Annotated in this window: 56 protein-coding genes (1 of these 56 running past the window's edge); 46 read left to right on the forward strand and 10 right to left on the reverse strand. The window is 41.5% G+C overall.

Annotated features, from left to right (window positions below; translation table 11 throughout):
• A partial coding sequence (locus FQV28_RS19365) for a hypothetical protein (protein WP_222433217.1) occupies positions 1-204 on the forward strand: 204 nt, incomplete at its 5' end.
• Between the two features lie 21 nt (positions 205-225).
• Here FQV28_RS19365 and FQV28_RS01355 read toward each other — a convergent pair.
• Genes FQV28_RS01355 through FQV28_RS01365 form a run of 3 tightly spaced genes read right to left on the reverse strand, consistent with a single transcriptional unit; the run spans position 226 to position 2,719 of the window.
• Positions 226-678 carry a hypothetical protein gene (locus tag FQV28_RS01355; protein WP_146493811.1) on the reverse strand — a complete coding sequence of 151 codons (453 nt, stop codon included), beginning with the start codon at positions 676-678 and terminating at the stop codon, positions 226-228.
• Positions 662-1,480, reverse strand: coding sequence for a DUF3100 domain-containing protein (locus tag FQV28_RS01360; protein ID WP_146493812.1), 819 nt, complete (start codon positions 1,478-1,480; stop codon positions 662-664). Before FQV28_RS01360 ends, FQV28_RS01355 begins: the two co-directional genes overlap by 17 nt.
• Before the next feature lie 36 nt (positions 1,481-1,516).
• Positions 1,517-2,719 carry a M20 family metallopeptidase gene (locus FQV28_RS01365; protein WP_146493813.1) on the reverse strand — a complete coding sequence of 401 codons (1,203 nt, stop codon included), beginning with the start codon at positions 2,717-2,719 and terminating at the stop codon, positions 1,517-1,519.
• A 358-nt stretch (positions 2,720-3,077) separates the two neighbouring features.
• Between FQV28_RS01365 and FQV28_RS01370 the strand changes: the two genes are divergently transcribed.
• From FQV28_RS01370 to FQV28_RS01390, 5 genes are all read left to right on the forward strand, one after another.
• Positions 3,078-3,947: an efflux RND transporter periplasmic adaptor subunit gene (locus tag FQV28_RS01370; protein WP_146493814.1), complete on the forward strand. Its 870-nt coding sequence runs from the start codon at positions 3,078-3,080 to the stop codon at positions 3,945-3,947.
• A gap of 17 nt (positions 3,948-3,964) precedes the next feature.
• Positions 3,965-4,642 carry an ABC transporter ATP-binding protein gene (locus FQV28_RS01375; RefSeq protein WP_222433220.1) on the forward strand — a complete coding sequence of 226 codons (678 nt, stop codon included), beginning with the start codon at positions 3,965-3,967 and terminating at the stop codon, positions 4,640-4,642.
• Entirely contained in the window at positions 4,636-5,808 is a 1,173-nt protein-coding gene (locus FQV28_RS01380; RefSeq protein ID WP_146493815.1) for an ABC transporter permease, read from the forward strand. The genes FQV28_RS01375 and FQV28_RS01380 overlap by 7 nt, the downstream gene beginning before the upstream one ends.
• 324 nt (positions 5,809-6,132) lie before the next feature.
• The gene (locus FQV28_RS01385) at positions 6,133-6,813 is read left to right on the forward strand and encodes a response regulator transcription factor (protein ID WP_146493816.1); all 681 of its coding nucleotides are present in this window, start codon (positions 6,133-6,135) and stop codon (positions 6,811-6,813) included.
• Between the two features lie 43 nt (positions 6,814-6,856).
• Positions 6,857-8,155, forward strand: a complete 1,299-nt coding sequence (locus FQV28_RS01390; protein ID WP_146493817.1) for a sensor histidine kinase — start codon at positions 6,857-6,859, stop codon at positions 8,153-8,155.
• Positions 8,156-8,319: 164 nt separating this feature from the next.
• Here FQV28_RS01390 and FQV28_RS19405 read toward each other — a convergent pair whose 3' ends face one another.
• Entirely contained in the window at positions 8,320-8,442 is a 123-nt protein-coding gene (locus FQV28_RS19405; protein ID WP_255472755.1) for a hypothetical protein, read from the reverse strand.
• A gap of 316 nt (positions 8,443-8,758) precedes the next feature.
• Between FQV28_RS19405 and FQV28_RS01395 the strand changes: the two genes are divergently transcribed.
• The 20 genes from FQV28_RS01395 (at position 8,759) to FQV28_RS01490 (ending at position 30,010) form a co-directional block, all read left to right on the forward strand.
• On the forward strand, positions 8,759-8,998 hold the full coding sequence (locus FQV28_RS01395) for a hypothetical protein (RefSeq protein ID WP_146493818.1): 240 nt from the start codon (positions 8,759-8,761) through the stop codon (positions 8,996-8,998).
• A 139-nt stretch (positions 8,999-9,137) separates the two neighbouring features.
• Positions 9,138-10,010, forward strand: a complete 873-nt coding sequence (locus tag FQV28_RS01400; protein WP_146493819.1) for an efflux RND transporter periplasmic adaptor subunit — start codon at positions 9,138-9,140, stop codon at positions 10,008-10,010.
• Positions 10,010-10,693: an ABC transporter ATP-binding protein gene (locus tag FQV28_RS01405; protein WP_146493820.1), complete on the forward strand. Its 684-nt coding sequence runs from the start codon at positions 10,010-10,012 to the stop codon at positions 10,691-10,693. Before FQV28_RS01400 ends, FQV28_RS01405 begins: the two co-directional genes overlap by 1 nt.
• Entirely contained in the window at positions 10,693-11,865 is a 1,173-nt protein-coding gene (locus FQV28_RS01410; protein WP_146493821.1) for an ABC transporter permease, read from the forward strand. The genes FQV28_RS01405 and FQV28_RS01410 overlap by 1 nt, the downstream gene beginning before the upstream one ends.
• A gap of 42 nt (positions 11,866-11,907) precedes the next feature.
• A complete protein-coding gene (locus FQV28_RS01415; protein ID WP_146493822.1) occupies positions 11,908-12,423 on the forward strand; it encodes a hypothetical protein in 516 nt (171 codons plus the stop codon).
• Positions 12,424-12,546: 123 nt separating this feature from the next.
• Entirely contained in the window at positions 12,547-14,307 is a 1,761-nt protein-coding gene (locus tag FQV28_RS01420; RefSeq protein WP_146493823.1) for an ABC transporter ATP-binding protein, read from the forward strand.
• A gap of 174 nt (positions 14,308-14,481) precedes the next feature.
• Positions 14,482-15,351: an HD domain-containing protein gene (locus FQV28_RS01425; RefSeq protein WP_146493824.1), complete on the forward strand. Its 870-nt coding sequence runs from the start codon at positions 14,482-14,484 to the stop codon at positions 15,349-15,351.
• 33 nt (positions 15,352-15,384) lie between these two features.
• Positions 15,385-16,377, forward strand: a complete 993-nt coding sequence (locus tag FQV28_RS01430) for a macro domain-containing protein (protein WP_146493825.1) — start codon at positions 15,385-15,387, stop codon at positions 16,375-16,377.
• Between the two features lie 81 nt (positions 16,378-16,458).
• On the forward strand, positions 16,459-17,103 hold the full coding sequence (locus FQV28_RS01435; RefSeq protein WP_146493826.1) for a vWA domain-containing protein: 645 nt from the start codon (positions 16,459-16,461) through the stop codon (positions 17,101-17,103).
• Positions 17,104-18,001: 898 nt separating this feature from the next.
• Complete coding sequence (locus FQV28_RS01445) at positions 18,002-18,274, forward strand: ArsR/SmtB family transcription factor (protein WP_146493827.1); 273 nt, start codon at positions 18,002-18,004, stop codon at positions 18,272-18,274.
• A 551-nt stretch (positions 18,275-18,825) separates the two neighbouring features.
• Positions 18,826-20,256 carry an MDR family MFS transporter gene (locus FQV28_RS01450; RefSeq protein ID WP_146493828.1) on the forward strand — a complete coding sequence of 477 codons (1,431 nt, stop codon included), beginning with the start codon at positions 18,826-18,828 and terminating at the stop codon, positions 20,254-20,256.
• Positions 20,257-20,371: 115 nt separating this feature from the next.
• The gene (locus tag FQV28_RS01455) at positions 20,372-21,808 is read left to right on the forward strand and encodes an MDR family MFS transporter (protein WP_146493829.1); all 1,437 of its coding nucleotides are present in this window, start codon (positions 20,372-20,374) and stop codon (positions 21,806-21,808) included.
• A gap of 156 nt (positions 21,809-21,964) precedes the next feature.
• Positions 21,965-22,924: an NAD(P)H-dependent flavin oxidoreductase gene (locus FQV28_RS01460; protein WP_146493894.1), complete on the forward strand. Its 960-nt coding sequence runs from the start codon at positions 21,965-21,967 to the stop codon at positions 22,922-22,924.
• 295 nt (positions 22,925-23,219) lie between these two features.
• Positions 23,220-24,347, forward strand: coding sequence for an NtaA/DmoA family FMN-dependent monooxygenase (locus FQV28_RS01465; RefSeq protein WP_146493830.1), 1,128 nt, complete (start codon positions 23,220-23,222; stop codon positions 24,345-24,347).
• Positions 24,348-24,363: 16 nt separating this feature from the next.
• Positions 24,364-24,513 (forward strand): hypothetical protein, encoded by a 150-nt coding sequence (locus tag FQV28_RS19090; protein WP_186763754.1) that lies wholly within the window; start codon positions 24,364-24,366, stop codon positions 24,511-24,513.
• 38 nt (positions 24,514-24,551) lie between these two features.
• Positions 24,552-25,100, forward strand: coding sequence for an NADPH-dependent FMN reductase (locus FQV28_RS01470; protein ID WP_146493831.1), 549 nt, complete (start codon positions 24,552-24,554; stop codon positions 25,098-25,100).
• A 228-nt stretch (positions 25,101-25,328) separates the two neighbouring features.
• Positions 25,329-26,333: an MsnO8 family LLM class oxidoreductase gene (locus FQV28_RS01475; RefSeq protein WP_146493832.1), complete on the forward strand. Its 1,005-nt coding sequence runs from the start codon at positions 25,329-25,331 to the stop codon at positions 26,331-26,333.
• Between the two features lie 357 nt (positions 26,334-26,690).
• Positions 26,691-27,869 carry an MFS transporter gene (locus FQV28_RS01480; protein ID WP_146493833.1) on the forward strand — a complete coding sequence of 393 codons (1,179 nt, stop codon included), beginning with the start codon at positions 26,691-26,693 and terminating at the stop codon, positions 27,867-27,869.
• 431 nt (positions 27,870-28,300) lie between these two features.
• Positions 28,301-28,555, forward strand: coding sequence for a hypothetical protein (locus FQV28_RS01485; RefSeq protein ID WP_146493834.1), 255 nt, complete (start codon positions 28,301-28,303; stop codon positions 28,553-28,555).
• Positions 28,556-28,678: 123 nt separating this feature from the next.
• Positions 28,679-30,010 carry an NtaA/DmoA family FMN-dependent monooxygenase gene (locus FQV28_RS01490; protein ID WP_146493835.1) on the forward strand — a complete coding sequence of 444 codons (1,332 nt, stop codon included), beginning with the start codon at positions 28,679-28,681 and terminating at the stop codon, positions 30,008-30,010.
• A gap of 464 nt (positions 30,011-30,474) precedes the next feature.
• On the opposite strand, the gene FQV28_RS01495 is transcribed toward FQV28_RS01490, so the two are convergent.
• The 3 genes from FQV28_RS01495 to FQV28_RS01505 all read right to left on the reverse strand — a co-directional run bounded on the left by FQV28_RS01495 (position 30,475) and on the right by FQV28_RS01505 (position 33,040).
• Positions 30,475-31,296 carry an alpha/beta fold hydrolase gene (locus FQV28_RS01495; protein WP_146493836.1) on the reverse strand — a complete coding sequence of 274 codons (822 nt, stop codon included), beginning with the start codon at positions 31,294-31,296 and terminating at the stop codon, positions 30,475-30,477.
• 525 nt (positions 31,297-31,821) lie between these two features.
• Positions 31,822-32,406, reverse strand: coding sequence for a YkuS family protein (locus tag FQV28_RS01500; RefSeq protein ID WP_146493837.1), 585 nt, complete (start codon positions 32,404-32,406; stop codon positions 31,822-31,824).
• A gap of 172 nt (positions 32,407-32,578) precedes the next feature.
• Positions 32,579-33,040 carry a YndM family protein gene (locus FQV28_RS01505; protein ID WP_146493838.1) on the reverse strand — a complete coding sequence of 154 codons (462 nt, stop codon included), beginning with the start codon at positions 33,038-33,040 and terminating at the stop codon, positions 32,579-32,581.
• Positions 33,041-33,230: 190 nt separating this feature from the next.
• On the opposite strand from FQV28_RS01505, the gene FQV28_RS01510 reads away from it, so the two are divergent.
• The 6 genes from FQV28_RS01510 (at position 33,231) to FQV28_RS01535 (ending at position 37,121) form a co-directional block, all read left to right on the forward strand.
• A complete protein-coding gene (locus FQV28_RS01510) occupies positions 33,231-33,518 on the forward strand; it encodes a hypothetical protein (protein WP_146493839.1) in 288 nt (95 codons plus the stop codon).
• A gap of 514 nt (positions 33,519-34,032) precedes the next feature.
• The gene (locus FQV28_RS01515; RefSeq protein WP_146493840.1) at positions 34,033-34,731 is read left to right on the forward strand and encodes a Na-translocating system protein MpsC family protein; all 699 of its coding nucleotides are present in this window, start codon (positions 34,033-34,035) and stop codon (positions 34,729-34,731) included.
• A gap of 73 nt (positions 34,732-34,804) precedes the next feature.
• Positions 34,805-35,497 carry a Na-translocating system protein MpsC family protein gene (locus FQV28_RS01520; RefSeq protein WP_146493841.1) on the forward strand — a complete coding sequence of 231 codons (693 nt, stop codon included), beginning with the start codon at positions 34,805-34,807 and terminating at the stop codon, positions 35,495-35,497.
• Between the two features lie 240 nt (positions 35,498-35,737).
• The gene (locus FQV28_RS01525) at positions 35,738-36,307 is read left to right on the forward strand and encodes a helix-turn-helix domain-containing protein (protein ID WP_146493842.1); all 570 of its coding nucleotides are present in this window, start codon (positions 35,738-35,740) and stop codon (positions 36,305-36,307) included.
• Entirely contained in the window at positions 36,259-37,008 is a 750-nt protein-coding gene (locus tag FQV28_RS01530; RefSeq protein WP_146493843.1) for an IS3 family transposase, read from the forward strand. The genes FQV28_RS01525 and FQV28_RS01530 overlap by 49 nt, the downstream gene beginning before the upstream one ends.
• Positions 36,969-37,121 (forward strand): IS3 family transposase, encoded by a 153-nt coding sequence (locus FQV28_RS01535; protein ID WP_146493844.1) that lies wholly within the window; start codon positions 36,969-36,971, stop codon positions 37,119-37,121. Before FQV28_RS01530 ends, FQV28_RS01535 begins: the two co-directional genes overlap by 40 nt.
• A 118-nt stretch (positions 37,122-37,239) precedes the next feature.
• On the opposite strand, the gene FQV28_RS19370 is transcribed toward FQV28_RS01535, so the two are convergent.
• Entirely contained in the window at positions 37,240-37,614 is a 375-nt protein-coding gene (locus FQV28_RS19370) for a hypothetical protein (protein ID WP_146493845.1), read from the reverse strand.
• Positions 37,615-37,733: 119 nt separating this feature from the next.
• Between FQV28_RS19370 and FQV28_RS01545 the strand changes: the two genes are divergently transcribed.
• Positions 37,734-39,071, forward strand: coding sequence for a PQQ-dependent sugar dehydrogenase (locus FQV28_RS01545; protein ID WP_146493846.1), 1,338 nt, complete (start codon positions 37,734-37,736; stop codon positions 39,069-39,071).
• 380 nt (positions 39,072-39,451) lie between these two features.
• On the forward strand, positions 39,452-39,976 hold the full coding sequence (locus tag FQV28_RS01550) for a hypothetical protein (protein WP_146493847.1): 525 nt from the start codon (positions 39,452-39,454) through the stop codon (positions 39,974-39,976).
• Positions 39,977-41,087: 1,111 nt separating this feature from the next.
• Here the strand turns inward: FQV28_RS01550 and FQV28_RS01555 are convergent.
• Positions 41,088-41,687: a HutD family protein gene (locus FQV28_RS01555; RefSeq protein WP_146493848.1), complete on the reverse strand. Its 600-nt coding sequence runs from the start codon at positions 41,685-41,687 to the stop codon at positions 41,088-41,090.
• Between the two features lie 152 nt (positions 41,688-41,839).
• On the opposite strand from FQV28_RS01555, the gene FQV28_RS01560 reads away from it, so the two are divergent.
• The 8 genes from FQV28_RS01560 (at position 41,840) to FQV28_RS01595 (ending at position 50,712) form a co-directional block, all read left to right on the forward strand.
• Complete coding sequence (locus FQV28_RS01560) at positions 41,840-42,721, forward strand: MurR/RpiR family transcriptional regulator (protein WP_146493849.1); 882 nt, start codon at positions 41,840-41,842, stop codon at positions 42,719-42,721.
• 11 nt (positions 42,722-42,732) lie between these two features.
• Positions 42,733-43,998 (forward strand): Zn-dependent hydrolase, encoded by a 1,266-nt coding sequence (locus tag FQV28_RS01565; RefSeq protein WP_146493850.1) that lies wholly within the window; start codon positions 42,733-42,735, stop codon positions 43,996-43,998.
• Positions 43,999-44,011: 13 nt separating this feature from the next.
• Positions 44,012-45,187: an N-methyl-L-tryptophan oxidase gene (gene solA / locus FQV28_RS01570; RefSeq protein ID WP_146493851.1), complete on the forward strand. Its 1,176-nt coding sequence runs from the start codon at positions 44,012-44,014 to the stop codon at positions 45,185-45,187.
• 279 nt (positions 45,188-45,466) lie between these two features.
• The gene (locus tag FQV28_RS01575) at positions 45,467-46,267 is read left to right on the forward strand and encodes an SDR family NAD(P)-dependent oxidoreductase (protein ID WP_146493852.1); all 801 of its coding nucleotides are present in this window, start codon (positions 45,467-45,469) and stop codon (positions 46,265-46,267) included.
• A gap of 144 nt (positions 46,268-46,411) precedes the next feature.
• Positions 46,412-47,548 (forward strand): N-methyl-L-tryptophan oxidase, encoded by a 1,137-nt coding sequence (gene solA, locus FQV28_RS01580; protein WP_146493853.1) that lies wholly within the window; start codon positions 46,412-46,414, stop codon positions 47,546-47,548.
• A 14-nt stretch (positions 47,549-47,562) separates the two neighbouring features.
• Positions 47,563-48,930 (forward strand): sodium/glutamate symporter, encoded by a 1,368-nt coding sequence (locus FQV28_RS01585; protein ID WP_146493854.1) that lies wholly within the window; start codon positions 47,563-47,565, stop codon positions 48,928-48,930.
• A 990-nt stretch (positions 48,931-49,920) separates the two neighbouring features.
• The gene (locus FQV28_RS01590; protein WP_146493855.1) at positions 49,921-50,160 is read left to right on the forward strand and encodes a hypothetical protein; all 240 of its coding nucleotides are present in this window, start codon (positions 49,921-49,923) and stop codon (positions 50,158-50,160) included.
• A 123-nt stretch (positions 50,161-50,283) separates the two neighbouring features.
• Complete coding sequence (locus tag FQV28_RS01595) at positions 50,284-50,712, forward strand: DUF4304 domain-containing protein (protein WP_146493856.1); 429 nt, start codon at positions 50,284-50,286, stop codon at positions 50,710-50,712.
• 814 nt (positions 50,713-51,526) lie between these two features.
• Here the strand turns inward: FQV28_RS01595 and FQV28_RS01600 are convergent.
• Complete coding sequence (locus FQV28_RS01600; protein ID WP_146493857.1) at positions 51,527-53,005, reverse strand: UDP-N-acetylmuramoyl-L-alanyl-D-glutamate--2,6-diaminopimelate ligase; 1,479 nt, start codon at positions 53,003-53,005, stop codon at positions 51,527-51,529.
• A gap of 1,126 nt (positions 53,006-54,131) precedes the next feature.
• On the opposite strand from FQV28_RS01600, the gene FQV28_RS01605 reads away from it, so the two are divergent.
• The 4 genes from FQV28_RS01605 to FQV28_RS01620 all read left to right on the forward strand — a co-directional run.
• The gene (locus FQV28_RS01605; protein ID WP_146493858.1) at positions 54,132-54,365 is read left to right on the forward strand and encodes an SMI1/KNR4 family protein; all 234 of its coding nucleotides are present in this window, start codon (positions 54,132-54,134) and stop codon (positions 54,363-54,365) included.
• A gap of 12 nt (positions 54,366-54,377) precedes the next feature.
• Positions 54,378-54,665, forward strand: coding sequence for a hypothetical protein (locus FQV28_RS01610; RefSeq protein ID WP_146493859.1), 288 nt, complete (start codon positions 54,378-54,380; stop codon positions 54,663-54,665).
• Positions 54,666-54,994: 329 nt separating this feature from the next.
• Positions 54,995-56,509, forward strand: coding sequence for an FAD-dependent monooxygenase (locus FQV28_RS01615; RefSeq protein WP_146493860.1), 1,515 nt, complete (start codon positions 54,995-54,997; stop codon positions 56,507-56,509).
• 644 nt (positions 56,510-57,153) lie between these two features.
• Positions 57,154-57,671 carry the 5' portion of an aldo/keto reductase gene (locus tag FQV28_RS01620; protein WP_146493861.1) on the forward strand. The gene runs 469 nt beyond the window's last position, so 518 of the gene's 987 nt are visible here — the first part of the coding sequence; it begins with the start codon at positions 57,154-57,156; its stop codon lies beyond the right edge, outside the window.

Here is a 57,671-nt window from a genome sequence, read left to right on the forward strand (position 1 = left end):
GAGCCGGTTTCCTGGTTCGGATTCGACGATCCACGCGTCCGCACGACTTCCCTTCACTTCTACAAAAAAAGAGTAGCACAAACCATGGCCATGGTTTGTGCTACTCATGTTAGTATGTTTCCGCGGGCACGGCTTCAGCCGCTCCATTTGCGACTTTTGCAGGTTCTTATAGGCTTGTGCCGCCGGACCATTTTCATGGTTTAGATTATGGAGCATTGATTTAGATCAAATGATGCCTTGCATGCGAAGTACCACTTCAGCAACCACTGCAGAGCCGAGGAAAGTACCAAGCAAAACGAACATGCCGACCACAATCGTTTTCCACCCGAGCTGCACAAAATCAAACCAAGAACGGCCGATCGATATGCCGGCATAAGCTAAAATCGGAGTGGCGATTGCCAAAAGATTGACTTGTGCAGTCCAAGCGACAATTTGTTCTGAACCCGGTACGCCGGGAAGCGTCAAAATCAGCCCAAGAATACCGATATAGGCAATGCTCGGAATTTGAAAAGGCAAAAGCTTGTGGATAACCAAACCTGCCAAACTTATCCCAATGAGAACGGCCAACCCGGGGAGGGCATCGAGCGGCAAGACATCATAACCAACCCAATTCCCGACGAGCATGATCATACCGATAAGGATAAAAACAAGTATCCATTCTTTAAGACTTTTTAACATAACCGACGCTCCCTTTGGCTGCTTTTCTATTGGACATAATTTCATAAAGTTTGACGGTCAACGGCAAACCGACAAAAATGCTCATGTATAATCCGGTGACAGATGAAATGAGGTTGCTGACGCCGGAAAAAGCGGTGAGCTGTTCACTCATGTCAGGAAAGGCGGCAACGAGTGGGCCGAGCGCCGCCGCTGCCATACTGCCGCTGCCGACGCCTGTTGCCATGGCAAATGAAATCGGATGAAGCGGAGTGACAGTCGCAAGGAAACCGGAAATCAGCCCAATGAAAATTGAACCAAAAACTGTGCCGAAAATATACATCGCCATGACGCCGCGGCCTTCTGGCGAAGATAAACCGTATTTGTCGGTGATTAACGCTAGATTTGCTTCCCGTCCGATAGAGTGCGTCATGCCGATGCTTTCGCGTTTAATGCCCAATAAGACGGCGATTGGCAAGGCCAAAAAAATCGTCCCTAAATTGCCGAGTTCTTGAAGCAAGAGAGCGGGGCCAGCCTCAATAATTTGTGAAATTGCCGGACCTGCCTGTACGCCGAATTTGGCAATCAACACAGACACCGACAAAAAGACAAGTGGCTCTGCGTTGATGGACTGCTTTTCTTTGATGAACGGCGTGAAAAAAAGAGCGAGCCCGATAATAACAGCGTAGAGCATAGGCAATAATAGAATAACACCTGGCCCTAAAGGAATTGAATGCACCCCGATGGATTCTGTTAAAACAACAATAGCCAGTACTGCCAAATGAAGGCGCCAGTCTTTCCATAATTTTTGAGTTTGTTCAGCCACTATTCATCTACCCCCTTATACTTGGATTTCCGTCTATTACAATGTGGCATTCTCTGGTGTTTTTTCTGCCGTTTTCATATAGCTTAAAGCTGCAGAACCAAGCACTTTCGCAGCGATTAAAAGAGCGCGTTCGTCGATATCGAATTTCGGGTGATGGTGTGGAAAAGCCTCTTCCGCTTCTGGATTTTTTGCGCCAGTGAAGAAAAACGTTCCTTTTACATTTTGCAGGTAATAGGAGAAATCTTCTCCGCCCATGATCGGCTCGGTTTCTTTGACCGCTTCAACGCCTGGCACGGCCTTGGCAAGAGCTGCCACAAATTCCGTCTCTTCTTTATGGTTCACCGTTGTCGGATAACCGCGCATATACGTGTATTCATAGCTTGCGCCTGAAGCGTAGCACGTTCCTTCAACGATGCGCTCAATCTCTTTCTCGATAAACGATCGGACTTCCTCTTTGAAGGTCCGGACTGTTCCAGTCATTTGAGCAGTATCCGCGATGACGTTATATGGGTTTTTCGCTTCAAAATTACAGATCGACACAACGGCCGATTCAAGCGGGTCGACCCGGCGGCTGACGATTTGCTGAAGATTGCCGATCAGCTGTCCGCCTATGACGATGCTGTCTTTTGTCTCATGGGGACTGGCGCCGTGACCGCCTTTCCCTAAGATTTTGATGTCAAATCGGTCGGGAGCTGCTTGCAGCGGTCCAGAACGGTAACCGATTTCCCCGAGCGGCATCTGCGCCTGCAAATGCGTCCCGAAAATCACATCGACGCCATCCAGACAGCCATCCTCAATCATCGAAATTGCACCGCCCGGCGGCAATTCTTCCGCGTGCTGATGGAGAAATAAAACCGTTCCTTCAATGTCGGATTTCATGCCATTCAAAACTTTTGCAAGCCCAAGCAAAGTAGCCGTGTGGCCGTCGTGGCCGCATGCATGCATCACGCCATCATTTTGCGATTTAAACGGAACATCAGTCTGCTCCTGAATTGGCAGCGCGTCAAAATCGGCTCGGAGCGCTACAGTTGGCCCTGGCTTATCGCCTCTTAAATAGGCAAGAACACCTTGGCCGCCAACATTGGTCCGTACTTCATGCCCCAGTTTCCTATGGAAATCAGCAATATATTTTGCAGTATGTACTTCTTGAAAAGATAATTCTGGATGTTGATGGAGATAGCGCCGAATTTCAACAATTTCCTTGTACAGATTGTCCAGTTCGTTAAATAATTGATTCATTGTTTTCCACTCCTTTAGCTTTTCGAAGTAATTTTATTTTTCACGTTAGCATTAATATTTTGAAATGTACATGGTTTATTAACAATTAGGAATATCGATTTATTTGTGGAAAGAAAAAAGAGTCGAAAAAGCTAAGTTATTAGTTGAAGCTTCTTGTTTATAGAATCCTTAACGACATGAAATTCTTAAATAGTAGCTAGAGAAGATGAAGAGAAGAAAAACCGAAGATAAGTTTAAAGAAAATTCAGAAAAAGGGTAGATAATAATCTCAATCATGATACTATAAAAAATATTAATTATTTAACAAATGGGACGTAAAAGTGATAAATATACATGTTGCCCAGAAAGGAGGCAATAAATGATTGCCCGGTCAAACAAGAAGAAGAAAAAAAAGAAGTGGTTGTTTTGGGGCATAATCGGAATTTTCATTAGCGCTGTTGCCACAGCTGCATTTTTTATGCCAAGAGGAACTGGAGCTTATCAAGAAGAAGTCGCTGAAACAAAGGACATTATAACGTATTATAATTTTTCTGGAACAATTGACAGTAAAAACAGGCGTTCTATTATGAGTGAAAAACCGCTGCAGATTTGTGAGATCAAGGTGGAACAAGGAGACCAGATCAACAGTGGTGACGTGGTAATAATAACGGAGACGGGTGAGGAAATAAAGGCGCCGGTGAACGGCGAAGTGTCGCAAATTTTAATTAAGGAAAATAGTCAAGTGATGGCGGGCGCTGAACTGGTGAAACTGGTAGACTACGCAAACTTAACAACGAAAGTAAAAGTGGATGAATTCAGCCTGAAATTTTTAAAAATTGACCAAGAAGTGGGTGTTGGCATCAATGCACTCGGCAAAGAACTGACAGGAACCATTTCTGATATTTCCAGGGAAGCAATAAATGAAAACGGTGTTTCTTATTTTATCGCCACCATCGACCTTGAAAAAGATGGAAACTTGCGGATAGGGATGACCACCGAAGCTAATATTGTCAAAGAAAAAGCGATAGCAGCGACCACTCTGCCGATGGAAGTGATTCTTTTTGACGATGAGAAACAACCGTATGTGTTGCTGCCATCAAAGGAAGGAGAGCCTATAAAACAACCCATTACGACCGGCATCAATGACGGCATGGTTGTAGAAGTGAAAACAGGCCTTTCAGCCGGTGAGAACGTCATGCATGCAACTGAAGAGGAAGGACTGTTGGAGCAGCTTTTGTGGAGGAGATGAGGATCTTGGCTGAGCAAATTTTAAAAATGACCGGCATCAGCAAATCTTATTTCTTGGGTGAAGATGAGCAAGTGGTTCTTAATCATATCAACCTAACCATAAACAAAGGAGATTTTGCAGCAATTCTTGGCCCATCGGGTTCTGGAAAATCAACGTTGATGAATATGATTGGCTGTCTTGATACACCAACGCACGGCGAATACAAATTATCACAGCAGAAAGTGCAAGAATTGGATGAAAAACAATTGGCCGATATCCGCAACAGGGAAATCGGTTTTGTTTTTCAGCAATTTCATTTGCTCCCCCGATTAAGTGCAAGGCATAATGTAGAACTTCCGCTCATCTATGCGGGCATCCGCGAAAAAGAACGAAAACAGCGGGCAATGGAAATGTTGGTTAGAGTCGGACTTGATGAAAAGATGGAGCATCGGCCCAACCAGCTGTCGGGCGGCCAGCAGCAGCGTGTGGCTATTGCAAGAGCGTTGGTGACCGAACCTACGATTTTGCTTGCCGACGAGCCGACGGGCGCACTTGATCAAAAGACAGGACAGCAAATCATGGAGCTCTTCCATCAATTAAATCAGGAGGGGAAATCGATTATCATGATTACGCACGATCCCGAAATTGCAAAAAATGCGGGACGGGTTTTTCACATTTTGGATGGCCAGCTTCAAGAGGAGGAAGCCGGATGCTGAAAGAAGATTTGAAAATGAGCTGGATGAATGTCATTCACAACAAGATGCGTTCGACTTTAACGATTCTCGGCATTATCATCGGAGTCGGCTCAATCATAGCGCTGATTACCATTGTCAAAGGAGTTACCAGCGACATGACCAGTGATTTCGCAACTTTCAAAGCGGATCGAATCATCGTATCAACTTTAGGAACGCCATTAAAAAAAGGCCTGATCCATCAGGATATTGAAAGCCTAGCTGAAATCGACAATGTAGCCGGAGTATCACCGACCGTCACGGGATTTGCTTCAATTGCTGCAGCAGGGGCAGTCAAAGAAGAAGTAAGCGTAATCGGGAGAAACGATATCTATTTTTCAAAAAACGAAGATGTGATTGAAATCGGAAGAGGGATCAATCCGTTAGACATTCAAAGTGAAAACAAAGTAAGTTTGATCGGTTCTTCGATTGCCCAAGAAATGTTTTATGGCAAAGACCCCATCGGGGAAAACATTTTGATCGGCGGTATAAACTTCACCATTATTGGAACACTCCAACAATCACATGCCTTCTCGTCAAGTTCTATAAATGAGGCAGTCATCGTGCCATATACGACATCGATGCAGCTGCTTGGAACCAGTTATATCATGGCAGCAGATGTATATATGGAAGATACCAAAGAGTCGGAAAAAACGACACACGCCATTGAAGCTGCACTTAATGAAGCGTTTAAAAATCAAGAAGAAGGGTTTTCAATCAGGAATACCCAGGAAATGCTATCGACCATCAATGGGATGATTACGACACTTTCTTTGCTTCTTGTAGGCATTTCTTCCATTTCTTTAATAGTAGGCGGAATTGGCATTATGAATATGATGCTTGTTTCGGTGACAGAAAGGACGGCAGAAATTGGGCTGCGTAAAGCACTTGGAGCTGAACCAAAGCGGATCCAGCAGCAATTTCTTATGGAAGCGGTATTTTTATCACTGATTGGCGGAAGCGTCGGTGTAGCAACCGGCATCTTGGCAGCCTTTGCGATCTGTTCTTTTATGGGAACCAGTTACTTGCTGTCTTCCTCAACCGTCTTTTTGGCTCTTGGATTTTCATCCGCAATCGGAATCATATTCGGATACGCACCTGCCAGAAAAGCGTCGAAGCTGAACCCGATTGATGCTTTGAGAAATGTCTAAGTGAATAATAATTAGTCGTGGTCTAGTATATGTGCACCGTATAGTAAAAGGTTGAAACAAGTCAGAGAAGCCATTCGTAATAAAGATTCAGTACTTCTGTCAATATCACCTATATGTGATAAAACACAAGCGGAAAGTATGGATTTTATTCCCTTTTATTATTGAGGAAGTGGGTTATTGTAGACGCATTTATGTTTTAGGCTTAAAAATACAACTCTTTAAAGAATCTGTAAAAAAGAATTTTGCATGATAATATAAAATTAATTGCAGGATGATTCAAAAGAAGGATTATGTTACTTAACAAGGTCAAAGGAGGATTGGAAATTGGCAAAGATACTGGTGGTTGACGATGAAGCACATATTCGAGAGCTTATTCGGCTGTATCTTGTCGATGAAGGATTTGAAGTCATCGAAAAAGCGAACGGAGAAGATGCATTGGCCTACGCAGAAAACCAATCGGTTGATTTGGCGATTATTGATATCATGATGCCAAAACTGGATGGCTGGGATTTGTGCAAGGAACTTCGTGAACTGGATGAAATGCCAATATTAATGGTTACGTCAAAAGGAGAAGCCCAGGATAAGATCAAAGGCTTTAAATTGGGAACTGATGATTATTTAGTGAAGCCATTCGATCCTGTAGAGTTGGTATTGAGAGTCAAAGCTTTGCTGAAACGTTATCGCATCGATGCATCCAGCCTCATCAAACTCGGTTCTATAATGCTGGACCGCAGAACTTATCAAGTTATTTATAAGGACGGCAACCAAGTGACAATTCCAATGAAAGAATTTGAACTTCTTTATAAATTGGGAAGCTACACAAATCAATTGTTTACACGGGATCACCTTATTGAGCAAATCTGGGGCATGGATTATGAAGGAGATGAACGGACAGTAGATGTTCATATCAAAAGGCTCCGTGAAAGGTTTGCCGAATTCGAATCAGATTTTAAAATAGTGACAATCCGGGGTCTCGGGTACCGCTTGGAGGTGTATCGAGATTAAATCGCTTTATACTCGCATTGTCGTTATTTTTGTCAGCATCGTCATGTTCAGTTTGGTTATAGCTTATATCGGCACTAACATGATGTATCAAGGGCGGATTCATGAGGAAATAAGGAGTATTTTAATTGAAAATGGCGAAAAAGTAATAGAAATTTACCGAACTACCAATTCGGATAACGTTCGTTCTTATATGGACGCTTTTAACGGAACAGCGGGCACCCGGCTTCAACTTTATGATTCAGAAGGCACCCCGCTGCTTGAGGATGAAATGGATGTAAGCAAAAGCGATGTTGATATGGTTCTTTCCGGTGAAATTTCGGATAATCTGCATGAAGAGGAGCATCTTTATCCGATTGTCGGAATTCCATTCCAAGAAAATGGCGAACAATATGCTTTGTTCTTAACTGTTAAGCCGAATCCGGTTGAAGCGGAAATTATGAATTCGATTCATCTTATGTATGTCGTCATTTTATTTTTTGGCAGTTTGTTGATCATCATTGCAGCTCGCTATGTTGTGCATCCTCTAACCCAGCTGACAGATGCGACAAAAAAGATGGCCCATGGCAAATTTGACGTAGTCCTTCCAACTAGGCGGAAAGATGAAATTGGCGTATTAAGCACCAGTTTTAATGATATGGCTCGGGAGCTTCGGCAATTCGATCAAATGCGCCAGGAATTCGTGGCCAATGTTTCCCATGAAATTCAATCGCCGCTGACATCGATAGCCGGATTTTCCAAAGCATTAAAACAAAAGCAGATGAGTGAAGAAAGCCGAATCAGCTACTTGAATATTATCGAGCAGGAAAGCGACCGCTTGTCTCGACTAGGAAAAAATCTGCTTCGATTATCCCGTCTGCAGCATGCCCAGCACCAGCTGGATTTGGAGGTTTTTCAGTTGGATGAACAATTGCGCAATGTCATCATCAGCCTGGAACCTCAATGGGCTGCAAAAAACATTGCCATCGATATTCAACTAAAACCTGTCACAATCGAAGCAGATGCCGACCAGCTCAAGCAAGTATGGACCAACTTGTTGAATAACAGCATCAAATTTACGCCTGTGCATGGGGAAATCAGCATTAAAGCTGAAGCCTCCAATGGTTTGATCACCGTTTCGCTTGCTGACAGCGGAATCGGAATACCTCCCGAAGAACGGCAAAATATTTTCAAGCCGTTCCATAAAGTGAGTCGGTCGCGCGATGCCTCCGTAAAAGGGAACGGCCTCGGTTTGTCCATTGTGAAGCAAATTGTCGATTTGCATCATGGAGACATCCGCGTTTCAGAGGGGCCAAAGGGAGGTGCGAAGTTCACGGTTATACTGCCGGGCCAATCGAATAAATGATAATAGAAAGTCAGATAGCTGGTGATTGCTACCCGGCTGTGATAAATCTAAACTTTGGTCGTATCCATCTCAAATTCACCGTGCCAAGCGGACGCTTTCCACGGGCTCGCACCGAACGGACTCGGGTTTATCGCCTCGCCCGAGTGGATTTCGGCACTTAGTCGCTACGCTGCCCCGCTGGAATAACCGTGTGCTCCTGCTCCTGTTTCTGCTTCTGCTTCTGCATCGCTGCGCTGCTTCGAAGCATGAAAGTTCGGTGCATCGCTGCGGCACTTCGTCGCAAACAAGTTGGCCGAACTCCCTTCGCCCAACTTGCTTGCCGCCAGGCACTCCGGATTCTTAAGCGTAAAACGTAATGCTGAGTAGCAGGCTTTTCTTTTGCTAGATTCATTTGACGAGGAGACTGAAACCAAATTCATAGAATGCGTAGTAGCGAGCCTGATTGATTCGTATTCATTTCTATACAATTTCCCCTATACTTTACTTACAGTTCGAGAGAAAGGAGTCCGCTCCTTTCTCTTTTTTTATGTTTACTGATTCATATTGAGTTCATACTTCACTTTTATAGTGGGTTCCATAGAACTTAATTGAAGGGGATTAGCTATGAAAGCTAGCCGAATTATTATTTTGCCGCTCATTCTTTCTGGGATTGTCGCTTTCGCCGGGGTGGAAATGCTGATGCGTAGGAGTTTGGCCGGCCTCGCGTTGGCCGCCATCATTTACGCTTTTTTCATCTTGTTTCAAGAACCAGCTCCTTCCGCTAAAAAAATACTCTTCGTTTCTATCGCGGCTGCCGTTTCTTTTCTGTTGCTTGTTCTTACTTGGATAAAGGTAGGGTGGTAGTTAGCAGGAATTCAAAGTTTTCACAAATGGATGGCTTTAAAAATTATTATTCTTTAGTTGTATATATTTTTTGTTAGTTCATATTCAGTTCACAAAGAAGTTTTATATTGAACCTACAAAAACTTAGGAGGGCAAGAAAATGAACAAAAAGCAAAAGAACAAAAGCAAAAAGAAGCTGATGATTTGGAGCGCGATTGGAATTGTTGCCTTGGCTTTAGTGGCTGCGGCTGTGTTTATGCCGAAAGGGACAGGCGCTTTCCAAGAAGAAGTGGCTGAAACAGGAGATATCAAAACCTACTTTAGTTTCACTGGAGCAATAGAAGCGAAAAACAGGGAAACCGTCATGAGTGAGAAATCCATACAGATCAGCGAAATTAAAGTGAAAGAAGGCGACCAAGTCGAAAAGGGAGATGTTTTATTGGAAACATCGATGGGCGAAGAAATAAAGGCATCTGTGGATGGCGAAGTTTCAAAAGTCCTAGTAGAGAAAAACGCGGAATTGATGTCTGGAATAGAGTTAATGGAAGTGGTCGACTATTCCGATTTGCAGACAACCGTAAAAGTGGATGAATATAGCTTGAAGTTCATAAAAGCTGGCCAAAAAGTGGATGTAACTGTCAATGCGCTCGAGAAAGAGATAAAAGGGACGATTTCAGCTATCTCGAAAGAGGCAGTGAATGAAAACGGCATTTCTTACTTCACCGCAGCAATTGATCTCGCGAAAGATGAGGAACTTCGGGTAGGGATGAGTGCGGAGGCGAAAATAGTAAAAGAAGAAGCGAAAAAAGTGACAACGTTGCCGATGAAAGTGGTTCAGTTCGACAGCAGAAACAAGCCGTATGTGCTGTTGCCGGCAGAAGATGGACTACCGACAAAAAAATATATCACAACCGGAATAAACGATGGAACAGTCGTTGAAGTAAAAAGCGGCGTATCGGCAGGCGACAGCGTAATGTTCACCGATAACGAGGAAGCTCAGGCGGCAGCTTCCATGCAGGGAGAGGAAAAATAATGGCGAGGCACATTTTAACCATGCAGGACATCAGCAAATCTTATTTTTTAGGAAACGAGGAACAAGTTGTTCTCGACCGCATAAGCCTGGCAGTCAATCAAGGGGATTTTGTTGCAATACTGGGCCCGTCCGGTTCTGGAAAATCCACCTTGATGAACTTGATCGGCTGTCTCGATTCGCCAACTAGCGGCGAGTACCGCTTATCGGACCACAAAGTCGATGAATTGGACGAATCCGAACTGGCGGCAATCCGCAACAAGGAAATCGGTTTTGTGTTCCAGCAATTTCAATTATTGCCTCGCTTAAGTGCTCGCCAAAACGTGGAGTTGCCGCTCATTTATGCCGGTGTTTCAGAAAAAGAGCGGAAAAAGCGGGCATCAGACATGCTGGAAAGAGTGGGGCTGGAAGAAAAAATGGATAATCGGCCCAATCAGTTATCGGGCGGCCAGCAACAGCGCGTAGCAATTGCCCGGGCACTGGTTACCGAACCGACAATTCTATTGGCCGATGAACCGACCGGTGCGCTTGACCAAAAAACGGGCCAGCAGATCATGGAGCTCTTCCATAAACTGAATCAGGAAGGGAAATCGATCATTATGATCACACATGACCAGGGTATTGCGGGAAATGCGGGCCGGATTGTCCATATCCTGGATGGCCGGTTGAGAGAGGAGCATGCTTGATGTTTAAGGAAAATTTGAAAATGAGCTGGATGAATGTTGTCCACAATAAATTGCGATCGGCATTGACCATACTCGGAATTGTGATTGGGGTCGGTTCCATCATTGCGCTCATCACCATTGTCAAAGGGGCCACCAGTGAAATGACGAGTGAATTCGCTTCTTTTGGTGCTGATAAAATCACCGTATCGGCTATCGGCACGCCATTAAAGCAAGGGCTTCTGGATAACGATATCCGACAGCTTGCGGAAATCGACAACGTAGCAGGTGTTTCGCCTACTATTTCGGGTGTAACTTCTATTGTTTCGGATGGTACAGAAAAAACAGATGTGACTGTGGAAGGGAAAAACGATGTTTATTTTGTGAAAACGGCTGATCTTTTGGAGACGGGGCGCAGCATCAACCGTTTGGATATCGAAAGCGAGAACAAAGTCACCCTTATCGGTTCAACCGTTGCCGACAAATTGTTTTTTGGCAAAGACCCGATCGGCCAGAAGTTGATGATCGGAGGAGCGAGTTTTACCGTCATCGGTACACTGCAGGAGTCAAATTCTTTTTCCGGCAGTTCAACCAATGATGCGGTTATTATCCCTTATACGACTTCGATGAAACTGCTGGGAACAGGTTTTATTTCAAATGTTGATGTATATATGGCAGATGCGGACCAATCGGAAAAAATAACGAGCGATATTGAAGCCGCTTTAAATGAGGCATTCAATTACAACAAAGACAGTTTTTCCGTCATGAATATGCAGGATATGCTAGCTTCCATCAATCAAATGACCACGATGCTTTCATTGATGCTTGGCGGGATCGCTTCCATTTCCCTTGTGGTTGGCGGCATCGGAATCATGAACATGATGCTCGTTTCCGTTACAGAACGGACAACCGAAATCGGCTTGCGGAAAGCGCTCGGTGCAGAACCAAGACGAATCCAGCAGCAATTTTTGCTCGAAGCGGTATTTTTGTCTTCGTTTGGCGGGTTTTTAGGTTTACTTGTCGGCGCTTTGCTGTCGTTTACAATATGTTCGCTAATCGGCATCAGCTTTTCCTTATCCGGCTCAACGGTTTTGCTCGCACTTGGATTCTCAACGGCAATCGGCATCATTTTCGGCATAGCACCTGCAAGAAAAGCCTCAAAACTAAACCCGATTGACGCCTTAAGAAGCGTTTAATGAACAATTTGGCAATCAAAACATTGGGGAGGACGAGTAAAGATGAATGATTTTCTGGTGCAGTGGGCAATTTTCCTATTCATGATCGGTCTTCTGCTGTCACTGCCTCTCGGGGCTGTCTTTTACTTGAATAATGCGCAAGTCAAACAATTTTTCACAAATGCGCGGAAACTGAAAGCGGCACATCTTGATTTTATTTTGCAGGCTTTTTCCATTGGGCTCGTTTGTTTAGTGGAGCTAAGCACTGCTGCGGGTTTGCCGCTGTATGCGGTCATTCCACTCGCATTCGGCACTTTCTGCAATCCGTTCATTTTCCTGTTGGAAGCTACACCGCTATACCAAAAAGGGCTGACGAAAACGCTTTACATGGGGCTCCGTGCAGCCAGCCCATCCGCTTTATTTTTTGCCTGGTTTGTGCTCGTGTCTCAGTTGATGCCGGCATTTATGATGTGGCTGCTCTTTGCCTTCGTGCTGCTGTTGGCTGCAGCATATCTCGCCAACCGGACAGCAGCTAAAGAAACATCTGAGAAAGAAGTTTCTTCCAACACCAGCAGTTGAACACCTGCTATTTGTGAGCGAGTCCAGGAAATAGGGTTCGCTTTTTTTTCTTTGCTGTTATTCATATTGAGTTCATATTGCTTTTGTAAACTGCACGTATTCACAAGGAAGGGAGTAACACCCATGGAAAATTTTAATGAATTTTTGCCGTATCCGAAAAGAGAAGCAAAGCTCTATTTAATGGGGTTTATCGGAAGCGTCTTCCGGTTTCTCATCCCTCTTTCTGTGCCGTTGATTTTGAAATACATTTTTGATGATTTGTTGCAAAACGAGCTGCTGAGCCGTGCGGAAAAAATAGACCAGTTGCTTTGGATCGCAGCTGTCATGTTGGTTGTCTTCTTGTTAGTCCGGACTCCCATGGAATATGTAAGGCAATATTGCATTCATACGGCCAATAACCGGATTATCAAAGAATTGCGGAAAGACGCTTTCAAGAAAGTCCATTCCTTGGATGCCAAGTATTTTGTTGACAACAAAAGCGGGGAAATTGGAACGCGCTTTTTTGATGATATCGAAAAGGTTAGAGGTTTGCTGATGGCACTGTTCGGCAACATTGGGATTGAAGTGATTGTCTTGCTGTTTGTGGTCGGGATAATGTTCACGTTCAATGTCCCTTTGACGCTGCTCGCCATTTTCCTTGTCGGTTTTCAATTCCTGTTGGCTCACTTCTTATCAAAGCGCCTCAAGCAGTCGACGCGCAATATGATGCAATACCGGTCGGTGATGAGCGGATTTATCTTCGAGAAAATCCAAGGCGCTTTCATTTCGAAATTATTTTCTGCAGAAAAACGTGACAAGCAGCAGCTGGACGAGCATTTGGAAAGGTACGAAACGTTGACCGGCAGACACGCAAAATTGAATGCACTTATGCTGGCATTGGTGAATGCATTAAGCGACATCACTCCTTTTGTTGTCGTTTTAGTGGCCAGCCGCTTGGTTATCGATGGCAGCTTGACTATAGGGGTATTGATCGCCTATTTTGCTTATGTCGATAAAATGCGCAGCCCTGTGGCAGCGCTTGTGAACGCTATTCCTGCTATCACCGAAGGAAATGTAGCGCTCAACCGGATTTTTGCTTTCCTGTATGAACCATCGAATATCCAAGAGAAAAAAGATCCGGTAAAAATGAAAAGCTTAACGGATTCCATCGAGTTTCAAGATGTGACGTTTTCCTATGATGGAGAACGCAGAATTTTGAACCGCATTAGTTTCAAGCTGGAAAAAGGCAAGAAGTACGCCTTTGTCGGTGAAAGCGGCGGAGGCAAGAGCACCATATTGCAATTATTGATGCGGATGTACGATGCACAACAAGGAAAAGTAATAGTGGATGGCTTGGATATTAGGAATTATTCACTCTCAAGCCTTCGGAGCCAAATGGGAGTGGTCACCCAAGATAATTTCTTGTACAGTTCCTCCATAAAAGAGAATATAAAAATGGCTAATTTGAATGCTACAGACAGCAAAGTTGTTGAAGCCGCAAAAAAGGCGTTTGCCCATGACTTTATAACAAGATTGCCCGCTGGCTATGAGACAGAGATCGGAGAACGGGGCATCAAGCTCTCGGGAGGCCAGAAACAGCGGATTGCCTTGGCGCGCGTTTTCTTGAAAGATCCATCATTAATCCTTTTGGACGAAGCGACAAGCGCGCTTGATAACGAAAGCGAAAAACTTGTCCAAGAATCGATCAACCAAGTGGATGCCAATAAAACCATGATTATGATCGCGCATAGATTGTCTACCATATTAAATGCCGATGTGATCTTTGTGGTCAGAAACGGGGAAATCATTGAGAGCGGCAGCCACCATAGCTTGCTTAGTCAAAAGGGCTATTACAGGGACCTTTACTCGAAACAACTTGCCGAAGAGGAAGTGCAAGCAATTTGAAAACTAAGCAGTGCCCACCATTGGACCAGTATAGAGGGGAGGTCTAATTTAGGATTATAATCAAAAAAATACGGACCAGCAGCCCATCAAGCTGCTGGTTTTTTTCTGTCATAATTGTTTTTTGTAAATATGCTACAATTAGTTACAATATTCCGGCATCAGGAAGGTGATTTGATGAACCAGTTAATCGATAACGCGATTCAGTTTGCAGCGGCCAAACATGCGGGCCAAACGCGAAAGGGGACGGATATTCCGTACATCAGCCATCCCTTCGCAGTGGCGATGATGCTGAAAGAACACAAGCAGCGGGACGAAGTGGTGGCAGCAGGGTTATTGCACGACACGCTCGAAGACACGGACGCGACAAAACAAGAAGTGAGGGAGTTGTTCGGGCAAGAAATCCTAGCATTGATTTTGTCCGCTTCCGAACCCGACAAATCGCTGCCATGGGAAGCGCGCAAGCTGCATACCATTGAAGCGCTTCCGGCCCGTACAAAAGAAGAGCTGGCGTTGATTGCCGCTGATAAATTACATAATCTCCGGTCAATTCAGCAAGATGTCATTCAATACGGCGAAGCGGTATGGACACGGTTTAACCGCGGAAAACGGGATCAATGCTGGTATTGTATGAGCCTTGCCCATGCGCTGAAAGACCGGAAAGAGGAAGTGCCTTTTATTCAGGCATTTGAAAAGGAAGTATTTCTGCTGTTTGTCGGAGTCGAAAAGATGACAAACATGGAAATCGAGCTTCTCTTTAAATGCGCTTATCTTGTGGATGAAATTGAAAGAGAAGAACTAAAAAGCCGCGGCATTGAGGGTTTTGCAGAAGAAGTTGTTGCTGCCAGCCGTGCGGTTTACAGAAATAGGGACTATCAAGCGGTCAAGCCGCTATGGGATTTTCTGCACAAAAAAGGGATCGAGTTTGAATGGAATGCAGAAGGCCCTTTCCGGGTTTTGGCTTTTTTGAGTGAGTTGAAATACCGGCTCGCTTGGCCGGATGAAGTGTTTTTCAAGTATTATTTAAAGAACCGCAAAAAGCTTTAACAAGAAAAATTGAATCAGAAGGAGCCAACTCTCATGCCATTAGAAATTGTCCGTAACGATATCACGAAAATGAAAGTGGATTCCATTGTCAACGCCGCAAATTCCGGGCTTCAAATGGGAGGCGGGGTGTGCGGCGCCATTTTCCAAGCCGCTGGTGCGAGGGAATTGCAGACGGCGTGCGACAAAATTGGCCATTGTCCGGTGGGAAGTGCGGTCATAACGGACGGTTTCCAGTTAGACGCAAAATCCATCATCCACACAGTGGGTCCGGTTTGGCGCGGCGGCAGCCAAAACGAAGAAAGGCTTTTGCGGTCATGCTACGAAACCTCCTTGAAACTTGCATTGGATAATGAATATGAATCGATCGCTTTTCCGCTTATTTCTTCCGGCATCTACGGCTATCCGAAAGAACAGGCGCTGCAGGTCGCGGTATCTGCAATCAGCGCTTTTTTAATGGAGCATGAAATGCTCGTCTACATCGTAGTTTTCGATAAAAAAGCGTTTCGCTTGAGTGAAAAACTTTTCAATTCAATCGACGCATACATCGATGAGCATTATGTCGATGAACAAACATTGATTTTTTCAAAAAGAGACCGCCGGTATGCCGAAATGCAGTCAGAGCTGGCGCCGGAAAGCAACCTTGAAATTTTGCAGGACCGAAGCTTGGAAGATATTCTCGGGCAAATCGATGAATCGTTCTCCGAGCGGCTGCTCCGTTTTATCGATGAAAAAGGGATGACGGACGTCGCAACTTACAAAAAAGCGAATATCGACCGCAAGCTTTTCAATAAAATAAAAAATTCAAAAACTTACACGCCGCAAAAAAAGACCATCGTCGCTTTCGCCATCGCACTCCAACTGAACCTTGACGAAACAAACGAACTGCTCAATACGGCGGGATATGCGCTTTCCAACAGCAGCAAATTCGACGTCATCGTCAAGTTTTTTATTAAAAGTAACAACTACAACATTTTTGAGATCAATGAAGCGTTATTTGTCTATGACCAAACGCTCCTTGGAGCGTAAATGTCGCTTTTGAAGCGACCAGCAAGGCGATCTTAAAAGCTATCCTTAAGTTGTTAAGACTTACTTAAGGAGGAACACTAAATGGCAAACAGCAAAACGGAACTGGTTTTTATTCTCGACAAAAGCGGATCGATGGCAGGGCTCGAAGCGGACACAATCGGCGGATTCAACGCACTTCTGAAAAAGCAGAAAAGCGAGAAAGGCGATGCGACGGTAACGACCGTATTGTTCAACCATCAATCTGAACTGCTCCACGACCGCATACCGGTGAAAGGCGTTTCGCCGATCACCGAAAGGGAATACGAAGTGGGCGGCACGACGGCATTGCTTGATGCCATCGGCGCTGCGATCCAAAAAATCGGCAATGCCCAAAAGCGGAAGAGGGAAGAAGACCGTGCAGGAAAAGTGATTTTCGTCATCACGACAGACGGCATGGAGAACGCCAGCCGCGAATTCAATTACCATAAAATCAAAACCATGATTGCCAGCCAAAAAGAGAAATACAATTGGGAATTCATTTTTATGGGCGCGAATATTGATGCCATCTCAACTGCCGGTAAGTTTGGAATAGATGAAGATTTCGCGGTCAATTACCATGCGGATGAAAAAGGCACCGAATTGAACTACAGAGTCATGAGCGAAACCATTTCTTCAGTCCGAAAAGGCGCGCCACTGGACCGCAACTGGAAAAAAGACATCGAAGCGGATTACGATAAGCGAAAGTAACTGCCTTTTCGTCAAGAAAAGCAGCGTTATTTCCCTTCTGTGCCGGTATAAGATGCTGCGCCTTAAAATAATATTTTCTTTCCAAATGACGCATCGCCGTAACCTAAGTTCAAAATACTTTTGTTTTGAAAATCGTCAACAAGTTCATAGATGATGGGAGTTTAGATAGCATTGATCGGGCTATCCTTTCTCCTCTCTTCTTTATATAATTCAAAAAAATCTTCTTGGTCATAAACGCTTGCACCTCTAAATTCCATTTGATTTAATTCCTCTTCCTGCTTTTGCATCGCAATTCTGCAGCTTTAAAAGCTTAAAGCCATAGAATTTCTTGCCATATAGAATGTGAATTACCGGAAATATATTAAGCGGTATTTGTATATGCTAAAAAGCCATTAATGCAATTTGAGTCGATCATCGTCCTAGATCAGTAGGCCATAGTCCTTGTCATCCACAATAACCGTTCGCAAAAGTGTCTATGGAATCGTGAACGTTCGTAAAGTGTTTTTATATGTTTACGAACGTTCTTTTTGGCTGTTTTCAGCCCTTTTCAAAGCGTTCGTAAAAGTGTACTTTTACGAACGCTTTGAATAATCAAGGAGTAAACAAGAAAAAGTCAACTTATAACTTTGCGTCTATTTCTTTCACTTTTCCCAACCCTGCTGAAATGGAAAAGGTCATCCGTAGTGGCGGTAGAGCTACGAATTTTGAAGCAACTACGGAAATGCAGATTCCTTCAAGTTATCAGAACACTTATACGTTAAGGGAAACCAATGGATATCCATTAGTCGGAAGCCTGAATCCTTTACGTCACATTTATTTCATGATAATGTTTAATTCGAGTTATATCGAAATACTTTAGGGTAAAACATTTTATATTAGAAAAAGGGGTGCATCAAAAATGGATAATGATCAAATTGTTAAAGTTCATAAAGCATTGGGGGATAGTACCCGATACAAAGTTATCCAAATTATCGGTGAGGAAAATAGTTTGTGTCCGGCACAACTTGAAGGCCGTCTTGATAGTATTCCTTTATCCACATTATCTCATCATTTAAAGCAATTATCAGATTGCGGAATTTTAAAGCCTGAGAAGCGAGGAACCTATATTTTTTATAGTTTGAATGAGGATGTTGCAAAGAAATTTGTACCTCATCTGTATGATAGCCATTAAACCGGGCAAACCGAAATCCTAACTATAATAATTCTGTATTCCTATGGAATTATTTTTTGTTTGTTATTTCTATTTTTTTCGAAATATAAAATGTTCTATCCTAAAAGGATTGGAGGTTTGATAACAGGACGTCTCTGTAAATGACGACAATTTGAATTTATTCGCTTAAAACGATGTTTTGATACTTTGGTATTACGATAAAGATTTGAATAATCATAAATTTAAACTGCTTTTTATTTCTATATTTTTAGAAACACGGAAATATAAAATATCGAGTTGTTAATGGTTATGTCTCAAAACTTAACCACATTAAGCAGTGAATTAGTGGAAGACCGAAACATGGTGATCCTAACAGAATATGAATCAAACACTTTACGCGGTAATTTGGGTCTGCCTTATCCTGAAAATAGATACTCACTTTGAAACAATTTCCGGATAGAGCCCCTGATGGAGTTACATACTGGCCTTCATGCTTGAATAGTTAAACAGACAAGGATTTGCTAAAAAATAAACGCTTTTACTTAAAGTGATTTACGAGGAGATATATATAAATGGAAAAGAACTACAATACACGTATCATTATGGCAGCGTTGCTGCTCTGCGGTTTCTCCGGCTATCTAAGCGAAACGGCCATCAATATTGCAATGACTAATTTAATGGAAGTATTCCAAGTTTCAGCGGCAACTGTACAGTGGTTAACAACTGGGTACATGTTGACGATAGGCATTTTAACGCCAATAAGTGCGATGTTGCTGCAGATGTTTTCTACAAGAAAGCTCTTCACCATTTCGCTCACAAGCTTAATCGCCGGTACATTGATTTCGGCGCTGGCGTTCAATTTTGAAATGTTAATGTTCGGTCGGATTTTCCAGGCAGTAGGTATGAGCACCTTAATTCCACTCCTGTTCAATACAGTTCTCATCATTTATCCACATAATAAACGGGGGGCGGCAATGGGGTTAGTCGGGCTTGTGACCATGTTTGCCCCGGCAATCGGACCGACCTTTGGTGGTCTAGTAGTCGGATATTTAACATGGCAGTATATCTTCTGGTTATCACTCCCATTTTTAGTTATAGGGTTGTTGATGGGGTTGAAATATTTGGAGAACGTTACCGCTGTCACAAAGCAGCGGATTGATTTACTGTCTGTGTTACTGTCGACGATTGGATTTGGAGGAGTTGTTTATGGCTTTAGTCAGGTGGGCGAAGGATCTGAAGGCTTGGGCAATCCAGTTGTGATTGCTTCGATCCTTGTTGGCCTCGTCGCACTGGCGCTGTTCGTGTGGCGTCAAAACGTTGCGAGTAATCCGTTGATGGACCTGAGCGTGTTCAAGTATCCGATGTACGTTGTCGGACTGGTTCTAGTAGCGATAGTCCCGATGATTTTTATGGCGACCCTGATCATCCTGCCGATGTTTCTGCAGACGGGTGCAGGATTATCTCCGTTCACTGCGGGACTCATGCTGTTGCCGGGCAGTGCGCTTTTCGGTCTCCTTTCCCCGCGAATAGGGCACTTGTTTGATCTATATGGCGCAAAATGGCTCGCTATTCCCGGGTTCGTCATCGTTTCAGTCATGTTATGGTTCTTTACTAACCTATCTCCTGCTTCTTCAGTAGCCTTAATGGTGGCTTTGCATATAGGGCTCTCAATTGGGACAGCCATGATATTAATGCCAGCTCAAACGCACGCACTAAATCAATTACCGCCAGAATTATATCCGCACGGTACGGCAGTTATCAACACAGTGCCACAGGTTTCAGGGGCGATTGGAATTGCTTTAGCTGTCAGTATACTTACGGGTGGTATGGATAAATACCTGCACAACTTCTCCGTTCCCGCCAGACAGGTCGAAATGGCTAACGCGATGTCGGCAGGATCACATAACGTGTTCTTGTACATGATTATGCTGGCACTGATTGGTTTAGTCACAGCGTTCTTCATTCGCCGTGGCGTAGTCAGCCGCAAAGAGGTGCAGGCGTAACATCAATGTTTTGTCAGCGAATCCTTTATTGGTATCTCTGAAAACGATTTAAGGAAATAAGGCTTTGCAAAAAATAAACCGTTATTAAGTTAATTAGGTTACTAGGAGAGAAAAAATGAAGAAACAATACAATACGCGCGCCATCTTGGCGTCGCTGCTGATCGTCGGTTTTGTGGGCATGTTCAGCGAAACTGCCCTTAATATTGCCATGACTAATTTAATGGACGTGTTCCAGATTACGGCTGCAACTGCACAATGGCTGACGACCGGGTTCTTACTGACGCTCGGCATCTTGATGCCAGTAAGCGGTTTGCTGCTGCAGAAGTTTACAACAAGACAACTGTTCGTAAGTTCGCTAATAAGCTCAATTGCGGGCACATTGATTGCAGCGCTCGCGTTCAATTTTGAAATGTTGATGTTTGCCCGGGTTTTACAGGCAGTTGGCATGGGCTTGCTGCTTCCGCTCCTGTTCAATACGATTCTTGTCATCTATCCCCCTGAAAAGCGGGGAGCAGCTATGGGATTCGTCGGACTGGTCATCATGTTCGCACCAGCGACCGGACCGACCATCGGCGGTTTACTGATCCAGTATTTTACGTGGCATTACATTTTCTGGTTCTCGCTGCCACTTTTAGTCGTAGGGTTATTGATCGGGTTAAAGTATTTGGAAAATGTCACCGAGGTCACGAAACCCCGGATCGATCTCTTATCGATTGCCTTGTCAACCATCGGCTTTGGCGGAGTGGTCTTTGGCTTCAGTAAAGCAGGCGAAGGCTCAGAAGGTTGGACTAGTACAGTGGTGGTTGCTTCCATCGTTGTCGGGCTCGTTGCTTTAGTCTTGTTCGTCCTGCGTCAGACTTCTATGAAAGATCCCATGTTAAACCTGAGCGTTTTCAAGTATCCCATGTACGTCATTGGGCTGCTTCTGGTCCTGATCTGCATGATGATTATTATGTCCAGCATGATCATTTTGCCGATGTTCCTTCAAACTGGCGCCGGATTCTCAGTATTCATTGCCGGACTCATGCTTCTGCCGGGCAGTGCGCTAAATGGTATTCTGTCTCCACTAGTAGGACGGTTATTCGATAAGTATGGACCGACTTGGCTGGTTATTCCAGGCCTTGTTCTCGTTGCGGTTATGCTTTGGTTCTTTGCCACGCTATCCCCAGCTTCTTCCGTGGCCTTTATTGTACTGTTGCATATCGGGCTCATGGTGGGGATCTCCTTGATTTGGATGCCAGCACAAACGAACGGTTTGAACCAATTGCCGCCGGCATTATACCCGCACGGTACAGCCGTCCTGAACACGCTGCAGCAGGTTATGGGAGCGATTGGAACAGCGGTCGCCATCAGCATCCTGACGAGTGGTATGGAGAAGTACCTGCATGGCTCCTCCGATCCGACAAAGCTAACCGAAATTGCCAAAGCGATAACTGCAGGTTCACAAAATGTCTTCTTGGTTGCAATGTTCGTTGCACTGCTAGGCATTGTCTTAGCGTTCTTCATCCGTCACACAGTTGCCAGCCGTAAGTCGGCGCCATCCATCCATTGATTTCATTAAAGGAGAACGGAATACGTTAATTCTTCGTAGCTGGTGGATGAATAAACCAACAATATAAAAAACATGAAATCTCTGAAGTCAGTATGGGTCCACGCTCGGACTTATGCTGACTTTTTATAAGGAGTGTAGTCAATGATTTCAGTAAGAATGACTAATAGAATATGCGAAATATTAAATATAGAAAAACCAATTGTACAAGGCCCAATGTCTTGGATTACAAATGCCGAATTTGTTGCAGCGGTAAGCAATGCTGGTGGACTAGGATTTCTAGGCCCAAATGCCGGTCAGATTGACACAACTCGTTCACCCGAAATAAGTGCGGAACGAATGAGAGCTGAAGTACAAAAATTAAAATCATTAACTGATAAGCCATTCGGAATACCTGTGATCGTACATTCTGATTTAGCTTACACATGGCCAATTTTAGAAATGGTTATTGAGGAGAAAGTTCCTGTTGTTATAGTGAACGGTATATTGGATGAAAGAATCTTTAAACCATTAAAAGAAAATAATATAAAAATTATTTATAGACCCCTTACTCCTACTATTAAAGATGCAAAAGCTGCAGAAGAATCTGGAGTAGATGTTTATGTAGCGACTGGATTTGATGAAGGTGGGTCGGTTCCAGAACGAGTCATTGGAACATTTTCGATTGTTCCAATGATTGCAGATGCGATAAATATTCCTGTAATGGCAGCTGGTGGTATTGGAGATGTTAGAGGAGTGCGTGCCGCATTTGCTCTAGGCGCTGAAGGTGTGTTTGCTGGGAGTGTCTTTATTCCAACAAAAGAAAACCCGGCTGCAGAAAACGTGAAACAAATGATTGTAAATGCTACAGCAGAAGATTTACTGATGTTCCGTACTTTGCCGGCATACTATCGTTCTTTACCAACTCAATTAGCATATAAACTAGTCGAAATGGATAACCAAGGTGTTAGTCGTGAAGAAATAGCAAAAAAGATGGTTGGCTCAATTGGAATGCGTATCGGTATGCTGGAAGGCAATACAGACGAGGGTTATATTTCTATAGGTACTGGAATTACGCCAATCAAAGAAATCAGAACCGTAAAAGAAGTGGTTGATACTTTGATGCAAGACTTTAATTGAGATTATTAAACAACTTTCTCGAAATATAAAGATGCTCTCTATCTCCTTAATAGAGACCCTAAGAAATATGTGTAAATAGTTAGTTAGACAGGTTAGTCGTACAAAAATTAAGAGAACTGGCAAAAGAGACTTTAATTGACGAAATTATGATTGTTGATTTTAGGGGGAACAAGAAGGGCTTTTAAAAGCCTATTATTTGCTTGCAGAAGAATTCTTACATTCAACATATGAAAATAAATACTTGAAATTTAAGATAATCATCATATTTTATTCCGATAGAGAGAAGGTAAAAAGAATGGATAATAGAAAAAAGTTAAAGCTGGGCGCTATTATTGAAGGTGTTGGATATAACTATATGGGGTGGCGACACCCTGACATGCCTGCTGATGCGAGTGAAAATATCGATTACTATGTAAAACAAGCAAAAATTGCAGAAAAGGCGAAATTCGATACTTTGTTTTTAATCGATGTCAGCCATGTTGGGCCGGGAAACATACCACATTACTTGAGCATGTTTGAAGGGGTCAGCATCATGTCAGCGCTCAGTATGGTTACTAAGAATATTGGTCTTTCAGCAACCATTGCTGCGTCGTACGGAGATCCATTTTCTGCTGCGAGACAGATATTATCCCTCGACAAAATCAGCAAAGGCCGCGCCTCCCTAAATGCGATTACCTCCAATCCGGGTGGAATGGTGAACTATAGTAGAGGGCATCTAACAAAAGCAGATCAGTACCCGATGCAAAAAGAATTTATGGAGATTCTCTTAGGTTTATGGGATTCATATGAAGATGATGCTTTTATACGAGATAAAGCAAATGGAATCTATTTAAATCCACAAAAAATGCATCCTATAAACTATAGAGGGAATTATTTCTCGGTAGATGGTCCATTGAATCTTAGTCGTTCAGTCCAAGGTAGACCGGTACTCTTCACGGCGGGTATGTCTGATAATTTTATGAATAATGCTGCGAAGTATACGGATGGAGTCTTTACCTTTGCTCAATCAGTTAATAATTTAAAAGAAATTGTGACAAAAATTAAAAAGAAGGTAGCATTAGAAGGACGATCTCCTGAGGACTTTATTGTTGCGGTTTCACAGCAAGTGCTTGTTGGCAGAACTGAAAAAGAAGCCGAAGAAAAATTCCGGGAAATGGAGAGTTTAATCCCTCAGTATAGAATTCCAAAACCTTTATTTTTCGGTTCGGCCGAGAAAGTCGCCAATCAAATTCAGGAATGGTATGAAGCAGGTTCCATGGATATGTTGTTGGTTCAACAAGAGCATCCAACAGCTTTAAAAGATTTCGCTGATTTAGTCGTTCCAATTTTACAGGATAGAGGCATCTTCCGTACAGAATATGAATCAAATACGTTACGAGGAAATTTAGGATTGCCTTATCCCCAAAATAGATATTCTGTTTGATATAGAGGTGTGACCAATGGAACTAGAAGATATCATCCTCGCTGGTATAGAAGAACACCCAGGAATGAGTGCGAAGAAGGTGGTTTCATGTTTGGATTTAAAAACAAACGGTTTCACAGTAACCGAAGAAACGAAGCCGCAAGCTTCGATTTTCAAACAATTCTGAAGTGATTTTAAATACAGTTTATTGAAGGAGAGATTCTTATGGGAACAAAAATTAATATTATCGCCATATCAGGAAGTAGTCGAAAAAAATCTTCAACTCTAAAAGCACTCAATAGCCTGAATAAATTCGTACCCAGCAATGTTAATTATGAAATATACGATGGCATTGAAAAACTTCCGCATTTTAATCGTGAATTAGATAATGATAACCCTCCAGCAGAGGTGGAAGTATATAGAGAGCTACTTTCTAGAGCAGATGGAGTCATTATCTGTACACCCGAATATATAAAGGGGGTACCAGGAGTCTTAAAAAACGCTTTAGAATGGTTGGTTTCGTCTGCCGAACTTTACGCGAAGCCAGTAGCGGTTATTACAGCTTCATGTGATGGGGAAAATGCTCATCAAGCCTTGCAACTTAATTTATCTATGGTCAATGCGAATGTGTTCGATGGCGGCGCCTTATTAATTTCAGGTGAAAACAATAGATTGAACGAAGACGGGGAATTTATAAAAGATGAGGTTAATTCTTCACTAAAGCAATTAATATCGAAATTGCTTGAAGAAATCAACAAGAAAGGGTCTTTTTAAGATCGGTTTTTTAGATAAATTAATATAGAAGAAAAACCAGGTATTTAGATATTTAGAGAACTTGTCACCCCTCTATTATAGAAACTTAGTATTTTAAAGACCTTTATCAGGCAACTAGATGAAGAGTAAATTCAGATTTACTTTATATACCGAATCATTAGGTAGAAAAATTAAAAGAATAGCCCAGTTATTAAATTAACTAAAGGCAGGTAAACAGGAGATGCCAATATGAATTATTCAATACTTGATTACGTGCATATTTTTAAGGGAGAAACTCCGCAACAAGCACTGGAAAACACTAAAGAAACAGTGGCATTAGCTGATTCTTTGGACTATAAACGCTACTGGTTTACAGAACATCATAACGCAACGACCATATTTAGCATGGCACCCGATTTATTAATGATGCTAGCGGGCACATTAACGAAAAATATGAACATCGGGGCAGGCGGCATTATGCTGCCTAATTATAGCCCTTATAAAGTGGCGGAAAACTTTGCGTTATTGGAAGCAGCGTTTCCGGGTCGTGTAGATTTGGGAATGGGACGTGCATCTGGTACAGACTTTTTAGCAAAAATTGCCCTCCAAATGACCAGAGAGAAAATGATTGAGGTGGATACTGCTGATCAGATTCAAGAGATCATCTATCATTTAACGAAATCCTTCCCAGAAGGTCATCCGTTGCAAACGTTAAAAATTCCTGGTGGACCGTATAAACCAAATATGTTTATGTTGGGTTCATCCGCCGGTGGCTTAAGCTTAGCAGCAAAATTTGGTATAAAATTCGCTTTTGCAGGCCAATTAAATCCTAATCAAGACGTACAATTATTAAACCTCTATAAACAGCGCTTTGAAGCGCAAGGTCATAAAGAAAAGTCGTATAGCATTTTATCGAAATTTATTTTCGTGGCAGACACGGAAGAAGAGGCAAAGCTAGCGGCATTACCCGCTGAAATTAGCTGGATGAAAATGTATAAGGGGGCTAATGCAGAGGAACTGCAATTATTAACGGTAGCAGAAGCTGCTAACTATAAGTTTACTCCGCATGAACTAGCCATTCGTGAACAAAATAAAGGACGCTTTATTATTGGGAATCCCGAGCAAGTTAAGGCACAAATCCAAGAACTTGAACGTGCAGCACGCATTGACGAAATTATGGTGGCGGATTTTTATCCGGATCAGCGTACGCGACTAAAAGGATATACGTTATTTGCTGAATTAATGAAAGCATAATAGCTCTAGACACACAATTCTTATATTCCATGATCGCACGGACATTCATATCACTATTGTCATTGCACTGGTTGGCCTGATCCTCGGGTTCTTCATCCGCCAGGTCGTAGTCCGGCGTGAAATGATCAATTCGCCACATTAATAGATGGAAATGCAGCTTACTTAAGAAGAAACTTAGTCTATAACAAATTTAGAGCTGCCTTATCCTAGAAATATGTATCTAAAATAATCAAACAAGCAAAAAAGAAGATATGAAGAGAAAACTTCTATTTACGAAAATAGATAATTAACAGTTGAATTATCCCTTTGGTGCTTGAAATTTAAAATAATAAAATGGATTAGGTGGATTAGAATATAATGAAAAACTCTTGGAAATTTAAAATATACTTACTCGCGTTGATCAGTCTACTGGTGGGAACATCAGAATTTGTTCTTGTAGGTATCCTGGATAAGGTTGCTGCTGATGTAGGGATTACGGTATCTGCTGCAGGGCAGCTTGTTACTATATTCGCGTTGGCTAATGCAATCGGAACACCATTGATTATTTTAGCTACCTCAAAGCTAAATCAACGGCAACAACTTCTACTAGCTCTGATCTTCACTGTCGTAGGCAGTTTAATGACCGTCTTGCTTCCCGGATTCACATTATTAATGATTTCGCGAATTGTACTTGCATTAGGAATGGGCGTCTTTATTGTGACTGCTTCGTCCTTCGCTGTAAAAGTAGCGCCACCTGGTCATCAGGCTAGTGCATTAGCTACCATAGCAATGGGCTTTAGCGCCTCATTAGTCTTAGGAGTACCGATTGGTCGATTTATTTCTGCTTCGTACGATTGGAAGATCATCTTTTGGGCTATTGCTTTCCTGGGCTTACTCGCGATTTTTGCTATTGTAAAAGTCATTCCCGTAACAGAAGCAGAGACGCCGATACCCCTTACAAAACAACTTGGCATTTTGAAAAACCCTAAAGTTACGGCTCTTTTTCTTGTGACATTCTTCGTATTTATTGGATATGGTATATTCTACACGTATGTTACACCGTTTATTAATGAAGTCTCACCTATGAGTAATACAGCACTAAGTCTAACTCTCTTAGGTTTTGGTCTGGCAACTTTAGTTGGATCGAGACTAGGTGGATTTATGTCAGATTGTTTAGGGATCAATGCAACCCTGTTTTTGGGCATGGCAATCAACGCTCTTGCATTGATACTGCTTGCTACTATCGCTGGTGCTCATGTTCTTACTGTTTTATTACTTTTAATTTGGGGGACTGCGGCTTGGACATCAGGTCCAACGTTACAGTATAACCTTGTAAAAATCGCCCCTAAATCTTCTGGCATCATTCTAAGCTTGTCCAGCTCATTTATACAATTAGGAATGGCTAGTGGAGCTGGTATAGGCGGGATTGCAACTAGCCAATTAGAAATTCAATCCATTGCTTGGATAGGAGCTGCAGCCATCTTCATAGGAATAGTTATGTTAATAATGTCTTTAAAATTATCGCTATTTACTAGAACGCAATCGGTCAGACAATAAGCAATTGATTACTTTCCATTTTTTCTTAACTGCAAACCAATATTGTCCGTGTTTTTCATCACTTTCGTTGATTTCTATGGAGGGCAAAAAGGCCGTTTAAAAGCCTCGGGGAGAAATGCCGATGAAATTAAATTTATGACCTTTTTCACATTTGGACTAGGAAAGACGCGCCGCGAGGCACTAGACCGGAGACGTGCAATGGAAAATCCAGAAGATTTGCCAGAACGATTGAGACATCTCTCAATGCTCTTAGGTGTCCCACTTTCTGAATCAGCTGTAGACGAACCATTAACGTCTATTCAACTCCGCTCCGCGCGCTACAACAGAATTCCCGCGTTAATAAATCAACTCAAGCGATTCGACTCGCTAAAGAGGGTTATTCACCGCTAGATATTATTGCTCACGGTGTTCTAGATAATACGCCTGGTGTGGTGGGGACTGCTGAAGATGTAGCAGATTATTTACAAGAATGGTTTGAAGCAGGCGCAGCTGATAGTTTTGTTATAGTTGCCGATCGACTTAGTGATGCTTTATCCGACTTTGTAAATCAAGTTATTCCTGTTTTACAAGAACGTGGCTTGCGTCCAGAAAACTACATGGGTAACACCCTCAGAGAATATATGAATCTAGATTATCAGCTAGGCGTTGACCCACGTATTTTAAATGAATCAGATCAGATTAGATGATTAGGAAATATAAGATTAAAGATTGTAGATAGTTATAGAACGTTTGACTCGTTATTGTCTATTTATTTTTGAGTCATATTAGCAAGTAGATACCATATGAAAATAAATTAGGGGGATTTATTTATGTCTGAAAAAAAACAAATGTTGCTTGGTTTAGGATTTACAGGGGCATACGGTGCAAATGCTAAAGCTTGGAAAAGTGAGGGTGTCAATGTGACTACTTATCCAGATATTAATGCAGATATTCGCTATGCTCAACTTGCTGAAAAAGGTAAATTTCAATTTATATTTGTAGGTGATTTCCCTGGAGCAATACCCGATGATAACAGAGAGGTGCCATCGATGACGATTGAACCTATCATTACTGCCACTGCAATATTACAACAAACAAAACACATTGGTGTGGCGTCAACTGTACATACTCAGTGGAATTATCCTTTTACTTTAGCACGTCAATTTAAAGGGATAGATTTAATGAGTGGTGGACGTATTGCTTGGAATGCTGTTACGGGATCAAGTCCAAAGGTAGCAGAAAACTTTGGTGTAAAACTAATGGATAGTAGATCACGTTATGAAAGTCATTATGAGTTCGTAGAAACTGTACAGCACTTATGGGCAACATGGGGAAAAGATGCTCTAAAAGCTGATAAAGAAACCGGTGTATTTGCGGATTATAGCCAAGTAAAACCTGTTCATATATCTGGTAAACATATACAGGCAAATGGAGCCTTGCCAATTCCACCTTCACCACAAGGACAACCGGTCATCTTTCACTCTGGTGGATCTCCAAATAGTATTGCGTTTGCAGGACGCTATGCGAGTGCAATGATTGGTGAAGTGTGGACGAAAGAACAAGGTATTGCTACAAGAAATGCACTACGCCAGGCTGCGATAGACGCGGGTCGAAATCCAGATGAGATTAAATTTATCGCAGGACTCATGCCGGTTGTTGCAAATTCTAAACGTGAAGCAATAGATCGTCACGCAAGTTTTATGGATGAAAATATAGTACAACAACGTGCATTTCATATCGGAATGATATTAGGAATCAGCTTAACTCCTCAAGATTTAGAACGCCCGATCGCACCAGAACTTTTAGACAAGGTAAAAATCGACCGTTACTCTGATCCTCGTGCTGAGAATGTTTTAAAGGTGGCGCGTGAAGGTTGGACATTACGCGATATCATTTATCATTCTGTAATTGATTACCATCCTGCAACATTAGGTGATGCAAAAGAAACTGCGGATTACCTAACTGAAATGTTTGAAAGTGGCGCAGCAGATGGCTTTTGGATACTACCAGATGCTTATGAAACCGACTTTAAACGTTTTGTAGAAGAAGTGGTCCCTATCTTACAGGAACGTGGTGTATTCCATGAAGATTATGATGGAGAGACATTAAGAGAAAATCTTGGTGTGCCCTATCAATATGGTGTAGATAAACGATTATCTTAATAGAAGTAATATAGAGCACAGGCTGATAATGGCCTGTGCTTCTTTTTATAAAAGCTTCCGAAAACTTGTCGGTATTTAGTTTACATATCATGACATTATCGGAAGGGAAAGGAGAAGATTAATACATTGTTAGAATTAAGGGAGGGGCGCTGAATACCCAACGTCATCTCCTCTTTTTCGATTCACATAGAAGAAATTTTCCCTTTTCCTTATCGTTCGGTGGTCAGCAATTAGCGGGTCTCCTCATCATAAAACTGAAACTGGTCCCGGCTGATCACTCCTCTGAGAATTCAAGTGCTTCCACGCGCGTTCACAACGGCAGACAGAATTCCGGACGAACCTCACTGCCTGTGCCATTTTCGTAACAGGTATTGCCCGCAAAAACAAAATTCTTTGAAGAACAGGTCATTACCGAACTGCATGTCCGTGTTCGCCGCGAAATCTTTTTTTGCTGCCTTTGCGTATTAGGAAGCTGAAAGGTATTCGGATATTACACGGATGGTCTCCTCTGCATCACTGATATGGGGATTGTGGCCTTCGGCATCCATCAGGTGGTATTCACTGTCTTTTATCTGGCTATGTACGTACTCGCCAACGCCTTCTGGAGCGATTATGTCATTACGTGTCTGAAGAATCAACGTCGGAACAGTGACTTTTCTCAGTTCCTCACGGACATCCGACAGAAAAGTGGCTTCCGCAAAGTTGCTGATTACGTCCGGATCATTGCCGCATAATAGTTGCTCGAATTCAGCCGCCAGATGAGGACGTTCAGCGTTTTGCATAACCACCGGCGACAAAAAACGCGCAAATTCGTTATAGTCAACTTTAATCATTTCCAGTAGGCCTTCGATTTCCGCTTTTTCAAATCCGCCCTGATAGTCCTGCTCATTGAGAAAATACGGAGAAGGTCCAATCATAATCAGGTTCTTCATCAATTCCGGGCGCTCGACCGCCGCCAGAGCACCGATCATGCTGCTGACCGAATGGCCGATAAACACGATATTTTCAAGGGACAAGGCGTCGCATAATTCCAGTAGATCCTGTTTATAACCATCCAATGTCCGGTACCGTTCCTTTTCATAAGCAGATTTATCACTTCTGCCGGACCCGACATAATCAAACAGTACAACCCGATATTTCGTTTCGAAAGCAGGGGCAATCTTGTCCCAGACGTATTGGTCACAACCGAAGCCGTGCGCGAACACCAGAACCTTCTCGGTCTGCCCTTTGATCCTTACATTATTTCTCTTCATTACTTGTTCAGCCGTATTTTTTGTTGCTGTCATACTGTATCGCCTCCTTTTGATGTAAAATCTTTTTTATCACGGAACAGAACTATATTTCATTAGAAATATAGTCAATAACTTTGAGGCTTTACTTGAATTTCATCTATTCTTTTGGATACAAGAGAGCAGTAGTAATTTCAAAAGGTAAGCTATATTTTCTCTTTTTATTTCAAGGGAAGTATTTTTGTATTTTTTTATGAAAAATTTCAATATTTTTAGAACTCTTTATGAGTATACCATAAATGAGAAAGCAAAAATTTTCTTGCATAAATGAAAAGAACTGAAAAAGAAAGACTTTTTCTTGTAGAAATACGTCACACAATCAAAGTGGGAGTGGCGATAAGAGTCGAGCATATGCGTTTATAATGTAGCGACTAAGCAGACCGGGCGCTTGAACACCGCATAATTGAATTCTTTGAATAAAACTGGTGTCTTGGAAATATAACTCAATGCTATTGAATTTAAAAAAACCCAAGACAAAAGCGAAATCCTTATAAGGGATTTCGCTTTTTAACTAGTTCTTTTTTATAGTGCTGAAGAGGGTTTCGATTCTTTTTGTGAGTCCGTTTTTTGCTCCTCGTTAGAAGAACCCGAAACTTTCTCTTTGACTTGTGCAGTAACTTTGGTTGCCTGTTCTTTTGCCGCACTTACCAAGTCGGTTGCTTTTTCTTTCACTTGGCTCCATGTTCCGCTTTCAGTTCCGTCAGCATTGCCGCTTGCCAACTTCTCTTTAAGGGTTACTTGAAGTTCTTTGCCGCTTTTCGGCGTTAGGAGAAGGGCGACTGCTGAACCGATTGCAGCTCCGCTTAGGAGACCGGTAAAATACCTGCCGTTCGGTTTCCTTTTAGCTGGAGCTGGCTCTCCGTTGATTTTTCCGGCTCGCTGCAAGCGCTCCTTCACTTCCTCTACAATCTCGTAGATGGTCCGACCGCTTGTTTCTACGAGAGAACCTTTGAATTGAACGCCGTCATAGCTTTCTAAGCTGCGGACGACCAGCACATCGTATCGGGCAGCCTTTGATTTCTGCTCGAGCATGTCCGCCTGATACCCACTCTCTTTTAATGCTTGTTGGATATCTGTAAACGGATGTTCTACTGCAATTCTTGGCATATTGTCCAATCCCTTCTGTATGACCGTTATTCTAATGTCGTTCCCTATTCACTGCTTGGGTCAAACTTCCACTCGTATAATTGCAGATGAAGAAGATTAGAAAAGATAAAAACTGCCCTTCTCAAGTAAGAATATCTGGAGAAAGGCAGTTTGTTATTTCTTTATCGAAGTCTTAACGATGCGTATTTCCTGAAGCAGCGCGTCCATCTTTTTCAGGGAAGACGTTCTTGTCCAGGTATTTATGGAAGAACCATTCCCCTGCGCCAATAACCAAGGCGGAGATAAGAGCTGCTTGAATGATGTCTTCAGCGTTCTCGATCAATGCATCGCCCAAGAGCCAAATGACTAGGAATGAAAGGATGATATCGGCAATCGTGGCCAGCATATTGCGTTTCTTATGGTCGTCATGGCGATCGTGGCCAGCCGAGTGGTTGTTGCCAGTTTGTTTATTTGATGCGCCGTCGCCGGTTTTTCTAAAGATCATCAAATCACCTAATACATAAGCGATGAGCGTCAGAACGAGGCTGATCAGAAGCGTTTTCTCGATCTCCACGTCGTAGATTCCTGTTAGGATGACTAAAAGGACCACTGCAATCATAACGAATTTCATAATAAGGGCTTTTACATGGTTCATCTGATTTCCTCCTCTCAATTTCTCAATTTTATCCTTGCCTTAAGTAGAGTACCCGTTAAGAATCCTTTTAATCCTTGTTTTCAAAAATAATGTAGAAGTTTTTAAGACTTTTTACGTGCAAGGCAGACTATTTTACGGTTAGAACGGGAATTATTATATACAGAGAGAACAGGAGGAAAGGAGAAGCGGCATGACATCTGACAGCGGAAGCGGTAAAAAGAAAGTAATAGGAGCAGGATTGGACGATGATTACAAGGTACTAAAGACCATCCTAGAAACTGGACTTTACTCCGTGTATCTTGTTTCATCAACCGACCGATTTGATCTCAGGAATAAAGTCATGGTAATTGACCACCCTCCTGCCCAGAAGCCTTCCACTCATTTTCTAGCCATAGAAATAAAGGACACTTCAACCACCTACGAATTGATGGAAGAGATAAGCACAGTAGTGGAAAACCATTTTGCTCAAAAGCGTTGAAATTCTCAAGTCGGATGGTTGCTACAAATTCATCGGAACTAAAGCGAGGAACATTAAAAAATAGCAGGATAGCCATTTCACCTGCCATCCACACTTCGGTTTTCGGTAGAAAGAGAAGATGGAGTCATGGAGGTTAGGAATTCGGCGTATTAAACCAATAAAAGTAATTTGGTTTAGATATTACCGCTTATAGGAAGAAAAGAAGCGAAAGGTACAGCTTCTTTTCTTCCTATTGTCCGTATAAGGGTCCTGTTCCGAACGGTATTTTCGTATAAAAGTATTTTCGGCATTTCTTTTCTTCTGTTGATAACTTTATCTTTTAATTAAAAGAAAAGATTCGGAAAGTCTGGGGTGTTAGCAGTAGCGTCCTAGCATCACCGGAAAAGATTAACTGCAGACGGAGAGGGTAACCTTCTATATACGTTAATTTTCATCGGTTGAATAGAGGCACTTCATGCTCCCTGATCGGGAGTCGTACCAAGAAAAAATACCTTTGTTAAAAGGAGATTAAGCTATGACAAACGACAAAACGGTTCAACAGGAGATTGAGGACTTCATCTCTTCCTTTCTGCACCAGCAATTTGGCGAGAGTCCCCAATCGGTAAAGGCTTCCATCCGAAATCCTTTTATCGCCATTCATCTAATCGGTTTTTCGCTGCCGGGTGAAAAGATGCTCTTAAAAAGAAAGGAAACCAAACGGGTGGGCGAGACGCGGGATCTCTTGTTGAACGGAGTCAAAACGGAATTGTTCCAAGAACTGACCAGCCTCACAGGAACTGACGTGAAGGAAGTTTACGCAGATTGGAACTTTGAAAAGGAAAGCGGCCTGCTGCTTGTGGTGCTGGATGCGGAAGCCGATCCGGCTTCCTTGACCGTCCCGGAGGGCGTGGATAAAGAGGCCTTGCACGAGAAGATCATTCGCATCAGCCAAAAAACGCAAAAAGCACCCGATGCCATCGAAAGTTATTGGCTGAATGACACGACGGTGCTGATTAAACGGTCGGGCATCATGGTGGAGATCGAAAAAGAGTTGATCAAAAACGGGGCGATTGAAGAACTGCGGTTAGCCAAACGGCCGCTCGAACACCGAGTGATGGAATTCTTTCAGCTGGAACCGGTGTTGAAGCAGAAAATCAGCGACTTGTTTGTCGACTGGCACTTCGAGGAGGACAAATCGTATATGGTCCTCCTATTGGAGTCAACATCAGACTAGGCAGGACAGGCTTTTCTTCGGCAGAACAAAACAACTAAAAATGAACGGTTTTCAAAAGGGAGGAGGCTTGGGAATGACAAAAGAACAAACAGCACAAGGTGAAATCGGAAGCTATATTTCCGGTGTATTTCGCAAGTACTTTGGCAAAGGCCCCACATCGGTCTATGTCACCATCAATCGGCCGTTTATCACCATCCATTTCCGCGGGTTCCTGGCGCCGATGGAGCGGATTCAGGTGAAGCAGAAGGAAACGAAACGCGTCTTGGAAACAAGGGACCTTATGATGACGGATTTGAAACCGGAAATCATGCAAGGCCTCAAGGAAGTGGCAGCGCTTGAAGTAAAAGAAATGTACGCCGATTGGAACTTGATAAAAGAGACCGGCATGATCATCGGTGTCACGGAAGAAGATTGGGAAGCTGGAAAGTGGACAGACGACGCGGCGGAACAGGCATTTAAGGAAGCGATGGAAGAGGCAAGCCACAAAGCGGAAAAAGTGCCAGGCCGTACGGAGACGTATTGGCTAAGCGATAAAGTCCTGTTGGTCCGCCGATCGGAGATTTTGGTGCAGATCGAAAAGGAATTGATCAAAAACGGCTATGTGGAAGAGCTGAAACTGAGCAAGCGTCCGCTGGAGCATCGGATGCTGGACGAGGTTCCATTAGAAGCATTACTAAACCGGCGCATCAGCGAAACGTTCCTGGATTGGAACTTCGATGCGGATCTGAGCTACATCGTCTTTCTGCTGGAGCCAAAGAAAGCATAAATGGAATCAAGCACAACGAACAGACAAACAAGTAGATAAACAGTCCACCCGCTGCGGTGGACTGTTTTAGTAGTTACGTACTGAATTTCGATGCCGAAAAAAGAACCGTTCCCTTAAAAAGTGTTGGGAGTGCATAGGAACGTTCATGAGTTGTAATATAAATACAAAGGGGGAGAGGATGATGCGGTACTGCACCCCAAAAGTTAGAGTTACAAATCTAACTTTTGGGGTGCTTTTTCTATGATGAAATATAGCGAAGAATTTAAACTAAAACTGGTTAACGAGTATCTGGCTGGTTCGTTGGGCTATCCACGTTTAGCCAAAAAATACGGTATATCCAGTCACGGACAAATTGCCCGCTGGGTACGAGCTTCTCAGGCATTCGGACAAGAGGGATTGCGAAACAGGCAGAAAAACCGGGTGTATTCTGTTCAATTCAAATTGGATGTATTACACTTTATGAAACAAACAGGCGCTTCTTACCAAGACGCAGCGATTGAATTCAAGATGCACAACCCGACGCTCATTGTGAAATGGAAGCAGGCGTTCTTGACGAAAGGGACAGAAGGCCTGAGAACGAAAGGACGGCCCCCCGTGGCGAAAAATCCGAAAAAGAAACCGGCAAAACCAGCTGGGACGATGTCCCGTGAAGAACAACTTGAGCGCGAGAATGAGCTTCTCCGCTTGGAGATTGCGTATTTAAAAAAGTTAGACGCTTTCCAGGAGAACCCGGATGCCTTCCTCGAAAAGCACAAGCAGCGCTGGCGTTCGAACTCCAAGCAGAAGGATACCGACCAAAAGATGTGCTGAAGATTGTCGGTCTGCCGGAAGCCACGTATCATTACCACCGTGGGCGATTCGGTTTGGAAAACCCGGATCTGGAATGGAAAACCGTGATCCGGACGCTGTTTGAAAAACACGAAGGCCGTTACGGGTATCGCCGAATCCATTTGGAATTGAAGGCGCAAGGGTACATCATCAACCACAAGAAAGTCCAGCGCATCATGGGTGAATTAAACCTAGCTTGCATCAAGTTCATCCGGAAATCACGCTATCGCTCCTATAAGGGCCAAGTGGGTACCATCGCAAAAAACCGATTGAACCGCCGGTTCCACGCAGCGCACGCCTTGCAAAAAATCGTGACGGACGTCACCGAATTCAAATGTACAGGCGAGGAAAAGCTCTACTTGAGTCCCTTGATGGATCTGTACAACGGCGAAATCATTGGGATGGGAATATCAAAACGCCCCACCCTCGACTTCGTCATGGACTCGCTGCACCAAGCCTTGCCGGTCATCGGAGACCGGGCTGCGTATCGGACAACCATCCACTCCGACCAAGGTTGGTATTACCAGCACCGGTACTGGGTGAAGACATTGAAGCAGCACCGAATTTTCCAAAGCATGTCCCGAAAGGCGACGTGTGCCGACAATGCGGCCATGGAGAACTTCTTTGGTTTGCTTAAACGGAGATGTATTACGGAGAAGAACTGGTCTCATACGATGAATTGAAGCTGAAAATTGAACAGTATATTTACTACTACAATCACGAACGCATCAAAGAAAAATTGGCCGGCATGAGTCCGGTGAATTACCGAATTCATGCCAGCCAATTAGCTGCATAACTAAAACTCTAACTTTAAGGGGTCACTACCACATCTTCTCTCCCTTTGTTATTGTTTCCTAAAAAGTACATATGTGACCGCTTAGTGTGGAAACGCATTCGTGTATTCCATAGTGCTGTTACTGAAGTAGGCTCCACATTGTGGCAAATACATTTTGATTCATTTCAAAATATACACCCATAAACCCGTAATAGATATATCCATCCTTGAGTAGAGTTAGGCGGATCCTTGAACCGTCATCCAAGTCAACAGTCAGCTCTTTGTATTCCTCATTATTCTGGGAGTCTCCGATCGGGTCGAAGTTTTGTTCCTGGGGTAGAGGTTTTGAGTTATTCAGCTCTTCTAAGAAGGCATACAATAGCGCCATGTCTGAAAGCGGCTCATAATTGTCAATGCCGTTATCCCAAACACTAAAAGAATAATTTCCATTTATCAAGAAAAATAGTAAGAATATTGTGTATTTTTTGTATAATTGTGATAACATTATTTTCATAGGAGTTTCATATTGTTAATTAGGATATAAAAGTCTTAACCAATTTTTTGATACTGGGATTCAGGGGAATGAACTTTACTATAGTATGTAAAATATTTTAGAAAAGGGGAGGAAAAACGATGACGAAAGTTTCGTGGTCAAGATTGTTGTTCTTTACAATGCTGATCTTTTTATTGGCTTTGGCAGCATGTGGCAATGATGAAACTTCAAACGAAGAATCAACGGATGATTCGGATGCTACAACAGAAGAAAGTGCTGACGAGAGCCCTGAAACAGCAGAAGGTACTGAGGAGGGCGTTGAGGAAAGTGCAGATGGAGAATCTGCAGAGACTGAACCAAAAGTTACTGAGTTTGAACCAGCATTTCCAGAACAAACAAGAGCACCTGCAGTAGTGACTGAAACAGAACTTGATGTGGAAGTTGTTGTTGACGGTCTTGGCGTGTCTTGGGGTATGGCAGAGTTTGAACCAAATCGCTTACTTGTTACGCAAAGAGATTCAGCAGAACTTCTTATTGTAAACCTTAATGAGTTCTCTGTTTCAGAACCAATCGAAGGCACACCAGAAGTAAACAGCGAAGGTCAGGGCGGTTTACTTGATGTAGCCATTGCACCTGATTTTGACGAATCAAGATTAGTATTTTTGACGTTTTCTCAAGATGTTGATGGTGGTACTTTAACGGCTGTCGGTAAAGGTGTTTTATCAGAAGATGAAGCCTCACTTGAAGATTTTGAAGTAATCTTTCAAGCAGAACCAGCATATGATGGTGACTTACACTATGGTGGACGTATTATCTTTGATGATGAGGGCAACCTATTCTTAACAACTGGTGAACGTTCAGATGATCCAATTCGCGAACGTGCCCAAGACTTAGATGCTTACTTAGGTAAAGTAATTCACATTACACAAGATGGAGAAGCAGTAGATACGAATCCATTTATCGAAGATGAAGAAGCACTGGATGGCATTTACAGCTACGGTCACCGTAATATTCAAGGTGTGGACTTCCACCCTGAAACAGGAGACTTATGGATTGTTGAATTCGGACCACAAGCTGGGGATGAACTGAATATTATTGAACCAGGCAATAATTATGGATGGCCGATTGTTTCTTATGGTATCGAGTACTCTGGTGAATTAATCAATGATGGTATTTCAGAACACGAGGCGCAAGGCTTTATTGAACCAAGATATTATTGGGATCCAACAAGTGCGCCAAGTGGTATGGCTTTCTATGATAACGATGCAATTCCTGAATGGGAGAACAACTTGTTCATCGGTGGTTTAGTATCGAGCTATATTGCACGTGTCGTTATTGAAGGTGACACCATCGTTGGAGAAGAACGTCTATTAACTGATGAAGGCGAACGTTTCCGTGATATTCTTGTAACTGAGGATGGCGCGCTTATTGCAATCACTGATGGCGGTGTGATTTATAAGATTACTGCAGCAGGTTAAGGTGACGCAGTTGAAAGCACAGAAGAAGACGATGTTGATACTGATGAAGACGACGAAGCTGAATAATTTATTATTCTTAAAAAGCACCCAACTTTATGTCAATGTCATCAAGTGCATTTAAACTTAACTTAGGCAACACGGCTTCTCCTTCCTATGAATACGGCACATGCTTATGGATTTTGGAAATTTTTTTATTCCAAGAAAAAAGAGTACCAAATCGGAAGTGAAATGGAGGTCCTTTTAATTTGCATTTTTCCTTTTTGTACTCTTAAAAGATCCCGTTATCTTCAGGGTGTTTTTCTTTTGCTTCATAAATAAGTTTGAATATTCGTTTGAAGGGGAACCGGGGTATGTAGACTTTTCAAACTAGGGGGATCAATATGGAAAAAAATAATCGTGATGATTCTATCCGAAAAGACGGGCAAGATACTCAGCAATTCCAGGCGGCGGATCCGGGTACAGACAGGAATATCGAAAAAAGAGAACAAGGGGATAACGAACTTCGAGAAAGAGGAAGTTCAAACACTAACAACGATAGTTCGAACGAGCCTTACCTTTCAGATGGAGAAACCACACTTAGAAAAAAAGACCCGAATAATCCAGCGGACTGGCGGGAATCGGAAGCACCAAATCCGAGTAGAGAAACCGGTTGGCAAAAAAGCAATGATTTCGATGACACCATTCGGGAACCAGCGGGAACCTTTACAACGGGGGAACGCGGAAACGTTATCAACAGCGCAACTTGGGATCCGGAGAGTCACATAAGTGAAGACGATGTAGCGCACGTAGATGTGAATGATTACATCCAAACCAGTTCACCTAAAAACCAAACCGAGAAACAACAGACCAAACTTCCTGAAGAGCGTTTAAACATGAACAAAGACCGTGTTCAAAAGGAGAAGTAAATATAGGAAAGTACGTGATGGAGGAAAACCATTCCATTGACGTGCCGATAGAGCTGAAAGGATGAACCAATCCTTCGGCTTTTTTATATACAAAAACCAAAGGAAACAGGTCTGGTTCAAATCAGTGCAGAAAGCTCGGGAGTTGAATTGCAGGCGCCTTTTAGTGGGATAAAGCAATCGAACTCGAATTTCCGTGAACAAGGAAGTGCCGTAATAGAATTTTTCAGTTCCATATAATACTGTCTTTGTAAAGCAACAGCAGGTTAGATGGGAATTTCTGATTAATCTAAAGCGCACTAACCATTTATCGGAAGTTTAAAATAAAAGGTCTTACTAAATAAAAACTGAATTGAGCTCTGAATGGAAGACGCTTAAAAAAGTGCATACCATTTTAGGGCTCAATTGATTGTAGTGACAATTTAGGATGTTCTCTTTTTAATGAAAGAGTCTTTTATAAGTTAGATTTGTGTATTTTAAGAAACTCATGAAAAACATTAGCAGTCCATTATTTCATCTCATACTGCAGCCGCGAACAAAACTTCTAAAAATTACTGTTATAAACCTGAGAAGCAGAGAAGAAAATTGTAATTTTCTTCTCTGCTTTTTTATATTGGTGTCAAACTGCCTTCATGATTTCTGAACAAAAACTTCGGAAAGAAGTAACCGAAGCATTGCATGAATTGTGCAAAACAGGGGGGTATTCAATAGATTCAATAATGCAAGATTAGTTTACATATAAGGGATTCTCTGAAGGGTAGAAGCCGATAGAAGTGACTTCTATCCTTTTTTTGTTCGTAAAAGTGTACTGTTACGAACGCTCAAATTAGATTTGCAAAAAAACATAAAATTTCTAATACTATCAGAAATCAATAAAATAGGAATGTTCTTTTCAGTATAGTGTTCAGCTACTTCTTAAGTTAGTGAAGTAAACCGGGACAGAGAAATCAGAAAAATGATTTCGTCTTATCCAGCATGATAAAGTCGATTGAATATAAAGTAGAGTTCATAACTTAATTATTTAAATTTTGAATAAAACTGATTGTTAGTGTTTTAAGGTAAATTAAAACTTCTCAAGAGGTTTGTACTCTGAATATATTTATAGTCTACGCATTCATTGTTCTTCAATAAATTCTATATAAACAAATCGAATAAAATTAGTCTCTGTATATAGCTTCAATTCTTCTATATCTGTTAGGTCAGTATTTTTGAAATAGAGGGTGTCTCCATTATTTAGAGATGCGTTTAAAGTTCCTCGAACTTCAAATGAAGTTAGGGCTATTAATAAGAGATGAGTTTCATGGTTCTGTTCTTTTAAACAGGGTAATGAATAGCTTACATATCTTACATCAAAAGCTTCTACTTTCATTAGAGAGGAAATAGACGGTGCAGTCATAAGATTTAGATTTGTTACCATACCTTCACTGGTTGTATACCACTCACCTTCGTATGCATCCTGGGCAAATGGCGGCAAATTCGAAGTATGATGCCCTTGGTGTGCCAACCTTAAATTTCCTTTAAGCACCATTGTTCGTCTACTATAGCCAGGTAATTTTGTGAAAACTGTTTTCTCTTTCTCAATAGTAGCTGTACTCACTCGCCATTTAAATTGTTTTTCAGCGTAGGAACTACATTCTGGATAAATCAGTATTTCTGTCGATGTCCCTCCACTCCAGATGATGGTATGTAATTCATCTTTGCGAATTAACTTCATATATTTTCCCCTTTCATTCTAGTTATCAAAAAATAAAAGATTCAGAAAATAACTTTACATATTTATATGCTATGTTATATTAACTAACATATCAAATAAATTTATTTGAAATTTAATTTAATGAATAACTTTATTCAAAACGGAGTGGTGTTATGGATAAAATAGATAGTCTTGAGAAGTTTAATAAAGATCTTCAAGTACTTTTACGAAAAAAAATATCTAATAATAACCGAAAAATTGCAGAATATATGTTATTTAACGATAAATCAATTGCCTTTATGACAGCTTCGGAGTTATCTGAGAAAATTGGCGTCAGCCAACCAGCTATTACTCGTTTTGTAACAAAAGTTTTGGAGTATCCAAGTTTCTCAATGTTTAACAATAAGATGAAGCAATTAACGCATTATGAGATAACGGCTGTAGAACGCCAAAGTATAACTTCATTTACTCAACTAGAAACAGTTGAAACTTTCCTGCAACAAGAAATTGATAATTTGCAATCCTTACTTAAATTTGTTGATGACAATCAAATTGACAGCACTTCTAAGAAAATAATGAAGGCTAGAAGTGTACTCGTTATAGGAGCAAGAACTGCAACACCATTGGTCAACTACTTATATTTTTTCTTACGTAAAATTCGGCCATCTGTATTTATTCACACTACTGATGGCAGTGAGGCCTATGATGTCTTAGAAGATTTTAAGGATTCTCAGGCTTTGGTGGTGATGTTTTTGTTTCCTCGTTACCCGAAGGAAATGGTTTCTATGCTTCATTATTTAGAAAATGAAAATTTTGAGTATGTCACGATTGCAGATAGTAAGCTATTGGAGAAACAAGGGATTGGTAAAATCTCTATTATAACGCCGATTACATTAAATTCATTATTTGATTCTTATATACCTACCTTCGCTTTCTTAACCATCCTTCTAAATATTATGAGTAATGTACAATTTGAGGAAACAAAGGACCGTTTAACGAAACTTGAAGAAACATATAAAACAAACCAAGTTTTTTCTAAATATCATAAGAAATAAGGTGAAACCTGATGAAGAATATCTCTACAAATACTTCCTTAACCATCAATGGAGCTCGGTTGCAAACTAACATCGAGGAATTGGGCAAAATTGGATTGAATGAATCCATTGGCTTAGATCGCATCACTTTTTCCTCCTATGATTTAGAAGCAAGACAGTGGTTTATTAATCAACTGAAATCATTAAATCTGTGGCTTGACGTAGACGCTGCAGCAAATATCTGGGCCATCTCATCTAATTCTAGTAACAAAAATCCTATAATAATAGGTTCACATCTAGATACTGTACCTAATGGCGGTAAATATGATGGTGCGTTAGGAGTTTTAATTGGCTTAGAAATTTTAACGACCATACTTGAAAACCGAATTGAAATGCAACATCCTATCGGGGTGGTTTCATTTACCGCCGAAGAGCCTAATCCATTTAACCTTTCTACTTTTGGAAGTCGAGTTGTTACAGGTAAACTCAAAAAATCAGATATTGCAGATGTTCAGACAAAAGATGGTCTTTCACTTGAAACTGCATTGGCATTAGCAGGAGGTTCTATTGAGGAAATTGAAACTGCGAGAAAGAATCCCAATGATTTAACAGCCTATTTAGAAGTCCATATCGAACAAGGCAAACGTCTGCTAAATCAATCGATTCCCATTGGTGTTGTCACAGCTATAACCGGAATTTATAGAGAAGAAATCACTTTTAAAGGTGAAGCGAATCATGCAGGAACTACATTAATGACAGAGAGAAACGATGCGCTTGTAGCTGCATCAAAATTTGTTGTAGCTTTCGAAGAAATTGTTCGTAAGGATCCTTCTGATGAAGTGGTAGGGACAATTGGTCAGTTCTCTATTTCACCTGGGGCTCCAAGTATCATCCCGAATGAAGTGAAACTATTGATGGAAGTTCGAGGAGACACGACCGAAAAAATTAAACATACTATCCAAAAAGTCGAAAAAGTTTTTGAGGAACTAACGAGCCGACAGCCACTTGAAATTGCTAGAAATATCATTTTGGATCAAGCACCAACGAAAATGGATGAGACAATCATCCAGGCATTTGAAAATGCTGTTCCACCTGAAGAAAACTACCTTCTCTTAGGGAGCATGGCTGGTCATGATGCAACACATCTTGCTTCTATTACAAAGGCTGGTATGTTATTTGTTCCAAGTATTGATGGGAAAAGTCATTGCCCAGAAGAATATAGCAGAATGGAAGATATTGAAAAAGCAGCGAATGTTTTATTGCAGGCAATATTCAAACTGGATACAACACTAGATTAGGGGGGGAAGTGCAATGGAAGATATTACTTATGATGTTGCAATAATCGGAGGCGGAACGATGGGTATTGCAACAGCGTACTATTTAGCTAAAGCGCAGCAAAAAGTATTAGTTATCGACCAATATTCTATTCCTAATAATTTTGGCAGTCATCATGGAGAAACACGAATTTTGCGTCTTGGGTATGGAAACGGCGGAATTTACGTACCTCTAGTAAAAGAAGCCCTAACTTTATGGAAAGAACTTGAACAAGAAACAGGTAAAACATTATTCAATCAAACAGGCGCAATTTCCGTTGGGCATCCTGGCTCCGATTTCGTCAAGGAAACTATCGAAAGTTCTCTTAAATATAATTTAACTCACGAAAAGTTAGACGCTAAAAGCTTGATGGCCAGATGGCCAGGCATTTTGGTTCCCGACGATTACATAGCCTGCTATGATCCGCATTCTGGTTTTCTCTATAGCGAAGAATGCGTCCAAACTTATAAAGAAGAATGTATAAAATTAGGTGTAACAATTCTTGAAAATCAGCGAGTTGAAGATATTCAAACATCAGAGGCAGAAGTGAAAATTGTAACAGCGGATACTACTTTAGTAGCTCGCAAAGCTGTTGTTACAGCAGGTGCCTGGATTCCTAAATTACTCCCTGAACTAGACTTGGATATAGAACCTCTTCGTAAAACATTCGGGTGGTTCGAAACGTCAGAGGACAATTTTTACGATAGCCAGTTCCCTTGTTTCGTTTTTGATACACATAATGTCGGCCATTATTATGGTTTTCCAGACTATGACGGCCGAGGTTTGAAAGTTGGACGAATGGATCTAGGTGAAGTGGTTGACCCAGATGAAGTGAATCGCGACTTTTTTGCAACTTCGGATGAAGAAGTTGATCTGCGTTCATTTTTAAGTCGATTTTTACCTCAAGCAAACGGTCAATTAAATGAGGGGAAAGTTTGCTTATTCTCTATGACGCCAGATCATGATTTTATCATCGACTTCCACCCTCAGCACTCCAATGTTGTTATTGCAGGTGGATTTTCTGGACACGGATTCAAATTCGCCAGTGTTATTGGAAAAATATTGACTGACTTAGCGATTGAAGGTAAAACGGATCTGGATATCTCTTTTTTACAGTTGAATCGTTTCTCTAAGGAATCGTCCACTAATGAGCACCTATATAAATTGAACTAAAGAAACTAGCTTTTACAAAATACTTCAGTTGCTTTCCGATTTAGTTTAGCGCCAGTTGCATGATACGCATACTGGGACATGAACAAGAATGTGTTAATAAGGGTTCTCCGTCAAATCCAACGAAATAAATGCAAAACGAAAATTACTTTATCTTCTTTTTGTAATCATTATTGTCAGATTTTTCAAACTATTAATTTGTAATCTTAATGAGAGTGCCAAATATTATTCTTTTAAAAACTCTACTTGTTAAATAAGCAGATTAAACCGAAGGAGGAACCCATGAGTATCTTTTCGGCTGAAGCATTAAATCATAAACATGTGTTGATTACAGGAGCTACTGGTGGAATCGGTTATGAAACAGCAAAGCTGTTAGTCAAGATGGGAGCTAAAGTAACAATCACGGGAAGAAATAGGGAAAAGCTTAATGAGCTGGAAACTGAACTTTTTTTACTGACAGAAGAAGATAAGGTTTTTACAAAAGAGGCTGATCTTACAAATGAAGAGAGCCGAAAAGAATTGATTAGCGGTGCGAAAGAGAAGTTAGGCTTCATTAATGGTTTGGTGAATTCCTCTGGAATTGCAGGCACTGAAGTTATGGAAGAACTGGATGAGCAATTTATCGAAAATATGATGAATGTAAATTTTAAATCCACTTTTTTTCTGACACAGTCCATCTATTCGGACATGATCAAACAACAAGAAGGAGATATTGTAAACGTCGCTTCTCTGTCAGGATTAAGAGGGACCTATGGCAATAGCGCCTATGCAGCCAGCAAATTCGCAGTTGTAGGGTGGAGCCAATGCATGGCAGTCGAAGCTATTGCGCATAATATAAGAGTTAATGCTGTTTGTCCAGGCTATGTAGAAACCGATATGGCAAAAATGCTGATTATAAAAAACGCTGAAAACTCCGGGAATACCTATAAGGAAGCATACGCGAATGCTGAAAGGAGTATTCCATCAGGACGTTTGACGAAACCGGATGAGGTAGCGAATTCTATTGCGTTTCTTTTGACTGATGCAGCCAAGAATATTGTAGGTGAATCTTTGAAAATATCAGGTGGGAGTGTGATGCGATGAATAAGTAACATAGAGCAGCCTAGGCAAGATATGTCGCAGAAACAGAGAACTTGCATATGATACACTCAATCAGCTAAACCAACACTAAGCATCAGAAGCTACATAATTATTAGCAATATTAATCTTGAGTGAGGTGAGGAACCTATGTGGGATGTCGGCATTATAGGAATAGGGACAATGGGCAGCATGGCAGCATGGCAGCTGTCGAGCAAGGGCAAATCCGTAATTGGTTTTGAGCAGTTCGGTATAGGTCATGACCGTTCGGCTGCTGGAGGAGAGTCGAGGCTGTTCCGTACGGCGTATAAAGAGGGACCTGAATATGTACCGATTTTAAAGAGATCACAAGAGTTATGGCGTCAACTGGAAAAAGAGACAAACAGCCATTTGTTACACCTTAATGGAGGATTGACGATTGGGCAACCAGAAGAGGAAACGGTGAAAAATTCCTTGAAGGCAGTAACCGATTTTTCGATAGAACATGAAATTCTAGACTATGTTACAGCCAGCAAGAGATATCCACAGCATCGGCTATCTCAGGACGAAATTATGGTTTTGGATAAAGAAGCAGGATACATTCGACCAGAATTAGCAGTAGTCACTGCGGCGACGCGAGCAGAAGATCTGGGTGCAGAGATTTTGCGGTATACGACTGTTGAAAAGATAGAGCCTAAGAACGATCATGTTGTTGTGACAGCAAAGGGGCAAACTTATAAAGTAAGAAAATTACTTATCACTGCTGGCCCGTGGGCGAAAAATTTTCTTCCGGCTTTTCATCCCTATTTACCAGTGAAAAGAATCTTTTTAACATGGTTTCCAGCTAAAGATATAGAGCTGTATGGCCCAAAGAATTTCCCGGTCTTCACCCGGAGAACAGAAGGGTACCGTTTTTTTGGAGCTCCTACACTTGAAGGATCTATGATTAAAATAGGTACAAGTAAACCAGGCTCTGAAGTTGCGTCTCCTGATCAATTAGCCCCTATAAGTCATGAAGAATTAGCGGATAGCAGTGCAATCGTGCAGAAATATTTCCTGGGTGTCCGAGCTGATCCTGTGAGGGCAGATGTTTATATGGATGCTTTTACTCCGGATAATCAGTCGATTGTAGGCAAAGTACCTGATATGCTAAATACTTATACGTTAAGTGGGTTTTCAGGTCATGGTTTCAAAATGGCTCCGGCTTTCGGAGAACTTGCTGCTAATTTAATTATAGAAAAACAGTCAGATTTTCAGATTGAAACGTTGAATCCGGAACGCTATATACAAAGTATTAAAACTATATAAGGAGAGTGTTGTGAATGACTGCATGGGGTTTTTTCACTGATTTAGGATTGATTGCAGGACTGTTGCTGTTAGGTACAATTATCCGCGCGAAAGTCTCACTAATCCAACGGCTGTTTTTGCCAGCGAGCATTATAGCCGGTATAATTGGGCTTGCATTCGGACCGAGTGGATTCAATTTAATTCCTTTTTCGGATCAAATAGGTACATATCCAGGAGTGCTGATTGCTGTCGTTTTTGGAGCATTACCGCTTGTCTCTCCTAAAATCAATTGGAAGGAAATTTCGAAACGTGTGGGTGGGATGTGGGCATATTCTCAGGCAGCCATGGTTTTAATGTGGGGCGGTGGTCTGTTATTCAGCTTATTAGTCCTTAACTCTATCTGGGGAGACCTTCATAACGGATTCGGCTTGATTTTAGCTGCTGGATTTGTCGGAGGGCACGGTACTGCAGCGGCTATTGGCGCTACTTTTGCTCAACAAGGATGGGAAGATGCAACCTCTTTGGCAATGACATCTGCGACAGTCGGCATTCTTAGTGCCATTTTAATCGGACTAGTATTTATTAAACGCGGAGCATCAAAAGGTCATACAAATTTTATCGGGAACTTCGATGACTTGCCTAAAGAATTGCAAACCGGGTTAGTACCTAAACATTTACGGAAAAATATACAGACAGATACTGTTTCTTCAATTTCCATTGATCCTTATATTTTTCATGGTTCTATTATTGCTGTAGTAGCTATGACTGGTTACTATATCAGCAGTTGGATCGCTTCTTTGCTGCCGAATTTGGCAATACCTGCTTTTTCTGTTGCTTTTTTAGTAGGACTTGCCTTCAAGAAAGTTTTGTCTGCAAGTAAAGCGGATCATTATGTCAGCAAGGACGTTATCAACCGCATAAGTGGAAGCGCCACGGACCTATTGGTGGCATTCGGAATTGCTTCAATCAGTTTACCTGTTGTTCTTGAATATATTGTTCCACTCTCCATTTTATTTGCCTTTGGCTTGTTCTTTGCTTGGACATTCTTTTATGTCCTTTCTCGCCGGTTCTTCGACCAACATTGGTTTGAAAAAGGGATTTTCACATGGGGATGGACAACAGGAACCGTCGCTATGGGTATTGCTCTATTACGGATTGTAGACCCGGAATTAGAGAGTAATACCTTGGATGATTTTGGAATGGCTTATATTCCAATTGCACCAGTAGAAATTTTAATCGTCACCTTTGCACCGCTATTAATCGTCAATTCTCAGTCTTGGCTGTTCGTCGGCATTACGCTTACTTTTGGACTTGCCATATTCATAATAGCTAAAATGAACGGTTGGTTCACTTTTAAGCGTGTTCCATTAACCGTTACTAAAACAAACGTGAAAATTCCATAAATTTTTTCTGATAGGATTAGCAGGACATAACATGTACTATATGTTTGTTTGAAGTATGTTCTATATTAAGCGAAAAGAGTATAGTGATAAAGGTCTTAAATTTCTTCAAGTCCGTTCACTATCTACTTTAATTATTGTTTTATATTAAATAATAAAGGCAGATAGCATATAACAAAGCTATCTGCCTTTTACTTGTATTTATTTACTTTGTTCGATTTCGTTAAGCGATTTGCTTCCATCCATGATAAGACCTGTTCACTGTCTTTGTTGGACAAGTTGGTATAGAGGGGAGTATATTCTAAGTTTGATGCCACTAGCTATTGTAATTGGCATGTGGTGGCAAAAGTATGGTGTGATTAAATAGGTTTTTACTTACACAACTAAATTAAAGAGTATTCCAGTGTTTTTTAAGCGTAGTTGGATTTTTATCAGTTTTAAATGTAACTTATTGTGAATTAAGTTACATTCGAAGTAAGATAAAACAAACGTCGAATGATGAATCTATATCTGATTTTTTTTGTTCCTTGATTTTTTGTCTGTGTAAAAAATATAACCAGCATTTAGAATGAACAATACTATTGCGGATGTTAAAAAACCAAGTATTGCCGGTATATTTGGCCCCGTTATTAAGTAGAAAATAGTAGCTAAAACAAACGCAGTAAAGCCAGCCATACTCATTTTCCATCGGGAATTTTCTATTTTCTCCATCCTAGTGATCCTTCCTTGTCACGAAAATAGTAGTTATCTCAAAAATTACTAGTTATGAAGCCTTAAGTTGGACTAGCTTAAGACAATTATCTTTTTAAAAAAAGACAATAACTGTTTTTAGTATAACCAAAAATAAAGAATATTTTTCAAAAATTTCGAATGTAACTTAATTGCTATTAAGTTACATTCGAAGTACTTGATTTATCTTAATTCTAGTAACATTGGAAAAAGTAAAGTATTGAAAATTTAAGCTATATAGCTGGTTAGCAACCAGCCGTGATCATGATGATTATTGAAATTGACGGTTACTTCAACCAAGCCTTATTGACCGGTAAAAAATGTTCCGAGCAGCAATTGAGGCAGATGTATCGACAAGCAGACCAATTAACTTTTGAAACTCGTGACTTTGCCAATATGTTTTGCCGGCTTCATAACTTTAATCAAATTCCGTATTCAGAGGATATAGAAGTTGATTTTGTCTTGGATACGGATACCGGCAAGATCTACTCTCAGAGTTATTAACTTTTAGGAACCATTTTTCGAGATTTTTTGTTAAATGTGAATGTAACTTATTCTAAATTAAGTTACGTTTACGACAAGGTTTTTTGCGAAAAATAGTCTCACTTAAATTGGAGGTGCATCTTATTGTCTTTAGAAAAAGATACCATGATGAATTCGCTAAAACAAACAGTCATTCCTATATTAAGAGAAAAAGGATTCAAAGGGTCATTTCCCCATTTTTATCGAAAAACAGAAGAACGTGCTGATTTGTTGATGTTTCAATTCAGTATGTGGGGCGGTGTTTTATACGTTGAGATTTCCAAATGCCCTCCAGAAGGATATACCAATATTTTGGGTGAATTTTATCCCCTCAACAAAATGAAGGTTTATCTTGTAACGGGTGGTGGTTTACCTTTGAATAGGAGACGAATCGGGAAGAGCGTTAACGGCATGTTTGAGTTCAATAGGGATAATACTGATCAGGTGGCACTTCAAATTGAGGAAGCCTTAACTGAAGCAGAAGAGTGGTGGGTGTCTTATCCGGATTGGTGCAAAAATAACGACACTATTTAACCCGATTCTGAATGTAACTTATTGTTAAGTAAGTTACATTCATATGCCTAATTCCAAAGGCTTTTCATGAAAACCAAGAAAAACTGATTTCACTAGAAAAAAAGATACATACAAAAGGTTATTCTCAACGGCTTCAAAGTAAGAGTTATAAAACGAAGTAGGTTTACATATCAAATTCTATAGAAAGTTGCTAGTACATAAAGAGATTAACGTATGATTAATAAAGTGGATAAGATAGATGCCCCGACCAAATCATTAGCGATATCTGCTTATAACGACTAAGTGGTAGGTAGCCCGATAAATTATTTAAAGACACTATAATTGTTCTTACAAAATAAAGGTTACTCAGCAGACTACCATACCGCTGAAGCTTTTCTTGAGATGCACTCTAGAAATTCGCAGGAAGCGAAAAAATTATTGAGCGTCATCAAATCCAATTTACACCTTAATTAGGCCAAGTAGATTTTAATAGTTCAAAGGATGAAGAGAAACTTGTAAAAATTTTCTTTTTCAGATTTTATAAAGAAAAGAATTAAGCTTTTCTTTCGACATATACATTAGTCCTAACCCGAACAACAATCCCACCCTCAATAAAGGCAGACTGGATCATTCGAGACTTGGGTTAAAGACTGAAAGAAAAAGACAATTACAGAAATGAAACATAACGATATCATGACTAAAAATGTCTCTCCGTGCTGAATTCTTTTTCGAGTAAATAGATGGGTACTAGAATGACCAAAAAGGTCATAGTAAAAACAAAGAATATTTTCCATTAAGTAAACAAAAATCAAAATACAAGAAATCCTATTCGCGTTCAAGTTCTTCCATCGGCTCTTTCCTGGACGTTCAATTGTTCGAGGACAACTTCTTTATCACTATAGGGATAATAGCGACTGCCGATGAGCATTGTATCTTCATGTCCCTTGTCCGTCAACAGGATGATGTCGCCTTCTTCTGCTTGACGGATGGCATGGCGTACAGCTTCTGCTCGGTCTTCGATGCAGATATACCTGCCATGCTGCATTCCTTTTTCAAAATCATGAAGGATGCTTGCTGGCGGTTCTTTACCTGGGTTGTTGGTCGTAATAACGACGTAATCCGCCACTGATGCTTTTTCCGCCATTATCGGGCGTTTGCCCCGGTCACGGAAATTGCCGCTCCCGATTAAAACAATCAGCCGCCCCTTCCTGAAAGGCAATAAGCTGCTGATTGCTTTTTCGATGGCATCGGGCGTGTGCGAATAATCAATGTACACCACAGGACCTTCCGGATGAGCAAGTTTTTCCATCCGGCCAGCTACAGGAGCAATACGGGAAATGCATGAAAGCATCTTACTGATGCCGAGCCCATACGCATAAAGAGCGGCAATCGCCGCAAGTGTGTTATACACATTGAATTCTCCTATAAAAGAAGTAGAAACCGCATGAACGCCTTCGGGGCTATGCAACAGAAATCCAGTGCCATTCTCTTTATAGTTGATCTGTTCCGCCCAAAAGTCCGACTGCTCCGATAAACCGTAGGTAATCGTTTCAAAGGGCGTCATCTTGGAAAACGCCTCGGACCACGGATCGTCAGAATTGAGCACTGCATATTTACTTTTCGACACATCTTGGCCGAGTTGGGCGAAAAGCAAACCTTTCGCGTAGCCATAATGCTCCATGGTCTTATGGAAATCTAAATGATCGCGGGTCAAGTTCGTAAAAATCGCAATGTCCATAGTTAAGCCCCACATCCGCCCGCTGGTGATACCATGTGAAGAAGTTTCAAAAACCATAGCTTCACAGCCGTAATCGATGGCGTGCTGCATCATTTCTGTGCTCGAGATGATGTCACTAGTCGTATTTTGTGTTGGCACATTGATGCTGTCCATCTGGAAACCAAGAGTTCCTAAAGCAGCAGATTTGCGGCCAGCCGCCTCCAGCAAACTGTAAATCATATGGGAGACCGTCGTTTTGCCGTTCGTACCGGTCACCCCAAAGGTAGTCAGCTTAGTAGAAGGATAACCGTAAAAATGCTGGACAAAGCGGCCCATCACTTTTACCGAGTCTTTCACCAGCACAAAACAAGCGGATTCGGAAACCGTTTCCTTTCTTTCGGCAATAACCAAAGACGCTCCGCGGCGAATCGCTTCTTCCGCAAACTCATGCCCGTCCATCATGCTGCCTTGGATGCAGATAAAACAATTACCGTTCTTTACTTTCCGCGAGTCCATTTGTATTCCGGTAATAGCAAGAGGAACGGCTCCGATGATCGTTTTTATTTTTAGCAAATCCAGCAATTCAGTAGTATTCATTAGCCTTCCCTCCCTAGCTCTTAAAGGTACTTATTTAGATTGAAATTCTGTAATAATCTATACCACAAAAAAAGCTTTATAAAGCGCAAAGTCCTCAATAAAGACAAGTCGATTTTTCAATAGTACAACTGATCGCCTTTTACATACTCTACGGACCATCCATCATATTACATCCCTTCAAGTGATTTCTTCATTTTTTTCATGATCAAATAGCCATTCTTTTCTGCTTACTGTGCCTACACAAGCTCTTACTTTCCGTGAAGAACCGATGACCAATCGGCACGGCAGGATCAGGTTGAGTTTTCTTCTTTTTCATTACTTAGTCAAAGAGAGACGAGGCCGAACTAGCACACCTTCTTTCTATTTCCGTCTGAAAACTGTACTTTTACGAACAGTTGATTCATCATTTTAAAGCATTTAAATAAAAAAGTTATTTAGAAGAAAATAGAATTAACCCACATAAGATTTTTGATGGTGCAGGAAAATATAGGGTTTATTCTTTTACTCTTCTTAGAACGCCTAGACAAGGGGTTAGTAAGAAAATACCTATTCCACAGAAAGCCAGAGATGTCATAGAATTTGTCCAAACGCATAGGGGATCCCCACCACATGGTTGTTAAAGGGGAAGTGTATATGAAAACACTGGAATAAATGGACAATCACCTCTTACTAGCACTACTTATACAAAATACGATGTTAATCCAAAATTATGAAAGCAAAAAAGAGATCAAGAAGGAATTGTATTTGGTAAGAATGGAAGTATTTGAAATGCTAATAATCACTATCAGACTTTCCAAAGAATACAATAGGAGATGGGAATTATGGATATTAAAAGTTATATATGGGGATCAAACATACTCCATTTGCATTTAATAGAAAGTCAATGGACTATTTTGAATGATAGAGTAGTCAAAAAAGCAAAAAAGCGAAATTACAACTAAGCTTATAATTTTAGAGGGAGAAAATTGTAAAGAAGTAGAAAGTCTTTAAATACATGTACTCTATAACGGTGGAAATAAATGCTAATATAAATGTGGTGTGAAGATTTCAAAGAATATAATGATCAAAAAATCACTTAGGAACGACTGGTGGGAAAATGGAGTGATGACATGGCATCAAAGAGATTATGGAGGCAGTTCTAAAAGTGGTGGACAGCAACAACGAACGACTGTTAATCCTAGACGACTGGGTAATTACCAGGAGTACCAGTACTGCTAATCCCCCTATGGAGGAAGCGGCCATTGCTGATTTTGAAAGTCAGATTGGGCATCAGTTGCCAAAGGACTATCGGTCTTTTCTGCTGGAATACAACGGGGTGCATATTTACCAGCTTATTACGGATTTAGGTGGCAATGGCTGAGGCGGATTGCATGTGTTTTCTATCAAGGAACTGATTGAGAATCTGTTTTACATGGAAGTGTACCCTGTTTTTTTGCCAATACGCAGTGCTGATGACCAATACTTGGCCATCAGTCTGGAAGCGATTGAGAATAAAGACCCCAATTACCTTTACCGAATCGATAACAATGAAGGGCCACCAGCTTTGACCCTGAACTTCCATCTGTTTTTAAATCGTTATGTGGCGGCTCAAGGTGCTACATTCTATGAATGGCCGATTTACAGCGCGGCTGGCCGCTATTACTTGGAGGGCGATGAATAAACTATTCATAGGTGTCCAGTAATCAATAGCTATGTAATAACGAAGGCAGAGCAGATGCTTAATGTTAGCATCTGCTCTGCCTTTAGGTTTGTAAAAGTGTAACTTAAAGAATCATCAGCAAAGAGATGGGTATATAAATAAGAAAAGATAATCAATCTGGAATCGGTATGCTGTTGGTATTTTACAGCAACTCCAGCAACAAATATAAATCCGAAATCTTACTTTGAATAGCTTCAAGCGTCCAACCTCTCATTTGAGCAACTATAGCAGACAACTTAAAACAGAATTCTCTATAGGATAAATATTCATCAAGTAATGGAGGAGATGGCATGAAAGCTGAAGTATTGATCGTTGGAGCTGGTCCAACCGGGCTGGCATTAGCGCTGGCGCTTCACAAGCAGAAAATTCCGTTTCGAATTATTGAAAAAAATAGCGGGCCGGGAACTGCGTCGAGAGCAATGATCGTGCATGGACGAATATTGGAGCATTACCGTCAAATGGGTTTTGCAGAGATGATAATTGAACAGGGGAATAAAGTCGAGGATGTACAGATTTTTATGGACGGAAACTTAAAGGCAAAAATGCATATCGGGGATATAGGAGAAAATCTTAGCCGTTTCCCCTATATTTTGAGTTTGCCCCAAGACATCCATGAAGAGATTTTGGTGCGCGTACTAAAGGAAAGAGGAGTCGAAGTAGAGTGGAATACTCAATTAATGTCCTTTAAAGAAAGTGATCATCATGTTCAAGTGGTCATCGAAAAAGAAGGAATCACAGAAGAAAACAATTTCGTGTTTCTTTGCGGTTGCGATGGCGCGCACAGTAGCGTGAGAAAAAATCTGGGCTTTCAATTCGAAGGAGGGACATATGCGCAAATATTCTATGTGGCTGATGTGAAAAGTTCAATCCCATCTCCCGGAATAAGTGGAAACATGTTTAGAGAAGGATTTTGCCTTACAATTCCACTCCCGAACGGGAATGTGAGATTAATCGGTATTTTTCCGGAAGAAGTAGTAAAAGACGGCATTCCTTCAGAACTTGCCCCCGTTATCCCTTTTATAGAGAAAAATGTAGGCATAAAAATTGAGCAAGTAAATTGGTATTCACCGTATAAAGTCCATCATCGGATAAGTGACCATTTCAGAAAGGGAAGAATCTTCCTCGCCGGTGATGCCGGACATATCCACAGTCCAGCCGGCGGCCAGGGAATGAACACCGGAATTGGCGATGCAGTGAATCTTGGCTGGAAACTTGCGGCTGTCATGCTGGAGAAGGCGGATGAAAAAATACTGGATACGTATGAAACAGAACGGATGGCGTTTGCCAAAATGTTGATATCAACCACCGACCGTGCATTCAATTCAGTTGTTGGCAAAGGGGTGGAAACTAGACTTTTTAAAAATGCTGTTATTCCCTATGCGCTGCCAAGGCTGATTGCTTTTCCGCGACTGAGAAAAAAATTGTATAAAAAAGTTTCGCAAACCGATATAAAATACAGAGATAGTATATTAAGTGAAGGGCAAATAGGCCAAATACACGGCGGTGACCGCTTGCCATGGGTAACCACTGAAAATAGTGATAATCATGAACCTTTGAAATCCATGGACTGGCAGTTCCATATTTATGGTCAGGACCTCCCTGAACTTCGTGCAATTGCAGAATCTTCAGCAATCCCTTTGTATGTATTCAAGTGGAAAAAAGAGATGGATGCAGTTGGCATTAAGGAAAATTCCATCATGTTAATTAGGCCAGATGGCCACATCGCTTTGGCGATTACGAACCGGGAACTGGTGAAAGCACAAAAATATCTGGATGAATTCAAAATTTATTCGATCAATTCATAACCCTAAAATTCTATTTTTAAAAACTTTGAAAGGAGGAGCAAGTTATAGCTGCATCATCCGAAAAACTTCAAGAAAATCTCATTACTAGAAAAGTTAACGCAGCTTATTTGATCGGTTTTATTTTATCGCCGAACGACTTTGATCAACACTTATTGTCTGGTGATTCCCTTGATTTTTTAAGTTTTTCTTCCTTATTACTTTTGCTGGCTTTTTTATCTTTGCTCTGCCAGTTACGGATTTCCAGAGTTTCAAAAACAAAGTAAAAACACAAATCCAGCTGCCTTTCATCAAGGTTGCTGTTTTTTTATGTTCGATGCACATTAAGCTTAAGGCACAAGTTATCTCTTGGCGAAAGCTTTAGAAAAAGCAGGAAGGTTTTTAGTGCTTCCGGATTCAACAAAATGAAAAGGGGTATAGTAAGGAATGTATTTTTGAAAGCAGAAAATCTACCGTTTATACGTAGGATTGATTGAAGAGAAAGGGTTTTGAAGGAGTGCTGGCAAGCTGTTCATTTTCCTGGAACCAGTAAAATACCTAGTAAAATCAGTGAATTTAACCATGTGCATGAAATGGAAGCGGCAGCTGGTGTTGCCTCGGAGCCTTTACGGCAACGCAGAAATTCTAAGGAAAGAGTGTGATGACTGATGCAAAAAAGAAAACTTGGTACCCAAGGCCTTGAAGTATCTGCAATCGGACTTGGCTGCATGGGGATGTCCGATTTTTATGGCGGCAGGGACGACGGTGAATCGATCAAAACGATCCACTATGCACTTGACCATGGCATTACGTTTTTAGATACCGCAGATATGTACGGGGTCGGAGCGAATGAAGAATTGGTGGGACAAGCCGTCAAAGATCGGCGCAACGGTGTCATCATAGCGACTAAATTCGGAAATGTCCGTGCTGATGACGGGACATTTCTCGGCATCAACGGCCATCCTGATTATGTCAAAAAAGCCTGTGACGCCAGCCTTCGGCGATTGGGAGTTGACCATATCGACTTGTATTACCAGCACCGTGTCGATCCGAAAGTGCCGATTGAAGAAACGGTCGGTGCCATGGGAGATTTGGTGAAGGAAGGAAAAGTCCGTTTTCTGGGTCTGTCGGAAGCCGGAGCAGAAACGATTCGAAAAGCGGTTGCAATTCATCCGATTTCGGCGCT

The organism is Planomicrobium sp. CPCC 101079, from assembly GCF_007859275.1.
In the GTDB taxonomy this organism is placed as follows: domain Bacteria; phylum Bacillota; class Bacilli; order Bacillales_A; family Planococcaceae; genus Planococcus.

What these genes read in the sequence shown, in the direction of transcription:
- FQV28_RS01355 (WP_146493811.1), bottom strand. Translation starts at nt 678, where the DNA reads ATGTTAAAAAGTCTTAAAGAATGGATACTTGTTTTTATCCTTATCGGT.
- FQV28_RS01365 (WP_146493813.1), bottom strand. Translation starts at nt 2,719, where the DNA reads ATGAATCAATTATTTAACGAACTGGACAATCTGTACAAGGAAATTGTT.
- FQV28_RS01370 (WP_146493814.1), top strand. Translation starts at nt 3,078, where the DNA reads ATGATTGCCCGGTCAAACAAGAAGAAGAAAAAAAAGAAGTGGTTGTTT.
- FQV28_RS01380 (WP_146493815.1), top strand. Translation starts at nt 4,636, where the DNA reads ATGCTGAAAGAAGATTTGAAAATGAGCTGGATGAATGTCATTCACAAC.
- FQV28_RS01390 (WP_146493817.1), top strand. Translation starts at nt 6,857, where the DNA reads ATGTTCAGTTTGGTTATAGCTTATATCGGCACTAACATGATGTATCAA.
- FQV28_RS01395 (WP_146493818.1), top strand. Translation starts at nt 8,759, where the DNA reads ATGAAAGCTAGCCGAATTATTATTTTGCCGCTCATTCTTTCTGGGATT.
- FQV28_RS01400 (WP_146493819.1), top strand. Translation starts at nt 9,138, where the DNA reads ATGAACAAAAAGCAAAAGAACAAAAGCAAAAAGAAGCTGATGATTTGG.
- FQV28_RS01405 (WP_146493820.1), top strand. Translation starts at nt 10,010, where the DNA reads ATGGCGAGGCACATTTTAACCATGCAGGACATCAGCAAATCTTATTTT.
- FQV28_RS01410 (WP_146493821.1), top strand. Translation starts at nt 10,693, where the DNA reads ATGTTTAAGGAAAATTTGAAAATGAGCTGGATGAATGTTGTCCACAAT.
- FQV28_RS01415 (WP_146493822.1), top strand. Translation starts at nt 11,908, where the DNA reads ATGAATGATTTTCTGGTGCAGTGGGCAATTTTCCTATTCATGATCGGT.
- FQV28_RS01420 (WP_146493823.1), top strand. Translation starts at nt 12,547, where the DNA reads ATGGAAAATTTTAATGAATTTTTGCCGTATCCGAAAAGAGAAGCAAAG.
- FQV28_RS01425 (WP_146493824.1), top strand. Translation starts at nt 14,482, where the DNA reads ATGAACCAGTTAATCGATAACGCGATTCAGTTTGCAGCGGCCAAACAT.
- FQV28_RS01430 (WP_146493825.1), top strand. Translation starts at nt 15,385, where the DNA reads ATGCCATTAGAAATTGTCCGTAACGATATCACGAAAATGAAAGTGGAT.
- FQV28_RS01435 (WP_146493826.1), top strand. Translation starts at nt 16,459, where the DNA reads ATGGCAAACAGCAAAACGGAACTGGTTTTTATTCTCGACAAAAGCGGA.
- FQV28_RS01445 (WP_146493827.1), top strand. Translation starts at nt 18,002, where the DNA reads ATGGATAATGATCAAATTGTTAAAGTTCATAAAGCATTGGGGGATAGT.
- FQV28_RS01450 (WP_146493828.1), top strand. Translation starts at nt 18,826, where the DNA reads ATGGAAAAGAACTACAATACACGTATCATTATGGCAGCGTTGCTGCTC.
- FQV28_RS01455 (WP_146493829.1), top strand. Translation starts at nt 20,372, where the DNA reads ATGAAGAAACAATACAATACGCGCGCCATCTTGGCGTCGCTGCTGATC.
- FQV28_RS01460 (WP_146493894.1), top strand. Translation starts at nt 21,965, where the DNA reads ATGACTAATAGAATATGCGAAATATTAAATATAGAAAAACCAATTGTA.
- FQV28_RS01465 (WP_146493830.1), top strand. Translation starts at nt 23,220, where the DNA reads ATGGATAATAGAAAAAAGTTAAAGCTGGGCGCTATTATTGAAGGTGTT.
- FQV28_RS19090 (WP_186763754.1), top strand. Translation starts at nt 24,364, where the DNA reads ATGGAACTAGAAGATATCATCCTCGCTGGTATAGAAGAACACCCAGGA.
- FQV28_RS01470 (WP_146493831.1), top strand. Translation starts at nt 24,552, where the DNA reads ATGGGAACAAAAATTAATATTATCGCCATATCAGGAAGTAGTCGAAAA.
- FQV28_RS01475 (WP_146493832.1), top strand. Translation starts at nt 25,329, where the DNA reads ATGAATTATTCAATACTTGATTACGTGCATATTTTTAAGGGAGAAACT.
- FQV28_RS01480 (WP_146493833.1), top strand. Translation starts at nt 26,691, where the DNA reads ATGAAAAACTCTTGGAAATTTAAAATATACTTACTCGCGTTGATCAGT.
- FQV28_RS01490 (WP_146493835.1), top strand. Translation starts at nt 28,679, where the DNA reads ATGTCTGAAAAAAAACAAATGTTGCTTGGTTTAGGATTTACAGGGGCA.
- FQV28_RS01495 (WP_146493836.1), bottom strand. Translation starts at nt 31,296, where the DNA reads ATGACAGCAACAAAAAATACGGCTGAACAAGTAATGAAGAGAAATAAT.
- FQV28_RS01500 (WP_146493837.1), bottom strand. Translation starts at nt 32,406, where the DNA reads ATGCCAAGAATTGCAGTAGAACATCCGTTTACAGATATCCAACAAGCA.
- FQV28_RS01505 (WP_146493838.1), bottom strand. Translation starts at nt 33,040, where the DNA reads ATGAACCATGTAAAAGCCCTTATTATGAAATTCGTTATGATTGCAGTG.
- FQV28_RS01510 (WP_146493839.1), top strand. Translation starts at nt 33,231, where the DNA reads ATGACATCTGACAGCGGAAGCGGTAAAAAGAAAGTAATAGGAGCAGGA.
- FQV28_RS01515 (WP_146493840.1), top strand. Translation starts at nt 34,033, where the DNA reads ATGACAAACGACAAAACGGTTCAACAGGAGATTGAGGACTTCATCTCT.
- FQV28_RS01520 (WP_146493841.1), top strand. Translation starts at nt 34,805, where the DNA reads ATGACAAAAGAACAAACAGCACAAGGTGAAATCGGAAGCTATATTTCC.
- FQV28_RS01525 (WP_146493842.1), top strand. Translation starts at nt 35,738, where the DNA reads ATGATGAAATATAGCGAAGAATTTAAACTAAAACTGGTTAACGAGTAT.
- FQV28_RS01535 (WP_146493844.1), top strand. Translation starts at nt 36,969, where the DNA reads ATGTATTACGGAGAAGAACTGGTCTCATACGATGAATTGAAGCTGAAA.
- FQV28_RS19370 (WP_146493845.1), bottom strand. Translation starts at nt 37,614, where the DNA reads ATGAAAATAATGTTATCACAATTATACAAAAAATACACAATATTCTTA.
- FQV28_RS01545 (WP_146493846.1), top strand. Translation starts at nt 37,734, where the DNA reads ATGACGAAAGTTTCGTGGTCAAGATTGTTGTTCTTTACAATGCTGATC.
- FQV28_RS01550 (WP_146493847.1), top strand. Translation starts at nt 39,452, where the DNA reads ATGGAAAAAAATAATCGTGATGATTCTATCCGAAAAGACGGGCAAGAT.
- FQV28_RS01555 (WP_146493848.1), bottom strand. Translation starts at nt 41,687, where the DNA reads ATGAAGTTAATTCGCAAAGATGAATTACATACCATCATCTGGAGTGGA.
- FQV28_RS01560 (WP_146493849.1), top strand. Translation starts at nt 41,840, where the DNA reads ATGGATAAAATAGATAGTCTTGAGAAGTTTAATAAAGATCTTCAAGTA.
- FQV28_RS01565 (WP_146493850.1), top strand. Translation starts at nt 42,733, where the DNA reads ATGAAGAATATCTCTACAAATACTTCCTTAACCATCAATGGAGCTCGG.
- solA (WP_146493851.1), top strand. Translation starts at nt 44,012, where the DNA reads ATGGAAGATATTACTTATGATGTTGCAATAATCGGAGGCGGAACGATG.
- FQV28_RS01575 (WP_146493852.1), top strand. Translation starts at nt 45,467, where the DNA reads ATGAGTATCTTTTCGGCTGAAGCATTAAATCATAAACATGTGTTGATT.
- solA (WP_146493853.1), top strand. Translation starts at nt 46,412, where the DNA reads ATGTGGGATGTCGGCATTATAGGAATAGGGACAATGGGCAGCATGGCA.
- FQV28_RS01585 (WP_146493854.1), top strand. Translation starts at nt 47,563, where the DNA reads ATGACTGCATGGGGTTTTTTCACTGATTTAGGATTGATTGCAGGACTG.
- FQV28_RS01590 (WP_146493855.1), top strand. Translation starts at nt 49,921, where the DNA reads ATGATGATTATTGAAATTGACGGTTACTTCAACCAAGCCTTATTGACC.
- FQV28_RS01600 (WP_146493857.1), bottom strand. Translation starts at nt 53,005, where the DNA reads ATGAATACTACTGAATTGCTGGATTTGCTAAAAATAAAAACGATCATC.
- FQV28_RS01605 (WP_146493858.1), top strand. Translation starts at nt 54,132, where the DNA reads ATGGAGGCAGTTCTAAAAGTGGTGGACAGCAACAACGAACGACTGTTA.
- FQV28_RS01615 (WP_146493860.1), top strand. Translation starts at nt 54,995, where the DNA reads ATGAAAGCTGAAGTATTGATCGTTGGAGCTGGTCCAACCGGGCTGGCA.